At 54.0% G+C, this 42,342-nt stretch carries 36 protein-coding genes; 23 read left to right on the top strand and 13 right to left on the bottom strand.

The features are described 5' to 3' along the window. Window positions 1–164: 164 nt before the first annotated feature. A complete protein-coding gene (locus tag V8352_RS22010; RefSeq protein ID WP_442971059.1) occupies window positions 165–392 on the bottom strand; it encodes a type II toxin-antitoxin system RelE/ParE family toxin in 228 nt (75 codons plus the stop codon). Window positions 393–583: 191 nt separating this feature from the next. On the opposite strand from V8352_RS22010, the gene V8352_RS16930 reads away from it, so the two are divergent. Further along, on the top strand, window positions 584–1,591 hold the full coding sequence (locus V8352_RS16930) for a Hint domain-containing protein (protein ID WP_336425484.1): 1,008 nt from the start codon (window positions 584–586) through the stop codon (window positions 1,589–1,591). Between the two features lie 13 nt (window positions 1,592–1,604). On the opposite strand, the gene V8352_RS16935 is transcribed toward V8352_RS16930, so the two are convergent. Beyond that, the gene (locus V8352_RS16935) at window positions 1,605–3,011 is read right to left on the bottom strand and encodes a DUF4214 domain-containing protein (protein ID WP_336425485.1); all 1,407 of its coding nucleotides are present in this window, start codon (window positions 3,009–3,011) and stop codon (window positions 1,605–1,607) included. A gap of 238 nt (window positions 3,012–3,249) precedes the next feature. On the opposite strand from V8352_RS16935, the gene glmM reads away from it, so the two are divergent. Beyond that, window positions 3,250–4,593, top strand: a complete 1,344-nt coding sequence (glmM, locus tag V8352_RS16940; RefSeq protein WP_336425486.1) for a phosphoglucosamine mutase — start codon at window positions 3,250–3,252, stop codon at window positions 4,591–4,593. Window positions 4,594–4,811: 218 nt separating this feature from the next. Then, complete coding sequence (locus tag V8352_RS16945) at window positions 4,812–5,681, top strand: class I SAM-dependent methyltransferase (RefSeq protein ID WP_336425487.1); 870 nt, start codon at window positions 4,812–4,814, stop codon at window positions 5,679–5,681. Window positions 5,682–5,780: 99 nt separating this feature from the next. Here V8352_RS16945 and V8352_RS16950 read toward each other — a convergent pair whose 3' ends face one another. Both V8352_RS16950 and V8352_RS16955 read right to left on the bottom strand, forming a co-directional pair. Next, the gene (locus V8352_RS16950) at window positions 5,781–7,934 is read right to left on the bottom strand and encodes a DUF4214 domain-containing protein (RefSeq protein WP_336425488.1); all 2,154 of its coding nucleotides are present in this window, start codon (window positions 7,932–7,934) and stop codon (window positions 5,781–5,783) included. A 228-nt stretch (window positions 7,935–8,162) separates the two neighbouring features. Beyond that, a complete protein-coding gene (locus tag V8352_RS16955) occupies window positions 8,163–9,950 on the bottom strand; it encodes a DUF4214 domain-containing protein (protein WP_336425489.1) in 1,788 nt (595 codons plus the stop codon). 755 nt (window positions 9,951–10,705) lie between these two features. Between V8352_RS16955 and V8352_RS16960 the strand changes: the two genes are divergently transcribed. Then, window positions 10,706–11,770 carry a replication initiator protein A gene (locus tag V8352_RS16960; protein WP_336425490.1) on the top strand — a complete coding sequence of 355 codons (1,065 nt, stop codon included), beginning with the start codon at window positions 10,706–10,708 and terminating at the stop codon, window positions 11,768–11,770. Window positions 11,771–11,797: 27 nt separating this feature from the next. On the opposite strand, the gene V8352_RS16965 is transcribed toward V8352_RS16960, so the two are convergent. Next, window positions 11,798–13,087: a glycosyltransferase family 4 protein gene (locus V8352_RS16965; RefSeq protein WP_336425491.1), complete on the bottom strand. Its 1,290-nt coding sequence runs from the start codon at window positions 13,085–13,087 to the stop codon at window positions 11,798–11,800. A 132-nt stretch (window positions 13,088–13,219) separates the two neighbouring features. Here V8352_RS16965 and V8352_RS16970 point away from each other — a divergent pair, with 132 nt between their 5' ends. The 3 genes from V8352_RS16970 (at window position 13,220) to V8352_RS16980 (ending at window position 17,078) form a co-directional block, all read left to right on the top strand. Beyond that, window positions 13,220–14,659, top strand: a complete 1,440-nt coding sequence (locus V8352_RS16970) for a glycosyltransferase family 4 protein (RefSeq protein ID WP_336425492.1) — start codon at window positions 13,220–13,222, stop codon at window positions 14,657–14,659. A gap of 52 nt (window positions 14,660–14,711) precedes the next feature. Then, window positions 14,712–15,665: a lysophospholipid acyltransferase family protein gene (locus tag V8352_RS16975; RefSeq protein WP_336425493.1), complete on the top strand. Its 954-nt coding sequence runs from the start codon at window positions 14,712–14,714 to the stop codon at window positions 15,663–15,665. 261 nt (window positions 15,666–15,926) lie between these two features. Further along, on the top strand, window positions 15,927–17,078 hold the full coding sequence (locus V8352_RS16980; protein WP_336425494.1) for a TadE/TadG family type IV pilus assembly protein: 1,152 nt from the start codon (window positions 15,927–15,929) through the stop codon (window positions 17,076–17,078). A 111-nt stretch (window positions 17,079–17,189) separates the two neighbouring features. Here V8352_RS16980 and V8352_RS16985 read toward each other — a convergent pair whose 3' ends face one another. Next, window positions 17,190–17,801, bottom strand: coding sequence for a recombinase family protein (locus V8352_RS16985; RefSeq protein WP_336425495.1), 612 nt, complete (start codon window positions 17,799–17,801; stop codon window positions 17,190–17,192). Window positions 17,802–18,210: 409 nt separating this feature from the next. On the opposite strand from V8352_RS16985, the gene V8352_RS16990 reads away from it, so the two are divergent. The 5 genes from V8352_RS16990 (at window position 18,211) to V8352_RS17010 (ending at window position 23,723) form a co-directional block, all read left to right on the top strand. Continuing rightward, window positions 18,211–18,462: a type II toxin-antitoxin system Phd/YefM family antitoxin gene (locus V8352_RS16990; protein ID WP_336425496.1), complete on the top strand. Its 252-nt coding sequence runs from the start codon at window positions 18,211–18,213 to the stop codon at window positions 18,460–18,462. After that, the gene (locus V8352_RS16995) at window positions 18,459–18,725 is read left to right on the top strand and encodes a Txe/YoeB family addiction module toxin (RefSeq protein ID WP_336425497.1); all 267 of its coding nucleotides are present in this window, start codon (window positions 18,459–18,461) and stop codon (window positions 18,723–18,725) included. Before V8352_RS16990 ends, V8352_RS16995 begins: the two co-directional genes overlap by 4 nt. A 268-nt stretch (window positions 18,726–18,993) precedes the next feature. Further along, window positions 18,994–20,013, top strand: coding sequence for a class I SAM-dependent methyltransferase (locus tag V8352_RS17000; protein WP_336425498.1), 1,020 nt, complete (start codon window positions 18,994–18,996; stop codon window positions 20,011–20,013). 177 nt (window positions 20,014–20,190) lie between these two features. Then, window positions 20,191–22,458, top strand: a complete 2,268-nt coding sequence (locus V8352_RS17005) for a glycosyltransferase (protein WP_336425499.1) — start codon at window positions 20,191–20,193, stop codon at window positions 22,456–22,458. After that, window positions 22,455–23,723: a glycosyltransferase family protein gene (locus V8352_RS17010; protein WP_336425500.1), complete on the top strand. Its 1,269-nt coding sequence runs from the start codon at window positions 22,455–22,457 to the stop codon at window positions 23,721–23,723. The genes V8352_RS17005 and V8352_RS17010 overlap by 4 nt, the downstream gene beginning before the upstream one ends. A 114-nt stretch (window positions 23,724–23,837) precedes the next feature. Here V8352_RS17010 and V8352_RS17015 read toward each other — a convergent pair whose 3' ends face one another. The 5 genes from V8352_RS17015 to V8352_RS17035 all read right to left on the bottom strand — a co-directional run bounded on the left by V8352_RS17015 (window position 23,838) and on the right by V8352_RS17035 (window position 28,364). Beyond that, window positions 23,838–24,119 carry a type II toxin-antitoxin system RelE/ParE family toxin gene (locus tag V8352_RS17015; RefSeq protein WP_336425501.1) on the bottom strand — a complete coding sequence of 94 codons (282 nt, stop codon included), beginning with the start codon at window positions 24,117–24,119 and terminating at the stop codon, window positions 23,838–23,840. Continuing rightward, window positions 24,119–24,364 carry a type II toxin-antitoxin system ParD family antitoxin gene (locus tag V8352_RS17020; protein WP_336425502.1) on the bottom strand — a complete coding sequence of 82 codons (246 nt, stop codon included), beginning with the start codon at window positions 24,362–24,364 and terminating at the stop codon, window positions 24,119–24,121. Before V8352_RS17020 ends, V8352_RS17015 begins: the two co-directional genes overlap by 1 nt. 233 nt (window positions 24,365–24,597) lie before the next feature. Beyond that, window positions 24,598–24,798 (bottom strand): hypothetical protein, encoded by a 201-nt coding sequence (locus V8352_RS17025; protein ID WP_336425503.1) that lies wholly within the window; start codon window positions 24,796–24,798, stop codon window positions 24,598–24,600. 38 nt (window positions 24,799–24,836) lie between these two features. Further along, window positions 24,837–25,622, bottom strand: a complete 786-nt coding sequence (locus V8352_RS17030; protein WP_336425504.1) for a SapC family protein — start codon at window positions 25,620–25,622, stop codon at window positions 24,837–24,839. A gap of 132 nt (window positions 25,623–25,754) precedes the next feature. Next, a complete protein-coding gene (locus tag V8352_RS17035) occupies window positions 25,755–28,364 on the bottom strand; it encodes a DUF4214 domain-containing protein (RefSeq protein ID WP_336425505.1) in 2,610 nt (869 codons plus the stop codon). Between the two features lie 543 nt (window positions 28,365–28,907). Between V8352_RS17035 and V8352_RS17040 the strand changes: the two genes are divergently transcribed. Beyond that, the gene (locus tag V8352_RS17040; protein WP_336425506.1) at window positions 28,908–29,222 is read left to right on the top strand and encodes a helix-turn-helix domain-containing protein; all 315 of its coding nucleotides are present in this window, start codon (window positions 28,908–28,910) and stop codon (window positions 29,220–29,222) included. Between the two features lie 19 nt (window positions 29,223–29,241). Further along, a complete protein-coding gene (locus tag V8352_RS17045) occupies window positions 29,242–31,002 on the top strand; it encodes a hypothetical protein (RefSeq protein WP_336425507.1) in 1,761 nt (586 codons plus the stop codon). A gap of 103 nt (window positions 31,003–31,105) precedes the next feature. Here V8352_RS17045 and V8352_RS17050 read toward each other — a convergent pair whose 3' ends face one another. Both V8352_RS17050 and V8352_RS17055 read right to left on the bottom strand, forming a co-directional pair. Further along, entirely contained in the window at window positions 31,106–31,357 is a 252-nt protein-coding gene (locus V8352_RS17050; protein WP_336425508.1) for a hypothetical protein, read from the bottom strand. Further along, window positions 31,357–32,010, bottom strand: a complete 654-nt coding sequence (locus V8352_RS17055) for a ParA family protein (protein ID WP_336425509.1) — start codon at window positions 32,008–32,010, stop codon at window positions 31,357–31,359. Before V8352_RS17055 ends, V8352_RS17050 begins: the two co-directional genes overlap by 1 nt. Before the next feature lie 445 nt (window positions 32,011–32,455). Here V8352_RS17055 and V8352_RS17060 point away from each other — a divergent pair, with 445 nt between their 5' ends. From V8352_RS17060 to V8352_RS17100, 9 genes are all read left to right on the top strand, one after another. Further along, on the top strand, window positions 32,456–34,228 hold the full coding sequence (locus V8352_RS17060; protein WP_336425510.1) for a type I secretion system permease/ATPase: 1,773 nt from the start codon (window positions 32,456–32,458) through the stop codon (window positions 34,226–34,228). A gap of 141 nt (window positions 34,229–34,369) precedes the next feature. Then, window positions 34,370–35,626 carry an HlyD family type I secretion periplasmic adaptor subunit gene (locus V8352_RS17065; protein ID WP_336425511.1) on the top strand — a complete coding sequence of 419 codons (1,257 nt, stop codon included), beginning with the start codon at window positions 34,370–34,372 and terminating at the stop codon, window positions 35,624–35,626. A 149-nt stretch (window positions 35,627–35,775) separates the two neighbouring features. After that, window positions 35,776–37,554: an ABC transporter ATP-binding protein gene (locus V8352_RS17070; protein WP_336425512.1), complete on the top strand. Its 1,779-nt coding sequence runs from the start codon at window positions 35,776–35,778 to the stop codon at window positions 37,552–37,554. 180 nt (window positions 37,555–37,734) lie between these two features. Further along, window positions 37,735–38,208 carry a hypothetical protein gene (locus V8352_RS17075; protein ID WP_336425513.1) on the top strand — a complete coding sequence of 158 codons (474 nt, stop codon included), beginning with the start codon at window positions 37,735–37,737 and terminating at the stop codon, window positions 38,206–38,208. Between the two features lie 626 nt (window positions 38,209–38,834). Next, window positions 38,835–39,035, top strand: coding sequence for a hypothetical protein (locus tag V8352_RS17080; protein ID WP_336425514.1), 201 nt, complete (start codon window positions 38,835–38,837; stop codon window positions 39,033–39,035). Window positions 39,036–39,765: 730 nt separating this feature from the next. Further along, window positions 39,766–39,993, top strand: coding sequence for a transcriptional regulator (locus V8352_RS17085; RefSeq protein WP_336425515.1), 228 nt, complete (start codon window positions 39,766–39,768; stop codon window positions 39,991–39,993). Then, on the top strand, window positions 39,990–40,397 hold the full coding sequence (locus V8352_RS17090) for a type II toxin-antitoxin system death-on-curing family toxin (RefSeq protein ID WP_336425516.1): 408 nt from the start codon (window positions 39,990–39,992) through the stop codon (window positions 40,395–40,397). The genes V8352_RS17085 and V8352_RS17090 overlap by 4 nt, the downstream gene beginning before the upstream one ends. Before the next feature lie 158 nt (window positions 40,398–40,555). Beyond that, window positions 40,556–40,813 carry a type II toxin-antitoxin system ParD family antitoxin gene (locus V8352_RS17095; RefSeq protein ID WP_336425517.1) on the top strand — a complete coding sequence of 86 codons (258 nt, stop codon included), beginning with the start codon at window positions 40,556–40,558 and terminating at the stop codon, window positions 40,811–40,813. Between the two features lie 552 nt (window positions 40,814–41,365). Further along, complete coding sequence (locus V8352_RS17100) at window positions 41,366–41,692, top strand: hypothetical protein (protein WP_336425518.1); 327 nt, start codon at window positions 41,366–41,368, stop codon at window positions 41,690–41,692. Window positions 41,693–42,342: the final 650 nt, after the last annotated feature.

A 42,342-nucleotide genomic window follows, 5' to 3' on the forward strand; every position in this document is an offset into this window, starting at 1 on the left:
TGTATTTTTGCACCATCTATAGCTGGCGTAAAGTTCGACTAAGTTGAATAGAGTGTGGTTAATCTCTCATAGAGCGGCGTAATAGTCTGTCTTAACTCCGATTAACCTGACTCTAGCTCATACTAACCATGTCTTAACCTGCAGAAGGTCACCTTTAACAATCTTTATATCGCAAGACGTGGCAAAGCGCTCACATTAGGTGCGTCTTCCCGGAACTGTTCGGGAAGATCGTCAACTATCCGTCCCGAGCGGGGATGCGCACCGAGTAACTTCACGCCCTGCCGGATCGCCTCACCAGCCCGACGTGCAGCATCGGCGCTCTTCGGGCGCAGGAAATCGCGCAGCCGTTGCAGGTCCCGGATTGCGGCCGGGGCGAATATTACTCGTGGCATTTAGGGGCTGGAAGTGAACAACAAGGCCGTGAAAGCGATCTGCTCAAGGTCAGGGTTAATCCAAGCCTAGCTTACAACTGAGGCTCCATGCTTCCATTGAGCTCCGTTTTCGGGCACAAAGGATAAGAGCACAGTGGAAAAGCCGTATTTGACAACAAATCCTGGGGGGATGGGTTGCAAGGGGCGGTAGCGTGGCCAACGTTGAAATATTTGTGACTGGGGATGAGGTAGGCACCTTTTCCAGCGTCTCAACATCAGGCAATTCAAACGGAACAAAGGTTATACTGGAGGGAGTGGAACCACTTGGCACCTCTTCGGATATCTTCCGTGTGGTGATCAGGCAGGTAAACGAAGGGGACAACCTGTTTTCAAACGGGCAGTTCGTAGATATCTATGCGCATCCAGACAGCGACCCACCTGCACCGCCGCTCTATTCCAACCTTAACCCACAGCATGACCAGTTTCAGGGCCGCGCATCCTCGGGTGATCATCAGATCATCACCGGGTCTGAGAATATCGTTTTTGACGTTAACGGGCTGACAGCAGGCACCATTCAATATGGACCAGGGAACGATCCTCCCCGGGAAGCCCAACTGTCTTTTGAGACCTTTTCTCCTGAACCGCCAGTCTTTCCGTGCTTTGCAGCGGGCACGTTGATCGAAACAGAGACCGGGCCGTTGCCTATCGAGGTGATCAGAGCGGGGGATCTGGTGCATACGCTTGATCATGGGCTGCAGCCGGTCCACTGGTCTGGTCAGCGCGAGGTAGTAGGGCGTGGGTCAATGGCGCCGATTGAGATCTCCGCAGGGGCTTTGGGTAACCCGCGCAGGCTTGTCGTGTCGCCACAGCACAGGATGTTGATCGAGGGTTGGCGCGCCGAGATGTATTTCGGTCAAGCGCAGGTCCTTTCAGCAGCCGTGCATCTAATAAACGGTGATACTATCCGGCAGGTACCACGGCGACGTGTATGCTATGGGCATCTGGCCTTCGAGCAGCATGAGGTGATCTTTGCAGAAGGCATTCCAAGCGAGAGCCTGTATCTGGGTGAAGTGGCATTGGACGCCTTGAGTGCAGATCAGCGCACTGAAATCGAGGCGATTTTTCCAGAGCTGACGGCATCACCTAATGTGATGTCTGGCGCTGCCCATTCCACGGCACGCCGATGTCTGCGACGTTGGGAAGCTAAACTGGTTGCCTGAAGTCGGAATGTCCTCATGCAGCAGCGAACGGATCGTCGATGACGCCGATGAGTCCAATCAGGAAGTCTCCACCCGTGGAACCACCCGCCTCTGCATAGATCTGATCGATCTCGGCTACCGCGCTGGTCACACTGGTTGGGCTGCCGTCATAAAGGTCCATTACAGAGACCGCATCAGCATGACCTGACAAACCTTTGATCGCTGCAAAGTACAAACCAATGTCTGTTTTTGTCTCAAGGTAAGCCGCGTCTGCGGCGCTTCCCGTTACGGCTTTTGCACCTTCCAGAACGGACAGAATGAACGTATCACGCCCCACTGCCCCCTGGTCCAGTTTGCTTACCCAGAAGTCAAAGCCCTTGGCATCAGGGATGCGCCCCAACACGTTGTTATAGACCGCCGTGGCCAGTGCTGTGTTGCTCATCGTATCGGGGTACATGCTACGGGTCTCGTCTTGATCAATGAAGAGCGCAGCCATGCCCTGCAAAGACAAGCCCTTAGAGTATTCATTGGCCCAGAAGGCGAGCCCTTCCGCATCAGGCGCGCGATCAAAATAGGCAATGTAGAGTTCAACGATCTGGGCAACCTCATCGTTGTCTAGAGCACCGCCATTGTTGCTATCAGTTCCGCTGCCCTCTCCCGTGCCACTCTCTCCTGCGACGGAAACCCCATCGCGGTCATAGCTGGACAGCGTTTCTCCAATGATACCTGTCAGGGCAGCGGTCATCGCCGCATCAGGCGCATCAAAAGGACTGCCGTAAGTATCAACTGTCTGTGCCGGAAGGCTGTTTGGCGACACCTGCGCCAGGGTTGCTGCCTGCAATCCAGCAATGAACCACTGCCCCAGATCGTTAAGGTGAATATCATCCTTGAACACGTCCCGAATTGAGCTCAGCCCTGGCACCTGCCCCGCTTGGATCGCATCGTATAGACGCGCCATGGCCTGACCCGCTGGTACGATCAGCGCCTCCGGCATCCCACCTGCACGCTGGGCATTGATGTAATCTGCAATGCCTTCCCACTTGCCCAGATCATCATCAAGCTGGGCGCGCCATGCCCCCAAGTTTGAGCCAAGGTTATGCCAGGTCTCATACACGTAGAACTGGGTGGCAGAATTGGCGTTGGTGGCCAGATTATAGTACCGCGTGGCATATCCGTGAGTGTCATTCCAAGTCAGATGAGTATCGAGGGGAATGGCTTCGGTCACCACAACGACATCATAGCTGCCATCTGCCAAGGCATTTCGGGCATTCACGCCTTCTGCCCGATCACCGTTGTCCCAGTTGTAGCGCAGTGGTGCGCCATTGATCACTTGGACGTCTGCCTGCACATCACGACCCAAGGTCGTCATGACCGAGTTCAGCATCTGCGGCATGATCTTGCCGACCAGGCTATGACCAATCAGAAGAATTTTTTCTGGCACCACACTCTCCGTCACTCTCCGTCAAACGCTACGCTCTACCCAAACCGGCAGAAATAAGCCAATTCCCATGGGTCCACATATCAGGCCCTATTCCTTGATACTTCATTTCTCATAGGTCTGTTACATGAGTCTGGAATTTTTCGACCTGGCCGTATTTGAGCGGCCAACCTCGCCAATCCCCCATGAGAGAGATATAGACGACTACAGTCCACGCCATCAGCGGTGAAAGGCACAAGCCATGACAGCCAAGATATTCGGCACCGACGGCATTCGCGGCACCGCCAACACCTACCCCATGACCGCAGACATGGCGCTGCGCATCGGGGCAGCTGCGGGTCGGCATTTTCGGCGCGACGGGCACAATGGCCACCGTGTCGTCATCGGCAAGGACACGCGGCGCTCGGGCTACATGTTGGAGAACGCGCTGACAGCGGGCCTGACATCAACTGGCATGAACGTGCTGCTGTTGGGTCCTGTTCCGACGCCCGCTGTCGCGTTCCTGACGCGATCGATGCGGGCTGATCTGGGTATCATGATCTCAGCCAGCCACAATCCGCACCACGACAACGGTATCAAGTTCTTTGGTCCCGACGGGTTCAAGCTGGACAATGCATCCGAGGCCGATATCGAGCGTATCCTGGCGGGTGAGATCCAGCCGGTGAAACCGTTGAACATTGGTCGCGCCAAGCGGATCGATGACGGTCCCGGCCGTTATGTTGAATATGCCAAGACCACAATCCCGCGCGCAACGCGCCTGACAGGCCTGAAAGTGGTTGTCGATTGTGCCAATGGTGCGGCCTACAAGGTGGCGCCTGAAGCTTTGTGGGAACTGGGTGCCGAAGTGATCCCCATCGGAAACACACCGGATGGCTACAACATCAACCTGGCTTGTGGATCAACCTCACCCCAGGCTGCAGTCGATGCCGTGCAACACCATGGTGCCGATCTGGGCATCTGCCTCGATGGAGATGCGGACCGTCTCGTGCTGATCGACGAAATGGGGCGCGTTGCCGATGGCGATCAGATCATGGCGCTCTTTGCACGGCTCTGGTCAGAGGCCGGCAGGCTGACCGGAGGCGCATTGATCGCCACCGTGATGTCTAACCTCGGGCTTGAGCGGTATCTTGAAGGGATCGGTCTGGCGCTGGAGCGAACCCAGGTGGGCGACCGCCACGTGGTTGAGCGGATGCGGGCGGGCGGCTTCAACCTCGGAGGTGAGCAATCGGGCCACATCGTAATGAGCGATTACGCCACGACAGGGGATGGCCTGGTCGCAAGCTTGCAGTTTCTGGCCACCATGGTGACCAGTGACAAACCCGCCAGCGCCCTCTTACGCAGTTTTGATCCAGTGCCTCAGCTCTTGGAGAACGTCAAGCTAAACGCCGGCGCTGTCCCCCTCGCCAATGCCGATGTCCAGACGGTCATCCGCACGCAGGAGCAGCGCATCAACGGGCAAGGCCGCCTGTTGATACGCGCCTCGGGAACCGAGCCGCTGATCCGTGTCATGGCCGAATGCGAGGATGAGGTAATGCTGCGGGATGTCGTCGCCACCATTGCTGAGGCTGTGCGTAAAGCAGGCTGAACCAGCCTGCTTCAACCCTTTGGTGCTCCGAGCTGTGACAGGATGATCAAGGCGAAAATTACTCACGGGATGCTTGGAACCTGTTCAAACAAACCGAACCACCTCTTTCCGACTGATGTCTTACCGCCGCTCCTCGGTTTTAATGATGGTGGATTGCCTGTCTCCGCTAAAGCACTTTAGGATTAAGAACTTTTCAGGCGAATTAGCGAGGTCACAGGATGACAATTTTCCACAAGCTGTTCAACAAGCCTGCCAACACTCGCAAAAACCTCGATGCCGACCACGAGGACACTGAGCGGGCGTATGCCATCATCATGCGTCACGCAAACGCAGCCCCCATGACCATTGATACACATGTCGATCCAGAAACCTTCAAGCGCTTGCAAAATCGAGTGGAAGACACTTGGTCACGATTAGGGCAGGAGGATGCCCACTGGTCAGTCATCACAGATGAAAAGTTCCGTAAGGAGAGCCTCAGCAGTCATATTGACCAGTTTTTCAGTATGGGTGACGGCGATATAGCGCGTTTGGATGCAGCGCTTAACCGGGTAGGCACATCACTCTCAAACATTGAGAGCGCCATGGATTTCGGGTGCGGGGTTGGCCGCCTGTCAGTACCAATGGCACGAAGCACCGGTCATGTTCTAGGAGTTGATATCTCTGCTGCACATTTGCGGGAAGCCAAGGCCAATGTCGCGCGGATGGGCTGTCAGAACATCGAGCTCGTCAGAGCCAGCTCCATTCAGGACATCAAAAACTTGCCTGAGTTTGAGCTGGTCTTAAGCCTCATCGTCCTGCAACATAACCCTCCCCCTGTTATGCTGGAAATACTGAATGCGTTGTGCTCGCGCGTGAAACCGGGTGGGTACCTTTATGTTCAAGCCCAAACATACCGACAAGGGTACCGTTACTGCGCTACGGATGATTTAGCAGACACACTTGATAAGATGGAGATGCATGTGCTTCCACAACACGTATTTCTAGAGACCATCCAAGGTGCGGGGCTGACCATTTTAGAGGTCACGGAAAATGGCGCGGCGTGGGATTTGAGTTACAAGTCACAGGTTGTTCTGGCTCGCAAGCGGTGACGCGTCAGGGATTTCCAGCGCCCCCCTTGCATTATCCAAGAAGGGCAGGGAAGCCCCGCCGCATACCTCAACGCCGGAGCTGAGCAGGTAGTTACTGCTTCAGGCAAAGGCAAACGGATCATCCAGCACGCCGACGACAGACATGAAAAACTCGCCATTGGCAGGGTCTTGAGCATCAGCATGATAGCCGTTGATGGCTGCAACAGCCGCATCAGTTCCAGCCTGAGTGCCATCAAAGAGAGCCAAGGCTGCAGCCGCATTGCCAGTGTCTGACATACCCTTGTGCACCGCAAAATAGGCCCCGAGGTCCACCTTGGTATCCAGGTAGCTTCTGTCGGAAGAGCCTGTCTTGACGCCCTTCAAAACCTCAAGAATGAACTGGTCACGGCTGACAGTGCCGGAGTCGAGCTGACTTGCCCAGAAGTCAAACCCAGCCTTGTCTGGCGTGCGGCCAAGGACGTTGTTGTAAACTGTTTCAGCAAAGGCATTGTTGGAGGTGCCCGTTGGGTACGCAGCTAACGTCTCGTCTTGATCGATGAACAGCGTCGCCATCTCTTCCAGTGTTGTGTCATTGGCGAAAGCTGTGCCCCAGAAGTTCAGACCGACAGCATCGGGTGCCCGGTTGAAGTAGGCGATGTAGAGCTCAACAAAGCTCTCAAACGCTTCAGCGGATAGCCCCGTGGTGCCGCCGAACTTGGTCAGGTCAAAGCTCTTGTCATTGAATTTCAGAGTTTCAATGTCGATGAGCGTATCTGTTCCGTTACCATCTGAGCGCCGATCGGTGACGATGATTGAGGTTGGGCTAAGGCTAAGCGAGTAGCTGCTCTGGTTCCCCGAGTATGCAACCATGTCCCACCCGGCCCCACCATCGAGCTCATCATTGCCTTGGCTGCCCAATATGGTGTCGTCACCTGATTGAGCCTGAATCAAGTCTGAGCCGGTAGAGCCGCGGAGAACATCACCTGCAGATGCTCCAGTGACAGCGTTCTTGAAAGTCGGAAAAATGCTTGCTGCCGCCTCCGGCGCGACACCAAGAAGTGTGATGCTTCCTGAGGCTCCTTCATAGCGGGCATTGGCAACTATTCTGGCGTCACCCTTAGCGGTCGTCCCTATGTCTATGAAGGTTCCAGCGCCTTTCAGGGCAAGCCCGTCGGATCCCAAGAACTCTAAGAAATCCTCTTCCACATTAAAGTCTGTGATGGTGTTGTGCCCAAAATGGCTCTGGAATTTGAATGTATCGGCTCCACTCCCTCCCGTTAGCATGTCATTGCCTGCGCCCCCAGTAAGGCTGTTGTTCAGGGAGTTGCCAATCAGATGGTCATTACCAGCCCCCCCAATGACGTTCTCGATGAGCGCTTCAAACGCGATACCAATGTTCTGCGAAGCGTCCCATCCTGGTATCGGAGCGTCCGAATAGGAGCCTGGTGTTAGATCAATTGAGAGATCGAGCGTGAAGCTACTGAAGTCGAATGTGTCCTGACCGCCCCCATCCCAGATGGTCTTACGCACTGCTTCAGTTGGATCAAACGTATAAACGGTGTCGCTGGAGTTGTAGTCCCAGTTGGGGCCATACAGGTGCTGTGCCGCCAGAATATCGTAAACCATCGGAGTTTGGATGGTCCAAAGGCTTTGCTTTGTTGCGCTGTCCCAAGCAAATACCTTGTCAGGACTTGTATATGACATGACCGTATGGGTGCGCGTGTCATAAGCCTGAGAATAGACGTCTCCATCTCTATCATCAAAGGGATGCTCCAAGCCCAAAGCATGACCAATCTCGTGCAACAGAGCGAAAAAGTTGTAAGTCGAATTACTCCAATTGGGATCATTGGCGTAGTTCGAGCTTATCCATATATCACCGCCACTTGGCCAGTAGTTGCTCGGAAAATAGGCCCAGCCCCACGCATTTTCCTGAGATGACGAGAATGCAAAACGCATGTCCCCAACGAATGTATCGGTTTCATATATTTTGACGAAATCCACATCGATCACCTTTGCCCATTCAGACAGGGCAGTGTCGACGGCAGCCATTTCAACAGCGTTAAGACCAAAGCGAAATTCTGCCTCAGGCTCGCCGTACCCGTAATTTGTACTCCACTGGGCTGTACTCGATGTGGTCCAGGGAAAGCTGTAGGTCACTGTTGTATCCGAACCAGTGCCCCAGCGTATGAAATCACCTTTCAGCAGCCCCGAAATAAAGGGGTTCGTTGAATATGGAGCGGTGCTTGTTTGGCCACCAGAAAACGGATCAGCCATTATAAGGATCTCCATCATCGCGCCTCGGAGCGCATATAGAAGCTTCTCTATGCCGCAAGCGGAGTCGCCGCAGGATAGGTGACTTCAGATCAATCACACCACCAGAGTATGAGGAAACCGCGATTCCAAGACCATTAGGCTTGATGGACTAGCCGGACGGTTAGCGGCCGCGGTAACACAGGTGGACGCGTGAGATCTAACTGTATTGCCGAGCCTGCTGAGACCTCTTTAGGCAAAGGCGAACACGTCATCCAGCACTCCGACGAGAGGCATGAGGAACTCGCCGCTGGCAGAGTCTATGGCATTTGCATGATAGCCTTGGATGGCGGAGACTGCCGCATCTGTCCCGGCCTGAGTGCCATCAAAGAGAGCCAAGGCTGCAGCGGCCTTACCGGTGTCTGACATGCCCTTGTGGACTGCGAAACACGCTCCGAGGTCCACCTTGGTATCCAGGTAACTTCTGTCGGGAGAGCCTGTCTTGACGCCCTTCAAAACCTCAAGAATGAACTGGTCACGGCTGACAGTGCCGGAGTCGAGTTGGCCTACCCAGAAATCCAATCCTACTTGATCCGGTGTGCGTCCCAGCACGTTGTTATAAACCGTTTCAGCGAAGGCATTATTGGAGGTGCCCGTTGGGTACGCTGCCAGCGTCTCCTGCTGATCGACAAATAGCGTTGCTATATCCTCCAACGACGTGCCGTTGGCAAAGGCGGTGCCCCAAAAGTTCAGGCCAACAGCATCAGGCGCTCGGTTGAAGTAGGCGATGTAGAGTTCGATGAAGCTTTCAAATTCCTGCTCAGACAACTTCACCATACCGCTAACCTTATCCAGATCGAGCGTGCCGCCATCGAACTCTAGAAACTCAATATTGGAGAGCGTATCGCTGCCATCGCCATCAGATCGACGATCAGTGATCGTGGTCGACGCGGCGCCGAATATCAGCGTGTAGTTTGATGCGTTGCCAGAGTAGACTGCCGTGTCAATGCCCCTGCCACCATCAAGCATATCGTTTCCGCTTCCGCCGTGGAGCCTATCATCTCCGTCTCCGCCCCAGAGCATGTCGTTTCCATCTTCGCCGTAGAGGACATCGTTATCGATTCCGCCAGCAATCAAATCATCGCCTTGGCCGCCGAAAACTGTGTCATTGCCGTTATTGGCATTGATCACATCATCGCCGCTGCTCCCCGTCATCACCTGCTCTCCATCTGAGCTGGGGGCGTTAGGGTTATTTTTGCTGCCGTACATGTGAGATGCTGCCTTGTCGCCGATTTCGGCAAAGACGCTTTCTCCACGCTGGTTCCAATTCAGGTTCAGCTCACCTTCCCGGTGCTCGTAAAGGTTAAACGGAACAAAATTATTAGGGTTCTCGTACTGGACTGTCTCAGCCGCTCTCAGCACCTCAAGGGCGTCTGGCTTCAGAAAGTGACGCTCTTCACCGATCATGCCGGAGGTCCCGTTCTGTAAGTCTCGGGCCCCCTCGAGCGCGTAGAAGATGTTGTCACCAATGGCCAGGAAGTGCTGGACGCCCAAGTCTTCCACGATAAATTCCGGGTGTTCGATAGCGATCACTCGAACATGCACGTCCTTCCCGCTAGGCAGCTTGATGGTCGCGGGTAGATCCTCCAGGTTGATTTCTGTGCCCTCGATAAGAATGTGGTCCGAGGTCGGGCTGAAGTCATCGATACGCCCAATGATCGGGGCGGAATTCTTCTCAATGTTTTTGAACTGAAACGTGTTCTGGCCAGGTCCGCCATAGGCATGATGCCCTTGCATCCCGACCGCATCGGAGATCTTGGTGACATCGAGGATAAACCAGTCGTTCCCGTCTGCGCCAAACATGTGGATCTGGCCATTGCGCGCCACGGAGCCTTCGAGAATGTCGTCCCCACTGAATCCAGTCAATCCAACGCTGGAATGTGCTCCCACGCTGAGATCCCGATGGTGGATGAGGTGATCGTTTCCAGAACCACCTCGGATCTTGTCTGTAGTGAAATCATCCCGGAGGATATTATCCACGATCGGTAGAGTGTGTTCCATAAGCTTGATCCACCGCATCCAATGCCATTCGTATGATGGCGCAGCAGTGTCATCCAAACTTACGAAGTGCGGATTCTGTCCTCTTGCTGCAGCCCATGAGCCGTTGCACCGGCTATGTCGGCAGAATATGAGTTGTGATGCCTGATACTATTTGGACTCGTGGACTGGCTGTTTGGACTGGCGGGCTGGCTGTTTGGCTAGCAGACCCTCTGCATTGTGCTCAGGGTCATGAAAATATGCCCGTGCGTTGTCTGTCAGACCGTATTTTTCAATATACTCGGTCAAGAGCTCGTTGAGCTGTGAGGCTTTGCTTGTCTTGAGTCCCATCGGGAATGACCTTCAATGTGTCGTCGACCGATTGTTACGGGCCAAGTCTTACGGTTTGATTAACGAGTAATCTGGTCACTCCACATCGCCGCTCTTCGCTTTCTAAGCCTCTTCAAGGGGTGGCATTGGTAAGGCAGATGATCATCCCAAATGTCCGGCTTGAAAGTTATCCACAGGCCTTCGCCTTCTGTGTGTGTGTTATATATGTGTTAAATAGTGTGTTACGCCAAAAAAACGCGCTCTAACTACCTGTAATGCATCAGTAATTTAAGACCCCCCGTGTGTAGAGTCACGAAAGAGCGTGTGTAAAGTCACGAAAGAACGTGTGTAGAGTCACGAAAGAATGCAGGTGTGGGTGATATCACGAAAAGCTTGACGAGCGTGGGTGATATCACGATTGTGGCTCCATGGTGGGTGATATCACGAAAGATAACCGGTCTCCTCTTCTTCCTGATCGTCAGGATCAGAAGGATTTTTTCGTGTGCGACATCTTCGATGCTGCTCCAAAGGGCGATATGGCCTCGATGGCGCATCCGATCTTCTCGCTATCGACCAAACCAGACCATCATCTGCGCCGCTACGAGGATGAGAGTGGCAAGAATTACGTGGAGATTCGTCCCTCTTCGGATGGACTGGCGACGATCCATGATCGTGATATCCTGATCTACTGCATCAGCCAGGTTATCGCGGCATTGAATGAAGGGCGGGAAGTGCAGCGGGTCGTACGGTTGAAAGCCTATGATCTGCTCAAGGCCACGAACCGGGTGACGGATGGACGGGGGTACAAAGCACTACGTGCATCCCTCATCCGTCTTCAGGGCACTCAAATTGAAACCAACATCAGCACTGGTGGGACCGAGCAACTCGACATCTTCAGCATCATTGACCGTGCTCGGATCATTCGAGAGACACGCGATGGCCGTATGCAGGAAATCGAGGTTGAGCTATCGGACTGGGTCTTCAATGCTATCCGTGCCCATGAAGTGCTGACGTTGCATCGCAATTATTTCCGTCTGAGAAAGCCCTTGGAGCGTCGTCTCTACGAACTGGCGCGCAAGCATTGTGGGCGCCAGAAGCAATGGAAGATCGGTCTCTCTGCGCTACAACGCAAATGCGGTTCCATCTCGACGATGCGTGAATTTCGCCGCTTAATCGGTGCGATCATTGAGCAGGACAAAGCTCATCATCACATGCCAGACTACGCGATCTGCATGGAAGGCGACATGGTTCTCTTTGAGAACCGTGGAACCATGGATTGCCTTGCGGGTGATGTCCTTGATGATCAGATCAAGCTTGGTAGCGAAGCGCATGAAAAAGCGCGTGCCGTGGCTCCAGGGTGGGATGTGCACTACTTGGAGCAGACTTGGCGGAGCTGGATGGCCGATGGTGGTCTGGATGCTCCACGTGATCCTGAAAAGGCTTTCATCGGGTTCTGCTCTAAGTGGTTCGAAAAGCGTGGGCGTCCCTCTTAAACGAAGATCCTGGCGCCCCAGCTTGGCTCAATGAACTTTGGCTCCAGCCTCGTTGGTGGTTTCGGTTGCAGCAAGAATGTCCTGCGCCACATCTTTCCAAGGACGCAATCTAGGCCGGGCTGCTGCGAGACGTGTCTTGAGCGCGCTGTATCCTTCGGGGTCAGACTGAAGTTTGTCGATCTTATCTGCCAAAGCTGTTGGATCATCTGGATCGAAATACTCAGCAAGATCGCCGCCTACCTCTTTCAATACAGGAGCGTTGGAAGCGAGAGCTGGCGTCCCCATCCAAAGCGCCTCACCCAGTGGCAGGCCCCAACCTTCCATGCGGCTGGGAATGACGAGGGCGAGTGCGTTTTCGTAGAGCTTACACAGCTCGGCCTGATTGGGGTTCAGCGCGAAATGAATGCGTGAGCGTATTGACGACAAGCCTGGGCCCTTGATGTAGGCTTCTGTTCGCTTGCGATGTGCTCCGGCCAGTACGAATACGGGGACTGGCCGCCCGGTCACGCGCAAATATACCATCGCATTCAATACGCATTCAAGGTTCTTACGTCCTGTCATGGTGCCAACGCCAAGCAGATAGGGCTCTGTTGGACCTGTCTGCACGATGGGTTCATCCGTTGGGCGCATTTCATGGCTCAATGGAATGGCAACTATTGGGGGTAGAGCGGGCAAGTGGCCTAAAGCCGAGAACCGCTCTATCTCCGCTTTGGTAAACTCGGAGTTTGACAGAAGACGCTCAGCATGGCGGATCACGATTTTGTTGTCGTGGAGGAAGTTTCTGGTGAACGTGCCTTGCCTTACATGGTCGGATCCATAGAGCGGAAACATGTCGTGCAAGAGCGGGTTCAACCGGATCTTGACGCCGGCCTTATCCATCACGGTCAGGTAATCAGCCATGATCTTGGGTCTTCCCAGAGACACCAATATCTGCCCATCCAGATCAACCTCTTTAACCATGCCTTCAGGAACGTTGCGCCACCGCTTCAGGTTCATTTTTCGCACGGTCCATTGCACTGCCGGATAGATTGCGTCACGCAGACGGCTCTGCGTGGGAAAGCTATAGCGCATCCGCTTTGGCGTGGCGGCACGGGGCAGCCCAGGATCGAGAATACCTGTGGGTGAAAGCGAACCGATGCGCGGGTTTACTTCGAAGAAGCGCTCATGAGCTGGAGAGAATATCACGAACCGCACGTCTGCGCCTGACACAGCAAGCTCATAGCCCACTTCCATGACAGTGCGGGCAATACCATAGTACTTGAACTTCACACCTGAAGCTAAGAACTGTTCTGAAAGGTCATAATACACTGCAGCCATGCGAGCCTCTTAGCACTACTGAGGGGTTGAGGAATATCATGTTTGCAGCCAAAGAGCCTAGATGGTTGGTTTTTGTTGCCTCGGCGTGGCATCTGCCAGACACGGTACAGGCTTACAAGCGGGTTGATGAGAATGCATTTCTTCGATGTCACCGACATTATGTTTTATGTTGAAAGGCATACGACGGTCACTGGTATCCAGAGGGTGTCCTTTGAGGTCATCAAACGGATGATCGAGCGGCATGGCCTGCAAGCGGTGCGCCTGTCTTATTGGGATCGCAGGCGGCGCGAATACCTGTCCATGGAAGCAGACTTCGTGGCTGACATGATCGAGTTCGACCCTGATGTCTGGAGTTCTGTGTTCTATGGTCGAGGGGCACGCCCGCGGGTGGGCACTGCTCCGACATTGGAGCGTTACCGCAACCATCCTCTCAAGTACCATTTCCATTATTTGCGCCGCAGCTATCATGCCTTGCGTGGTAACGAGGCGCATTTCACCAAACAGGGCTCCAGTATCGCTGAATGGAACAGCTTTCGTGCCGGTGCCCTGCCAGAGCCAAGCTCCAAATTCTCCGACCTCGAACGTAAACCTGTCTTGGACATCGCTGAGCACGGGGATCATCTCTTAGTTCTGGGCGCCACCTGGTCCATAAACGGACTAGGTGAATGCTTTCAGGGCCTCAAAGATCAGAGAGGCCTGGAGATATCACAGCTCATTCATGATCTGATCCCGATCATCACGCCGGAACATATCGCATCTGATTTCAGCGAAGACTTCTACGACTGGCTCAAGGCATCGAGCGGCTACTGTGCCAGGTATTTTGCCAATTCGAAGAATACGGCCCGTGACCTTTCTGCCTTCATGGACGAGATAGGTGTGGTTCGTCCCATTAAGACTGTTCCGCTTGCCCAAGATTTCCAAGTGGCGAATGGTGAGGCAATAGCGCGTAGTGCTGGTCTACAGGCTGGGTCCAGTACGTACAGAGCCCGCATAGATCGTAACCTTGGCTTGCGGCGTGATATCCTCAACCTGTCCAAGATGCCTTTCGTGCTGGTGGTCGGCACCATGGAGTCGCGCAAGAATATCTGGCGGCTGGCACAGGCTTGGCAGCGGCTCAGCCGTGAGGGCAACCTGGATCTTCCCAAGCTCGTGTTTGCTGGCAAGCCAGGCTGGTACAACGAGGATTTTAACCAGCTCATCAAAGCCACGGGTAATCTGGGGGGGTGGATCCAGCTCGCCAACCATCCGACGGATGCTGAGCTGGCGTATCTTTATGAAACTTGCTTGTTCACGGCGACGGTGAGCCTCTACGAAGGCTGGGGATTGCCCATAGGTGAGAGCTTGTCTTTCGGTAAGACCGCTGTTGTTGCGGACAACTCATCGATGCCTGAAGTAGGGGGCGACATGGTGGAGTATTGTGATGCTCGCTCCATTGACAGTATCTATGCCGCTTGTCGTAAGCTGATTGCCGAGCCTGATCATCGCACTGCCTTGGAGGCAAGGATTGCCAGCACCCGATTGCGCAGCTGGGATGATGTTACATCAGATTTTGTTGACCTTCTGGTCACCTGACATGCAGGTTTGCGCTTAGGCACCAAGATCGGTGACGGGCAAGAGGTGGTTCATGCGCGAGGATAAAGATGCGCTGAAGCGACGCGTGGGTGAATATCTGGTCAACCTATCTCTGCGCGCCATGATACTGTCTCTTGGTATCCTGCCGTACCGCTGGCGCATTCCCGCTCTTGGCTGGATCACGGCGCGAATTGTTGCGCCCCTTGCCGGCTATTCGGAACGTGTGCGCAAGAACCTCGCTCTGACAATGCCAGACATGCCTGAGCGTGACGTGCGCCGCCTCATGCGGGCAGTACCGGACAACGCTGGCCGCAACATGATGGAGATGTATTCGGCGGTTAAGTTTGCGGATCGTGCACGGCGCTCCCCGGTCACTGGTCCTGGCCTTCCCGACATTCAGCGTGCTCGCACCGAAGGCCGTCCGATAATATTGGTCACGGGGCATTTCGGCAGCTTCAATGCTGCACGCATGGCAATGATCGAACAAGGTTTTGAGATAGGAGCGCTCTATCGCCCACTGAGAAACCGGTACTTCAATGTGCATTACACCAAGGCAATGGAACACCTGAGCCGGCCTATGTTCAAACAGGGTAGGCGCGGCATGATGCAAGCAACCAAACATCTGCGCTCCGGTGGCACTCTTGCCATTCTCAACGATCTCAATACCCCTGGTGGTGTACCACTCGATTTCTTTGGCCAACCTGCTCTGACATCGCTGATAACGGCGGAGCTGGCTCTGAAGTTCGATGCGCTTTTGGTGCCCGTCTGGGGCATCCGCCGATCCAATGGTTTGGATTTCGACGTTCATGTCGAGGCGCCCATACCCCCCGGAGATCCGATCGAGATGACCCGTGAATTCAATGCTCGGCTTGAAGCACAGGTGCGCCAGAACATGGATCAGTGGTTCTGGATTCATCTGCGCTGGAAAGATGGAACTGGTGAGACGGCCGAAAAGGGCGCAGCACGCCTCGCAGCCCAAGTCTTTGATCCGGGAGACGATCCGTAGTGAAGGCCTTGGTGGCGATAAAGCGATCTTCACTAGCCGGAGGGCTGGAGAGCTAAATATAAACATTCATCGAGGTGCGCTATGCAGCCTGGCAGGGCTTTGGTGTGGGTGAGTTTGCCTTGCGTCCGGGAGGGCAGCGCGCATGAGGAAGTGGCCATAAGGTCAGGCCAAATGGTCAGGATGGTGCGTTTCGTGTTACTTGAGTAAACTAATGTGGGTGAGTCCAGCTGACATTACGCTCAAGCGATAGGAATGGTTTCCATGGTTGCAAAAGTCGCCAAATTTGCAAAAGATTTTTTTGACGATACGCAGGGTGGCGCTTTCATCATCGCAGGTGTGGCTATGCCGGTCCTTCTGGGTTTTGCGGGATTGGCACTTGAATATGGATCGAGCCTTATAACAAGAGCCGAGAATCAACGAACATCCGATGCCGCTGCCTATGGTGCTGCGGTCGAGTACAAGAAAAATAGTTCAGAGACATCGGATAACAAAGTCAAAGTGGCAACATCTGTCGCGAAATCTGTCGCGGCTCTCAACGGTGTTACATCTGGCGTAACTGTCAGTTTTGATAACCCTGGGAACGCTGAATATGTCGAGGTGTCCATTTCTGAAGACAAGACACTCATCTTGCCACGTTTAATAGATGCCAGAACCAGCGTGACAATAAATACAAATTCAAAAGTATTTCTTGGAACTAAGATCACACCATGCATCCTAGCTCTGGGAAGCGGCGAAAAAGATGGATTCACCGCAAACGGAGGAGGTACGTATAATCTGAAGGGATGTGGTGTAGGATCGAATGGGTCAATCGCTGCCAACGGGCAAACCCTCGGTACAAAATGTGCTGCAGTAAGTTTCAAAAATCAAGCAGCCTGCAAAGACGAGATTAAAGTTAACCCCAAGATCCCGCTCGAAGACCCTTTTAAAGATTATTTTAACAGTAATATGTGTGATTACACAGGATCACTCCCTGAGGATTTAGCAACAGAATTACCACCAGAGAAGGGCGAAAAGGGCGGTGAAAAGGGTGAGAAGGGCAGTGGTGTTTTCAAACTCTACCCAGGAGTCTTGTGTGTGGACGGGTTTTCAAGCAAGTTTGAATCGATTTCTTCTGACTGGACTGGAAATGGCAACACCCTGGTGTTTACGGAGGGTGTGGATTTAGACATGAGGGGTGGCGAAAAAGTTCTGTCTGTCATGCCTCAGGAGATGGGTGGCTTTGCGGGGGTTGGACTCTACGCTCCAAAGTCAGACATAACCGTCAACGGAAATGCAGTACTTACTATTGATGGATTAGGTTGCACTGGAATTATTGCGAACTCTATTACGTTCGGTGGAAATGTCACACTGAACGTTGAATGCGACAATGAAGAACATGCCGTTTCTGTAGGTCCACCATATCTTGTTGAATGATGCCATGGCCGCAAATTGTGTTGGCTGTAACCTGCCGCTGAATTGTCATGCACGGCGTCGTTGTTGACATGCCCGTGCCAGAGCTGATGCAGGAATCCACAAAATCCTACGCTAAGAGGCGAGCACCCGTTTGCCGGAGTCTCGTAAGTTTCCTTTGGGATCGACGTATCGATAAAGCGTGACGGGCGTCACGCCCAGCTCCTTGCAGAGCTCGGCAACGGATGTATCACGGTTGGCCATGGCAGCCTGAGCCAGGCGCACTTGAGACTTTGAAAGCGCAAATTTTCGCCCTCCGGTTCTGCCGCGCGCTCTGGCGGACTGAAGCCCTGCCAAGGTGCGTTCGCGGATCAACTCGGTTTCGAACTCGGCAAGAGCTGCGAAGATACCAAATGAGAGGCGTCCTGCTGCAGTTGTTGTATCAATCTGCGCTCCCTGGCCCGTGAGTACCTTCAGACCAATACCGCGCTCGGAGAGCATGCTGACGGTTCTGACAAGGTGGTGGAGGCTGCGGCCCATGCGATCGAGTTTCCAGACAACCAAGACATCGCCGTCGCGTAATGCCTTGAGGCAGGCGTCCAGACCGGAGCGGTCATCTTTCTTGCCTGACGCACGATCCGAGTAGATCTGGTTCTCTTCGACACCGACTGCGAGCAAGGCATCCCGTTGCAGGTCGAGCGATTGGCTCCCATCCGCTTTTGATACCCGAGCGTACCCGATCAGCATGTTTCACAAACGATCGTTTGTGAAACATGCAGAAGGTTGGGCCTTTGGATCATCATCTTTGTACCTTAACTCATATCATAAACAAATATACGCAAAGGGTACTCTTTAAGCAAAGGAAACATGCAACGCAGAGTCCGCCTAACAACCTTTTCTTGCTAGCAACCCAAAGGCGGCGTAGGAATCTGGCGCTTTCGACAAAGAGGGGCCAAGCTTGGTCATAGCCATCTGCCAGACCAGTCCGTCTGCGAAGCTCCTCACGAGAAGCGTCCTTTGCGAGGCGGATGGCGATAGCGTCCATGTGAGCCGGCTCGCTCTTGCAAATTCATTATGAAATTGACTGCCGTCTTCATACCACCCCTTTACTTGTACGTAATATTGTACATAAATTGGGGGATAAAGGAGACTGCAAATGGATGTAATGACCTACTCAGCCGCACGCGCTCAACTGAAGAGTGTCATGGATCGAGCGATTCACGACAAGCAAGAAGTTGTCGTGACGCGCAAAAAGGGTGAAGCCGTCGTGGTCATATCCTTGGACACTTGGAACGCTGTCAACGAGACGTTGCACCTCTTGTCCACACCGAAAAACGCATCCCGCTTGCATGCGGCGATCGCGCAACTCAATGCTGGAACTGGCGAAGAGCGTGGACTTACCGAGTGAAGCTGGTTTTTTCCGATCAGGCTTGTGAAGACTATCAGTACTGGGCCAACACCAATGACAAGGTGCGTGAGCGGATCAACGAACTGATCAAGCAGTGCAAGCGGACCCCCTTCAAAGGGACCGGCAAGCCGGAATCTTTGAAGGGCGATCTGACCGGCTGGTGGTCTCGGCGAATTTCTCAGGAAGATCGAATGGTCTACCGCGTTAGTGGGACTGGCGACGGCCAGAGCCTGGAGATTGCGCAACTGGGGTTTCATTACTGAACGCCTGGAACCGAGCGTAAGAGCAGACCTGACCGTACTCAGCATCCAGTTCGGTGCCTGAAGATCGCAACAGCCAACTCATGCTTGAATTGCTCTCTAAGATACGCGATTGAGAAAAGGCTTCGAGAAAGGATGCCGGTCGGGTTGTCTGGAAAGTTTCGAGGGAACCATTTGAACGACGGGCAACGCCTGAGGCTGTGACGGACTGCACGCCCCCCAGATGCAGTCCGTCCATAGCCTTTCCCCAGTCCCGAACAGGAGATGAGCTATGAAATTTCTCAAGCGGCTTGAGCTCTATGTCTCTGCCATCTTCACACTGGGCCGCATCAAGGGATTATCCAAGGAAACCCGTGCCAGGGTTGATCGCTTGGATCAGGACATGCGCAATCTTTCAGAGAGTCTCCGCCAACATGATACGTTGGCTGAAGACCTGGTCAAAGATTATGGGCGCGAAAAAGCCATTCTGGAGCGCATCACCCAATCCAATACGGCGTTGCTCGCCCGTATGTGTAGTGATCTGTCTCGCAGACTTGATGACGTCGCAAACAATAAAAGGGTTGTGCCGGATATCGCTCCTGCCGAGTTTGATCTCCCGACAACCGATGGCTTCGATCTATTCAAGGACACCTTTTATCATCGGTTTGAGAACCGCTACCGCGGCGCACCCGAAGAGATTACCAGACGTCTGAAGGTCTACCTGCCGGATGTTGAGGCTGCTTGGATCCAGACCGAGAAAAAACCTGTTCTGGATCTTGGCTGCGGGCGTGGCGAATGGTTGGGCCTCCTCGATGAAAACGGGATCAAGGGATTTGGGGTGGACCTCAGCCCTGTACAGATCGAAGAGGCTCTTGAGTATGGTCTTGATGTCATTCAGGGCAACGCTCTGCAAATGCTGGCCGATCAGGAAGATAACAGCCTCTCTGTCATCTCCGCACATCATCTCATCGAGCACTTGCCGTTTGATGCGGTCGCCTGGATCACGCGCGAGGCACTGCGTGTCTTGGCTCCGGGCGGTCTCTTGCTCTTCGAGACGCCAAATACCCGAAATGTGCTTGTAGGAGCCACGACCTTCCATACCGATCCAACACACCTCAAACCGATGCCTGAGCAAGTCATGGAGGTCCTCCTTGAGACCGCCGGCTTCAATCCGATAAACATACATGGCCTCAACCCCCATGAACGCTTCGGCGAATTCCTGTCCAAGTCTGACTTCAATGACGAGTTGGCCTTCTTGATGTTTGGCCCACAGGATCTGGCAATCCTTGGAACGAAACCGATCGGAGACTGACCAGTGCGTGTTGGCGTCCTCAGAACTCAAGTGCCCTTTGTATCAGGTGGAGCAGAGAGGCATGCAGCGAACCTTGTTGCAGCTCTGAATGCTCGTGGACATGAGGCCACTGAGATCACGCTCCCCTTCAAATGGTATCCAGGTGAAGTGCTCGCTGATCACATTCTGGCAGCGAAAATGATCGATGTCTCCGAGGTTGAAGGTGTACCCATTGATTTGGCGATCGGGTTGAAATTCCCGGCTTGGCTGGCACAGCACCCCAACAAGGTTTTCTGGGTGCTGCACCAGCACCGTCAAGCCTACGATCAATGGGAGCTGGGCACATCTGAGTTGCTGGACATCCCGCAAGGTGAGGCGCTCCGGTCACTCATTCGCGAAGAGGATCAATCCGCCTTCGCAGCCAGCCCTCATCCAATCTACGCCAATTCCGACAATGTGGCTGGCCGGATGAAGAGACACCTCGGAGTAAAGGCACAGCCTCTCTACCATCCGCCGCCCAATGCGGAGGCTTTGCGGCAAGGGGAATATGGCGACTACCTCTTTGTACCAGGCCGCATCAATCCATCTAAACGGCTGGAATTAAGCCTGCAGGCACTGGCTCACTCCAAGGCACGTCTGGTCATTGCAGGCGTGGCCGAGAACCCCGCCTATCAAAACCGCCTTATGAAAATGGCGACCAATTTGGGTGTTGAAGGCCGCATTACATGGCTCGGCGCCGTGGATGACGCAACATTGATCCGCCATTACGCAGAGGCCCGCGGCGTCGTCTTTGTCCCTCAAGATGAGGATTATGGCTACATCACTCTGGAAGCGATGCTATCGGCCAAGCCTGTCGTTACCGTGACCGACGCAGGTGGACCGCTGGAGTTCATCACAGACGGGACTGAGGGCTTTGTCACCGCTCCAGACCCAGTTGCGCTAGGAGCTGCGTTTGACCGTCTGATGGAGGATCCCGCAGAAACTGAGCGCATGGGGCTGGCTGGTCTTGCCCGGTACACTGATCTCAACATTTCCTGGGATCATGTGGTCGAGACACTGACCGGGAAAAAGTCTGGGCAGAAACTCGAACAGACACCTATACCGACACTGACGAAGATACTGACACAGACACAAAAACCAGAAGACCCAAAAGAGCCAGAAGAGACCGCTGCTCCTCTCTCCCAAGAGGAAGCAAAGCAGCAACTCTTCAATGCCGTAGCTCCGCCTCTACCGCCCAAGGGCATCCCGTTTGATAACATTGAGCAGGTGCTTCAAGCTTACGCTTTCGAAGAGCTTCCAGCAGCCTTGGGCCGCAAGGAGCCACCCATTGATACCGGTCTTGCAAGCTACCTCGATACGCACTGGACGCGGTTCATGACATCGCTGAACCAGCTGGAGGGCTTGGATGTATCCTGCGCTCTCGATGTGGGTGTTTTCCCTCCGCTGGTATTTCAAGCGCTGCTGGCCAATCGCTTCCCAGGCGTGGATATGCATGGTCTTTGGGAAGGCCCTGAGCCTTACCGCCAAACCGTTCGGGCACGTGACAAAAAGCTACCGAGCTTCGACATCACACTGAAAGCTGCCAATGGCGAGCGGGATCCCTGGCCATACGAGGACAACAGTTTTGATCTCGTAACCGGTATGGAAATTCTCGAGCACCTCGCTCTGGATCCTTATTTCTTTTACACAGAAGCGGCTCGTGTCCTCAAACCGGGCGGACACCTGTTGATAACCACTCCTAACGTCGTGAGCCATCGTGGTGTCTGGAAAGCGCTTAGCGGTATAGCGCCGTACTCCTTTGGCATCTTCGTGCCTTCGGGTGGGGTCTATGGCCGTCATAATCGCGAGTACGCCCCGCAGGAGCTTGCCTTGCTGGGAGAGGCCGCAGGGTTTGAAACCGTACGATTGCAAACAATCGATGTCTATGATCGCCACATAGAACAGGACGCGGCGCAAATACTGGTCGCTCGCCATGACGATCTGTCACTGCGCGGTGAGAACATTCAGTATCTGGCTCGCAAGGCTGGCGAACCAAAGGGTGTTCCCGAAATCCTTTACCATGGCGATCCCACGCGTATGCATGGAGTTCTCGCTGTTGCGTCTCGAGCGGATGCAACGGGGCTGACAAAAATCGACGTGCAGAACACTTCTTCTGGCTTCTGGCCCATCGCCGGTGAGCGAGCGACCTGTCTTCTGGCCGAATGGATTGATGGGACAGGGGTGCTGCGCCACCAGCACTTGATGCAGCCTTTGAACAGTCCCATTGGCCCCGGCGATACCGGGCAGATCACCCTGCGCCTTGATGAAAAAGAGGGGGGTGCAGGTAAGCTGCGCCTACACCTCTATCAGTCGGGAGTGGGAGTGTTCTCAGGACGGGGCCGAGCTGCTCCACTTGAACTCTCCTGTTCGGAGGAGGCCTTCCTGCGGATTGTCAGAAACACAGCGCTGCCGCGAGGTGCTCCTTGAAACCGCGCATTCACTGGGTCTCGCCACTACCGCCTGCAAAAACTGATATCGCTCACTACACCCGCCGCATCCTGCCAGAGCTGGCCGCTGCCTCTGATCTGGTTCTCTGGACAGATACTCCTGAATGGGACCGGGAGCTCTACAACTTCTGTCCTGTCCGCCGACTGGATCCCGACCGCATCATGCCACGTGACTTTGCAAAAGCAGGTCGCCGCGATGGGACTCTGGGCCAGAGTCCCGAGGCAGTATTTGTCAATATCGGCAATGCCTGGCCCTTCCACGCGGGCTTCCTGCGGATGATCCAGCGCATACCCTCTGTAGTGGTCCTGCATGATCTGGCTATCCAGGAATTATGCTTCGACGCCATAAAAAATGGGTTATTTCCCCGAGAGACTTATGAAGCGACTATGGCTCGCTGGCATGGCGAGACAGGCCTGCACCGAGTGCAAGAGGTGTTCGCGGATCACCATAAGGTGGGCGAGCTTGCCAAAGAGATACCGGGCTTTGAGATGACACTATCCTCTGCCGTCTCCGTTCTGACCCATACAGCTATCGCCCGAGATGCAATCGGCGCCACGCAGACTGTACCCACGTACCTGCTGGATCTACCGTTCCGGCCATCCACCAAAAAGCCGCAGGTCATCCGGTCAGGTATCGGGCCACTGCGCTTTGTGCAGTTTGGATACAGCGGACCAAATCGCAGGTTGGAGCAGGTCCTCGAAGCCCTTGCACCTTTGAAAGGTGAGATCGACTTCCGCCTGGATATAATGGGGAGCGTCTGGGATCCCTCTTATGTACAGCGCCGCATAGACGCATTGAACCTCAACCAAAACGTAAAGCTCCATGGCTTTGTTGAAGAGAGCGATCTTGATCAAAAGCTGCGGGAGGCTCATCTCGTCTTCAATCTGCGCTATCCGACCATGGGCGAAGCATCAGGCAGTCAGCTGCGCATCTGGAACGCTGCGGCACCCTCTGTCGTCACCAACCTGGGGTGGTATGCAACCCTGCCCTCGAACACCGTATTCAAAATTGAGCAGGACGAAGAGATTCCTGCACTGCAAGCGCTCGTGCGCAGGCTTCATGCGGACCCATCGATAGGACGCGAAATAGGAGCTGCAGGGCGGGCGCGTCTTGAGGAGAAGCATACGCCAAGTCACTACGTCAAAGCGGTGACAAATGTTGCTGCGCGCTTTTCCTCAGATGCTGCCTCTGCAATGCGTGCATGGCGTTTGAAGGATGCACCGCCCCTACCTGGCATCAGATAAAGCGAGATATCAAACCGGCCTAGTATCGAAAGCTTGATCATCATGCATGCAAGCATGATTACAGGCTTTCATTAAAGCATTATAATTAGATGGGACTAGGTCAACAACGTGGCCCTATGGAATATCCATGGCTTCATGCAAAATGCGAATGATGAGGATGTGATCGTCTGTCTGCTCAAAAATGATCGAGCGGCGATTTACTCGGGCTTTGAACATTCCAGCCCTACCAACGTCCATAGACTGAATACTCGCCTCACTCTTGACGATTTCTTGTATCTTTGCCCGAGTGTCTTTGGTGTATTTCTTCGCTTTTTCTGCACCCCAAGTCTGCGCGGTGTAGTCGGTTATGTCTTCCAAATCAGCACTGGCTCGGCGCGCGTATTTTACAGATTTCATCAACAGGTTGCTGCATCTTCTGCGCGCCGATCAAGGGCGTCCCAATCGATTTCATCGACGAAACCACTTGCACAACCTTCCTCAATCGCGTCGTTCAGGCGTTGAAGCGCGGTCTGCTGTTGTTCGAACAGACGCAGCGCATCGCGTACGACCTCACTGACTGTGCCGTAACGCCCCGTCTGTATCTGCTGCAAGATCAATCGATCGAAATGATCGCCCAATATGACTGTTGTCGCTTTCGCCATCACGTCCTCCAGATATGATATGATCGTATGTTGAAGGGCGCTGGGAGATCAAGCGCGCCTTGATTGCACATCGCCCTCCCCGTAAATCGCATAATCGGTACAAAACATATGTGCGAAGATGTCATTCATGTTCATGATTTGTTCTGAGCGCTGAGATGATCCTCCAAGGTTTCTTCCCGAACACGACACAGGGGGCCTTTTCGGCCCCCCTACCCTTTTGCGGCGCCCAAACCTCAAGCGTCTTTTGGCAGCTCAGCCTTCAGTGCATTCGCATAAGCATTGCGGGCTGTCTGCATGATAGCCTGTTGCTGCTGCAGCCGAGCAATCTCTTGGTCTACGACACGCAAGTTGGCCACATGGTCCTTAGCCGTGTCCGTGAGGTCTTCCACTGCATATTCTTTCTCGTCGATGGTGATGGTTTGTCCGTCGGCCATTGTCGATCTCCTTCTATTATAGGGTGGCGATAACTGGTTTATTTGTCGAAATCAAAGATGAGTTTTTCGTCATCCGAAAACATAGCGTCAAAGTTATTTGCTGGTTTCTCCACGGTTTGCTGAGCGTGGTAGGTTGCCAGAAATTCCGCGCGTTTGGTCAGTTCTCCCAACTGGTGGCTTGAGAACATCTGAGCGTAGGCCAGCGATAATGGGCCACCGCGCAGGGCATGCAGCGTTTCAGCATCCAGATCGTTCAGCGCTTGTTCACTGATGCGGTGCAGGCCATTTACCGTAAGTGGCTCCTGCCCTTCGCCACGCTCCAATATCAGAGGCCAGTCTTCAATGACCCCCGCGTCTGCAAGCTTCTGCGTTGAAGCGGTCGTGATCTGGCGGTTTTTCTCACATTCCTGCAAGAACCCCACTGTTTCAGCTACGGGCTTGGCGAGGCTGCCGTCAATCTCAAACAGCGGCTTGGCTTCAGGGTCTTCCGTGAGGTGACCATCGGCGATACACACCAATTGCTTACCTTCTTGGTTGTCCACCAGTTGAAACGGGTAGCTGCGCAGGGCTGCCGGTATGTAGCTGCCTAGCCAGCTACCTTCCGGGTGCAGATAGAGGTTGCCCTGTCCCAAGCCAGTAATCGCCACCGGCTGGTAGTGATCGTTGTCTTTGACGAACCCTAGCATGAAGTGCGGCAGGAACTTACCAATCTCTGCGAGGAACACCGGCACTGCCTGCTCATTCTTAGCAAATTGGTAGCCGTCACGTGGCCAGTAGAGTGACTGGGCGTGATCGGTTTTCGAGAGGGCTGTCCATTGGGTCATGATGCATCCAAATCGTCAGTGAGTTTGCTGCAATGATACCAGCAGAACATCGGCAGGCTGAGACGAAAAACCCCCGACCGAAGCCGGGGGTTTTGTTTGTTTTCAAATATCTGCAGTCAGTTTATCGCTGACTTAGACTGTTTGGTAAATGTCGCCAGCGTTCAAGACAGCGCCGTTGAACACGCCAACCAGGGAGACTTCGTCAGCCTGAATGCCAGCATCCAAAGCTGCATCAGCACCCTCGTTAACGTGGTACGCGTAGGTATTTGTACCATCATTGAGGAACACCAAAGCCTGGTCAGTGGTAGCGGCTGTTGTGAACTTTTCACTAAGGTAAGCGGCTACATTGGTGAGCGTTGCTGCAGTGAAGTCTGCGGAAACAAGCGCTTGAGTACCACCTGTAGTAAGCGAACCCGCCGCTCCGGCCGTTTGTGTCACAACGATGGTTGCATCATCTGTCAAAGCAACTTGTCCGCCTGCTCCAGTGATTGCGACTTCACTACCGTCAACTTCGTCGTTCGATACGTTGACGAGGTCTTCGGTTGTTGTCGCAGTTGCGGCATCGAAGTTTGTGATCGTGCTTTTACCGGTTAGATTGGCGATGTTGAACACGTCGTTTGCACTATCGGAACCAAAGTCGATTGTGTCGGTACCAGCAGAGTTGGTGATCGTGTCGATACCAGTACCACCAACGATCGCATCTGAGGCAGTAGAGCCAGTGATGGTGTTCGCCGCTGTTGCGGAGCCAGTAATGGCAAGACCATTAGTATTGGCAAGCCCTGCATCAATGGTAACTGCACCAGTAGCTGCCGAAGCATTGATCGTGCTGTTAGAAGCAAAAGCAACGTTGCCGGTTGTGATACTGATAGTACCTGCACCCGAAGCCGTAACGCCTGTGAGCGCGGTTGCACTGGTAAGAGCGCTTACAGTCAGGTTGTCAACCGCGACAAGCTCCAGTTTTTCAACATTGGCAAGAACCGGAGTAGTCAGAGCAATGGTGTTGGTAGCCGCAAGACCATCATCAGCCGTGATCTTCACAGTATCGATTTGGCCAACGGTAGCAGCGCCTTTGACGGCGATATCAAGCGTCGAATCCTGTTGAACAGTGATCGCACCGGCTTGTGTGGCCGAGACGTCGTTCAGATCAACAGCAGCGCTGTCAACAACGATGCTGGTGATGCCTGCGATGTTGTCGAGATCGATGGTGTCGTTAGTCTGCACCTCAAGTGTTTCGAAGCCCGTAAACTTCGCACCGGAAGCCGCTGTGCTAAGCGCATTACCATTGCCGACCACGAGAGTGTCCGTGCCTGCGCCTGCATCGATCGCAGCAGTGTTCGCCGCGACATAAGCAGTATTGCTTGCCGTGATCACGTCGTTGCCTGTACCACCAGTGAACTTCGTATCAACCTCTGTATCCAGTGTCAGCGTCACGCCGCCAGTGTTAGCCGAAGCATCTACGGTATCGAAACCTGCATCCAGTGTGCCGAGAGAGAACGCACCAGCGCCATTAATGGTCAAAGTGCCGTCGACTGCGGTTGTGTCAATAGATGTGGCAGTCAGGTTTGCGGAGCCACCGACAGTGACGGCCTTAGCAGCCGCAACATCAATGCTACCTGCAGTATTGGCGGTACCGGACGTAGCAATAGAAGCACTAGTCAAGCCTGCGCCTGTTACGTTCACGGCACCCGATGTCCCACCAGCGTAGGCAAGATTAGCGGTAGTTGCAGCAGCAGCATATCCGGCTGTGATTACGCCCGTAAGATTGGCACCGGAACCGACAGTCACGGTCGCATTGTTGGCAAGGTTTGAGAGACCAGTCGTGCCAGTATTAGTACCCGTAAGCCCAACGTTGGTCAGCCCAGTTGCATTAAGCGTCAAATTCTCGTTCGCTGTTGCCCGAACATTTACAACTTCAATGTTGGAAACCAATGCGCCGCTCAGTACATCGGCTGCACCAGCAACGGTTGTGACGTTGAGTGTGTCTACGCCTGCGCCACCATTGACGGCATCGCCGGCAGTCAGTGTCGCGCCATTCGTACCAACAACACCGTTAAACGTGTCGTTGTTTGTGGTCCCCGTTAAGTTTTCGACACTTGTAGTGAGCGTAAGGTTGCTGCCTGCGTTGGCATTGCCCGAGATAAACGTATCGGTCGTAGCTTTGGCAGTCGTCACCGAGGCTGCAGTGCCGTCAACGTTATCCAGGATGGAGGTTGCCGAGTCGAACGCAGCTTGGTTGTTGACTACAACCTTACCGTCAACTTCTGCAGCAATCGGATTGTTCGAAAGGCCGATGCCCGCTGCAACAGCGCTTTCAGCCCAGTCGAGACCGACGTCGATTTTGTTGGTCACAGTGGTCTTGTCATCATTGCCACCTGCGACATCCTGCGCGCCTTCGAGGATCGCGAGAATGATTTCACCGACGGGCGTGCTGCCCGACGAAAGTTGCGCGCTCCAGAAAGCCTGACCTTCGGCATCCGGCGTACGACCAAACAAGTTGGTGTAGATGCTCGTGATGAAAGTGTCTGCCGACGCAACGTCGGGAGCGTCAAAGAAGGGATACTTTGCTTTGGTTTCCGCTGCGGTCGAAAAGTCGCTCGCGACCTGAACCAGCGAACGGCCAGCCTGCACTTGGTCGACCCAGAACTGGAGACCTGCCGGATCCGGCGCGCGGTCGTAGTACGCGATATAGATGGCGGTGATTTGTTGCTGAACTGTAAGATCAGCGCTTGCATTAATGGGCATCTGTAGTTCCCTTTCGGATTAATTGACGCTCGTGGTCCTATTTCGCCCGCCACATCCCATGAGCACTGCTCAAAGCGACGCAACGAAGCTAAGACATCCATCGACCCTACATGGGGACTCCGGATCCTCTACAATGATCTACCGATTTGGAGGCGGTGGTGCAAGGAAAGATATACAGCAAATTACATACCACCGCTGAATGAGCATAAGCATATGATTTACCTTACCTTTATTTCGCCCCCTCTGAGATCTGGTCAGAGACAGAGCGCGTCTCTCGACCCGTTTCTGGCCGAAATGTTGCAATAATGACGCGATCGCCCTCAAGTGCTGTGGTGACAAATTTTCTCGCAGCATCAAAAAGCAGGGCTTAACCAAGAAAAATGGTACTACAGCAGACCATAGCTATGGGTCAGCCTTTAGAAACAAGGGTGAGGCGTTGCTTCATTTGCACTTGCCGTCAGCCCCCCACTAGACGAAGGGGTAATAAATCTACTATACACTTGGCTAGGCTTGCCGGAGCCAAGACAAACGTCAGGAAGCGTCATGATCTCATCACAGCGAAAACTAAGCTCAGAAGAGTCAAAGGAGCACCGACTCGCTCTTGGCTTTTGGCTGCGTGAGCTGCGTGAAGAGCGGGGCCTTTCCCAGCGTGACCTCTCCGAGATGCTTGGTTTGGATTACTACACATTCATCTCTCAGCTAGAGAACGGGCGTGGCAAGATTCCCTCCAGCCGGTACCGGGAGTGGGCTCAAGCGCTTGGTCAGGACTCCAAGACATTTGTACGCAAGCTCTTGATGCACTATGATCCTACATCATACGAAATCCTGTTCTCGGACGATATGGACGAGACGTATTGACGCTGGCTGATTGGGTCCAATGGCAAAAATTGTCTCTCTTAACAAGACCCTAAACCGGACGCGTGGACACGCTCTGGATAACTTGGTCGATGACGGAGACTTGTTAGAGTTTCCGGGCTCCAAAGCTGTTCAGCCTCAAGCACTACACCCGGAACTTCCCAAAGAACAAACTCAACCGGCGCAGCAAAAATCCATCTTTGCATCTGACTGGACCAACCAAGAACTTGCCGACCTTTACCGGGCTCACTCCCTGATTCAGTCAGCACAGCCGGGTTTGGAATGTGACCGAGGTGTCTCTGACGAAGGAGATCCGTGGTTCCTGATTGGCGATGATAAAGGCGATGTGCTGGTTCATATCTGCCGCATCAAGGGCGTCTATATCCTGGACAGCGTTGCGCTGTCGAAGCCTCTGAGAGGCGCAGATTTCAACGCTTTGATAGAGGACTTCCTGATCAGTGTGGTCGGGGAACATGCGCAGGATGACGAGGACTCTGAGCCTCTAGATGATCCCACAAATGTTATCCGGCTGGCCCGCGGTGGCAAGGTTTGCCTACATCCGTCGATGATGATTGCTGCGCTCGTCTGGACGCTCTTGATGAATGCCGATGAGCTGACGCTTCCAACCTCAAATGAGGCGAACCAAAAGGGTCTGGAACAAGGGCAGGACAGAGATCAGGATGTGGCTCTGTCAGACACACCTGCGCCCACGGACTTCCAGGCTGATCTGGTGACATCGGCGGAAGCTGACACAAGCATCGTTGATTTTTCCGATGACCTGAATATCCGAGAGATATCAGCGCAGAAAGACGACAAGAACCTATCCTTCTCCGCTTACTCACACGCTCTGACCACAATCGCCATCGCGGCTGGCTTTTACGCCAGCTCAGAAGCTGCGGATGTTTTCTGGAAATCCTTTACGGAATCGCCCACGGGCACCTCTGACCCATTGGGTGAGGCAAAGGAGAATGAACCGAGCGGCGAGCCAGTAACACTTGTCGACCACCTGTCAGACGCGCTGGCTCTATTGGGAAATGTGGTCGATCTCGTCATCTTGGAGAGCAATGACAACTATGCCGGGGAAAGCCACCTCGCGGGGGGTCAGGGCACCGATACCCTGAATCTGGTAGCCTTGAATATCGAAGAGATCATGGACGACAGAATGGGCCAACAGATGCTCATTGAAGCAAGTGATCTCTCCAATACTCTCGCAAAAGCCTCTCAGCCCCAAGAAGCCGATGTGCCAGTCGAGACGCCTCTCGAGCCAGAAAGTATCCTACAGGCTAACATAGCTCTGACCTTGTATGAGAACGTTTCTGAATTCCCGGGACAGGAGAAGACATCAAGTGCCTCGGTGAGTGCTTCCATTCAAGGCATCACTCAAGCCTATGCATCCCAAAAAACCGGTGTCAGCCACTATGACACGGTCTCTTTCCAGTCAGGCCTCGGTAAGTTCAATGGTGAACTTAAGAAATACTCCGCGATTTTCGAAAGCGTACCCCTTCCCGCAGAGGAAGAAGCCACAAGTGATACTGGGGATACTGGGGACAATGCCGCTAAGTCGTCTGACTTCAACATGTTCAACGATGCGGCTCGAAACTTCATCGACTCCAAGATTGCAAACTCCGAGTTGGAAATTCTTGTCTTTGAAAGAGAGATCATCTTTGTCGACAAGGCTGCCTTTGCCGGTAACAACACATCCGTTAGCTGGCAGCTAGAGGATGGCGGTGTTGTATCGATGATTGGCCTATCCAACGATATGGCTGAGTTCCTCGTCGCGTAACCACCCCCGCCCTCAGAAAGCCATCTCCCCGTTTTTTATTCAAAAGCAGTGGCTTACCATTTACAAAGAAATCGCATGAATGCATGCAACGAGGCATGCATCCTTACATGTTTTGCGCTTTGTATGCTTTCCACATCCTGAGAAAAAGCTGCTTCTTCGCGCCGTGAGTGAAGCCGAACTCGCGGCCTGCCTGCTCACTGAACTCAGCAAAAACCGTCTCCGGGATACGCACCTGAAGGGGGCGCAAAGGGGCCTTTTCATCTGGCCGAGGGTTGGTCTCGATCACATCCGGCACATCGTCTGCGGGGGGAGGTGTTCCCTTGCCGCTCTTCAGCTTCGAAAGATTGGTCGCCATCACACCACACTCCTGTCTTGTAGCTCTGCCATACGGTCAATCACACTCTGAGCAAGCTTTGACGCCCGTGCGTTGAGTGTGCTGAATGAGGTTTCGGTAATTGCCTTGCCCTGGTCAGAGGCCGAGCCATAGGCCGTGGAGACGCTGACTTCCCCCTCCAGCACCTTATACCCCGCCTCATCAATGTAATCCCGTGCCGCCATGCTCTCGCGCTCACTGCCAGTGGTTTGGAACAGCGCAAAGGCGATCTTCCCTGAGACGATCCCTTTCTTGCGAAGGCTGTGCGCCAGAAGAACCCCTGGATGAAGATCGTCGAGGGTCTGGCCGGTCGGTATGACTACGAGGTCAGACGCCTTGGCAATTTCGATCGTCTGGTCTGACGCATTCGGCTTGCCATCGAGAATGAGCGCATCAAACCGGTCTGCGTCTTCAATTGCACTCTTTACGCGCGCAAAGCTCTGAACCTGAACTTCTGGGGTGACTCCGTTCTCCGCCCGGCGTCCGGCCCAATTCGTGCAGGTCTGCTGCTGCGTATCCAGATCGGCGATCTTCGTTAAGAACCCGCCAGCAACGAGCTCTCTTGCCATCATCCGCGCCAAAGTGGATTTCCCGACCCCTCCCTTCTGAGAGACCATCCCCACGATATACGTCATACATACGCTCCAGTGCTGCCTGCCTGCTTTTTGATCATGCTAGCATCAAATCACTGATTGCGCCAAGGGTGCATTCACCAAAGCATGCAAGCATTGTTGGCGCCATAGGTGCAATAGTGCAATAATGCTTATGTGATTGCATGCTTTTAAGTCGACATGATTTGCTGAATGCATGCAAAGCGCATTAGCGCTTCTTGATATATCACATAAGATGGCCACCTTCAGAGGGTGAATACAGAGCCGATTGGCGTCACTTTCAGCGCCGCATTCAGCAGCCTTCTCCGGCCACAATCCGCCGCCAAAACCACACGAATAATCAATGAAAGAAGGGCTACTTCACAAGTGCGACATATCACTCTACAAGGCCCGAAGATGGTAAGCCGTGAACGGCTGTGATACGGTAGCGTGAAAGTCATACGTTTAGGCTCTGGAGGCCGGCAATATTATGCGCAAGAAAACTTCGCTCGACGCCGCATATGGTCGATTCCGGTCCACCTTCATTGCGACCATAGTCTTCAGTTTCTTCACCAACTTGCTGATGTTTGTTGGCCCTCTCTACATGCTGCAGATCTACGATCGGGTGCTGTCCAGCCGCAACGAAATGACCTTGGTGATGATCTCGGTGATCGCCATTGCTTTGCTCATAAGCTACGGCCTTCTGGAGTTCACACGTTCACGTCTGCTGGTTCGAGCCGGGATGCAGTTCGATGAGGTGCTCGCAAACCCCGTCTTCCACCGCGTCGTCAAACAGCAAACAGCCATGCCCGGCGGCAATGCTCAGATTGCTCTGAGTGACATTGATAAAGTCCGGGAGTTCATGACGGGGCAGGGGATCCTGGCGTTCTTCGATGCGCCTTGGGTTCCACTGTTCCTTGCCCTCTGCTTCGCATTCCATCCGTGGCTCGGAATCGTGGCAACCATTGGTGCAGCCATCATTTTCGCACTGGCGATCACCAATGAGTTCGCGACGCGGAATGTCTTGCAGGACGCCAGCAAAGCGGCTCAGGGTGCCAATCACTTTGTAAGCACGACCATGCAGAACGCCGAGGTCATTCGCGCCCTTGGTATGGAGAAGCAACTGACCCAGCGCTGGCTGAATCAGCATGACGACATGCTGGTACATCAAGCCAAGGCAAGCGATCGCGCTGGCTCAATCATGGCCACATCGAAGTTCATTCGAATGAGTCTGCAGGTCGCCATCCTGGGCACCGGTGCCTACCTTGCAATCCAGCAATTGATCTCACCGGGCATCATGATCGCTGCATCCATCGTGATGGGACGCGCCTTGGCTCCCGTTGAGCAGGCTGTGGGCCAATGGAAGCAGTTCGTGGGTGCACGCTCATCCCACAAGCGCCTGAAGCAGCTGTTTGACAACGTGGCAGATCAAGAAGAGCGCACCGAGCTTCCTGAGCCAAAAGGCAATCTGAAGGTTGAGCAGCTCTTCGCCACCGTTCCAGGAACACGTGACACGCTGCTCAGAGGCATCAACTTTTCGATCGAAGCCGGAGAAGTGCTCGCGATCATCGGGCCAAGCGGGTCCGGCAAGTCCTCTCTGGTCAGGCATCTCGTTGGCGCAATGTCGCCAGCCTCCGGTGCTGTGCGGTTGGACGGGACAGAAATGCATCACTGGGATCCCGACCAGCTTGGACGGTTCATTGGCTATCTGCCGCAGGACGTGAAGCTCTTCGGCGGCTCTGTTGCCGAAAACATTTCACGCTTCGAGGAAGAGCCAACGGATACCGACATCGTTGAGGCCTCAACGATGTCTGGAGCCCACGAAATGGTTCAAACGCTTGCCAACGGCTATGAGACCAATGTCGGGGACGGAGGCATGTTCCTCTCCGGAGGTCAGCGCCAGCGCGTCGGCCTTGCACGTGCGGTTTACCGCTCGCCCAGCCTGGTCATTCTGGATGAGCCAAACTCCAACCTGGATAGTGCTGGCGAGAAAGCCCTCATGTCTTGCATTCAGCACCTCAAAGCCATGGGCAAGACAGTGGTTCTCGTTACACACAAGACCAACTTGCTGGCTCTGACAGACAAGACACTGATGCTGATGAACGGAACCGTTGAAAAGTTTGGCCCAACCAAGGATTTCTTCCAGACCCCGCAGGCCGCAGACAAAGCGCAAGGTAGCGAGCAGGCCCCCAAGAAGGCCACCGGGGGCTCATCTGGAGTCGTGCAGCTGTCGCCCTCCGGGCAATCCGGGCAGCCCAAGTAAGACAAGATCGACAAAGAAAAGCAAACAAGCCAAGCCTGCCTGTTTGCAAACGCCCATGACACAGAACATGGGAGCCAACACAACTGATAGTAGGACGTGCCACTGATGGCCAAGAAACCAAGTCCAAGACCGATTGCGATCATGGGATATGCAATCGTGATCCTCACGTTTGGCGTCTTTGGAAGCTGGGCCTCTGTTGCCAAGCTTGACAGTGCTGTCTTTGCCCCAGGAACCATTGCCCTGGAAGGCAACCGCAAGGTCGTACAGCACTTTGAAGGCGGCATCGTTCAAGAGATCTTCGTGGATGAAGCTGACGTCGTTAAGGAAGGCGATGTCCTGCTGCGCTTGAGTGGTGTCGAGGCGCGCTCCAATCTGCATGTTGTCGATACGCGCTTGGATGTGGCCAAGATTGTCGAAGCCCGTCTTCTGGCAGAACGCCAACTGGCTGACACGCTTGAAATACCCGATCTGAACGTCGGAACATCTTCGACTATAGTGGAGTCGACGATCGCAGACCAAAGAGTCCTGTTTCAAGATCGCCGGGCCATTTTGAAATCAAGGACAGACATCCTTGAAAGCCGCATTGAACAGCTCGGGGAGCAAGTCCAGGGCCTTGAGATGCAAAAGTCAGCGCTAACGCGCCGTGTGGCCAATTTCACAACCATGATCGACCGGATGACCGGCGGTGTCGAAAAAGGCTTGATCCAGAAGAATGTCATGTCTCAGCAACAAGACGAAATGATCCAGATTGAGGCATCCCTCGGACAGATCATTTCCGAGATTGCTCAAGCGAAGAATGTGATCAACGAAACAGAGTTCGAAAAGCTGCAGGTTGGTCAAGAGTACAAACAGCGCGCGAATACAGAGCTGGAAGAAATCCGTGCTCAGATCTCAGAACTCGAACAGCGCAAGAAGGTCGCGATTGATGTCCTGAACCGAACCGAAATTCGGTCACCGGGCTCTGGCTCCATTCAGAACCTGAAGGTGCACACCATTGGCTCCGTGATCCGCCCAGGCGACATCCTCATGGAGCTGGTCCCCAAGAATGAAAACCTGATCATCAATGCACGCGTGTCACCACGCGACATCGACAGCATTTCACCGGGACTGGAAACAGAGGTTCGGTTTACCGCTTTCAAGACAAACCTGACCCCCATCATGCTGGGCCATGTCAGATCCGTCTCCAATGACATCATCACCCCTGAAAACCCGCAAGACCCACCCTATTACCTTGCCCGTATCGACGTGAACGACAAAGACATCCCTGAAAATATCCAGGGCCGCCTCTCAGCCGGCATGCCAGCTGATGTCATCATCACGACAGGGGAGCGGACAGTGGTGAATTACATGGCATCGCCGCTGATTGATGCCGTTCGTAAAAGCCTGATCGAAGAGTAAGGCAAGGGGTTCCAGCTCCTATCGGAGTTCATAGAAGCTGAAAAAGGGCACATGGCTCTCTTTTGTAAAACCGCTCGAGCTTGAACAGGATCTGGTGAGGCCTCGCCTCACACCCTGCCTTCCAAGCCTTGATACAGGAACAAGATGGCATGCTGTTCAGCAAGTTACGTCGAACCAAACCTCTGTTTTCCGCACAGGACCGCAGAAATCTTCGTTGGTTCTGGGACAACTATCTGAAGAGCAAGTCTCCTTGGCTTCTGGTTGTTCTGGGCACCGTGCTGATCCAAGGCTTTGTCTATCAGCAGTTCCTCGCTCTGACAGAGAGTGGTCTGCGGGTGATCTTTGAAAGCGGCAGCGCTTGGGAACTCGCCCGTGTTTGCGCTATCGTCTTCATGCTGTTCTCGGTACGCGGTGTGATGTCCTACCTCACCCCGCGATTGTCGGTCTGGCTCGCCAGCAACGCCGTTCTGCAGATGCGCGAGGACATGATCGATCACCTGTTGCGCTTGGACCTGTCCTACTTCGAGCGAACCAAGTCCGGCGAAATCATCTTGCGGATGGTCAACCAGGCACAGGATCTGAGCCTCTTCGTTGGTCAGGCCACGGTGAACGCTCTCAGAGACGCAGTGACCGTGATCATGGTTGCGGGCTACCTCATCTATCTCTCACCCCAGCTTTTCGTGGCGGCCGTGCTTGTCATTCCAGGCATCATCTTCCTGATGCTCATGGTTTCGGAACGCATCAAGATGATCCAGGCAAACGCCGAGAACGCCATGGGCAACTACATGACCGGGATCGAAGAGATGACGGGCGGGATGCGCACCGTGAAAATCTCCAGCCAGGAACCAAGCGAACGCTCACGCATGCGGAAGGCGACCCAGGAGATCCGGAACCTCTCAATCCGGTTGCAGGCCGCAGAGGCCATGGTTCTGCCTTCTATCGATCTATCCTCCGCAGTGGCTTATGTGCTCGTCATCGGGGGGGGTGGCTACATGGCGCTCAGCCCCGCCTATGATCTTGATGGCGCCGGGGTGATCACCTTCCTGCTCGGACTGGTCCTCCTGTTTGATCCAGCCCGGCTCGTGGCTCAGTTTTTCACGAAGCTGCAGGCGAACCTCATTCTACTTGAAGGTGTTCACTCTCTTTTCCGGGAGATCCCAAAAATTACCAATGCCCCTGATGCGGTAGAGGAGTTTGATACCAAGGGTGACATTGTTCTGAAGGATGTCGCATTCGGGTACTCAGAGGATGCACCGCTTTTTGACGGCATCAACATGACCTTCAAGGGTGGCAAGACCACAGCCATCGTTGGCTCTACAGGGTCAGGCAAAACCACCATTCTGAGCCTCGTGGCAAGGCTCTACAATGTCGATAGCGGGCAGATTACGATCAGCGATCAGCCCATTGAAAAGCTCAAGATCAGATCCCTGCGCCAGTCTTTTTCCATGGTCGCCCAAGACATCGTCATCTTCAACAATTCCATCTGGGAAAACATCCGGTATGTCCGCCCAGATGCCTCCGATGAAGCGATCTGGGACGCAGCAGAACAGGCCGCCATTGCAGATCTGATCCGGCAGCGCGGCGATGCGCCGGTCGGTCCGAAAGGCGCCCAGCTCTCTGGCGGTCAAAAGCAGAGAATAGCCATCGCACGGGCCTTTCTGAGATCCGCGCCGATCCTGATGCTGGATGAAGCAACCTCCGCGCTGGATCAGCGTACCGAACAGCGTATCCGGGATACCTTGGCAAAGCTCGGGGAAGACAAGACGACGATCGTTGTCACCCATCGCCTGAGCTCAGTATCCAATGCCGACTGGATCTATGTCATGGAAAGCGGCCAGGTCGTCGAAGAGGGCACACACGGGGATCTCATGAAAGCCGATGGTCTCTATGCCTCGATGTATGCAGCCCAAAAGCAAGGCTACGGCTGAGAGGCCTGCGAGGCTTTTCACACGCCCATTGTTCCAAATGTGCCAACTGTGCCAAGTCGCAACAGCTTTACTCTATGTCCTGCAGCACACGGCACAGGTTATTGACTGCGCTCTCTGGTTTTGCCTAAGTTTTGCCTAGATTTTCGAAGTTTTCAAAGCGAAGATCCAGGGGAGGGTGACATGGGAAATCTGAGGGCCGCGCCATTTTTCGCGGCGCTTGCCATGATTGCCAGTCTGACTGCCTGTGGCTTCACGCCCGTCTATGGTCCAGACATGCAGATGGATCAAAAGCTGTCCGACATCGAAATCGCACCTCCTGTGAACCGCGTAGGGTTTCTTTTCGTTCGCAATCTAGAGGAACGCATCGGATACAATCCAAACGCTGGAAAGCTCCTTGAGTACGACATCCTGGTCTTTGAGGATGGTCTGGAAGTGATTGGTGCGGCGCGTTCACAGGTGGTCGGAAAAGTAACCTATAAGGTAACCTCGCAGACTGATGGCGAGGTCATCACGACTGGGTTCGTGGAGAGCTTCACCGCATACACTCCCTCCGCTCAAGGATTTAAAGCCCATCAGCGCGACGCGAATGAACGTTTGATGCAGACCTTGGCTGACAGAACCATCACCGATCTCACACTCCGACTGTCCCGCTAGTGATCACTGGAGTGATTTAGGTGGTTCACTCGTGCTCACGAGTGGCCACGAGTGACAACGAGTAGTCCGACTAGTTGGCTACTCGTCAGAACTAGTCAGAACTCGTGAGCACTCTCTTTGAACTCCGGAATCCTTGTCAGCGGGCGCTTATGGTTGAGGGTCAGTCAGGCGCAAACGGCCCAAAATCAGCAATCAGGGAGTTCTGCAGGAGTCCCACTCTGATTTTCACTCCCTAGGGGCAAACATTGCCCGAAGCCTCGCATAATGACCTGACCCACCCTCAACCACAAAACGGCATGATGAAGCTGCTTATCACGGTTAGAGCAAATGTGATCGAGGGCAGACCGCATAATCAAGCCCAGCGTTTCTTCGACACCTGATGATCGCCAAGAGCCCAAGCCTGCGGGCGGACGGTATCCCAGAGAGCTATGCATCCTGACGGTATTGTAGTGGCGACATTGTAGTGGCGGCGCCGCTTTTCCAAGTGGCAAAGCAGTCACGCTGGACGTTTATAGTAGAGGCATGCGCTTGACCTAGTGGCATCACACTGCAAGCGTTTCAGCTTATTATTGCGCGGTGGCTCCGCCGGAGCGGCTCAGTAAGTTTAACAAACATGGAGAACCACAATGAAGAAGATCTATCTTGCAGCCATCGCCGCCGCGACCATCGCAGCCGCACCTGTCAGCGCCGGCAATACGACCGCACCTGTCATGGAGCCCGCGGTGATCGAAGCCGAGACCGCCAGCTCGTCAGCCAACCAGCCTGAGATAGTGGCGCTGTCACTGACCGCGCTGGTTTTCATCACAGCTTTGCTCAGCACCCACTGATCCAGTCAGCTCTGGTTAGCCAACTCTAGCCCGCAGCTTACGGAACACGGCAGAGTGGCTCAGGCGCGTTAGCGTCTGGGCGCTGATAATCCAAGCAGCACTTCTGGCTCTATGGATCTTCATTGCTTGGATCATCATGATGGACAGGCGAGATGACAAGTGGCCGCCATGAGCTAAACCACTGAGCTGAGAACCAATACCCTCTCCTGTCATAGCAGGGGAGGGGACTACACCGCTCTTTGGTGACATGACACACGCACTACAATGCGTCCGAGGTGAGCCAACCACCGACGTGTCATGTCTCTTGAGCGCGGGTGCTTCGTCAAGAACTAAACCGAGGGGGATAGCTGCTCCCGGCCCGCGCTCAACCTCACACTCCCATACACCAAACATAGAAAACCCCTCCCCAGGATGCATGCCAGGTAGGGGTTCTATGCACGACTGCAACGTGTGCTGGCCTCTGTCTTTTGGGAAAACCGGAGAACCTCAACCTTAACTTGGATCGATCGTTATCTGAGGCACCCTCAACCCTAACGCTGCCGTTGGGTGTCTCGGATGCAGTCCTCAGAGTCCGTCACTTGAGTTCACTCCGACATCAGGGAGTGAACTATGCGTCACTACCTTTTGCCTGGCTCACGCGCAGGAGCTTATGCGAAGAGTCTGAAGCGGCAGCGTTGCGGCATTCTGATCTGCGTGGTATATAATGTTTATTATATACTTGGAGGCCAACATGCAAACGCTCAAAGTCACCACCGTGGGTGCGTCGTCCGGAGTGATCCTGACCAAGGAGGTCATGGCTCATCTGAAGATCAAGAAGGGTGACATCCTCTATCTCACAGAAGCAGCTGACGGCGGGTATCGCTTGACCCCCTATAACCCAGAATTTGCGCGGCAAATGTCGCTCGCTGAGGATATAATGCACGATGACCGTGAAGTCCTGCGTGCCCTGGCAAAGTGAGTAATCCATCCGACCCACCGCCTGGGAAAGACTGGCGCTGGATCGACCCAATCGTCATCAACGCTGTTCATGATAGACAACTGGCGGAACATGGTGGCTCCGAAGGAGTTCGCGATGCTGGCGGTATCGACAGTGCTCTTGCTCGCCCCCTCAATCTCGTGAACTATGGCACACCCGATGCGGCTGATCTGGCCGCCGCCTATGCCTACAGCCTTGCGAAGAACCATGGCTTTGTGGACAGCAACAAGCGCACCGCCTGGGTCGCGGCACGCCTGTTCTTGGCGGACAACGGATACCGTCTCAGCTTCGATCCAGTCGACGCAGTCCGTATCATGGAAGATGTCTCTGGTGGGTTTGTGACAGAAACCGAACTTGCCGCTTGGTTTCGCGACCGAGTGTCATGACACCAATGCCTTGGCTCAGGCATTGAACTACCCGCTTGGTTCCTTTTGCTCCCATCTGTGCATCCGCTTGTGGGGATTGTTTGGTTTCAAGGTGTGTTTGCCTTGCAATACTTATTGGTACATAATGGCATTGCTGAGAATTGAAGGAGTGCCTGTTGATGCCCCGAAACACATCCGTGACCCTCGGAAACCATTTTGCGGACTTCATCAGTGAGCAAGTGCAGACTGGCCGTTATGGTTCGGCAAGCGATGTTGTGCGGGCAGGGCTCAGGTTGCTCGAAGAGCACGAGACCATGGTCAGGGCTTTGCAGGACGCATTGGTTGCTGGGGAACAGTCAGGGACACCGCGCCCTTTTGACAATGAAGCCTTCCTGAACCGTATGCACGCGAAGCACGCTGCCAAGCATGACGGGTAAATCCTACGGGCTTTCGCCACGGGCAGAGGCCGGCAGTATGGGCTGCCATGGATCATGTTGCGTGGACTTCATGCGGTGTGGATGTGGTGACCTGCTGAACTGCCCCCCGCATTCAAGCCCATAAAGGCCCCTCGCAAGAGGGCGCCGATGCTCAAGCCCCCACTGGCGCTCTTTGGTTCAACAAGGTGATCAGCTCGAGCCTTGATCCATTGAGAAAGTCTTGGGGTAGGGTGGTCCGAATCCGAAGGGGCGTGATTGGACGCGGCCGAGGGGTTCTTTTGCTTGGTTCCCTATCTCTGTCTCTGATGCTCTCTGACCCTGGTTCTGACGTTGATCATTCGATGCAGAGCTGTGCAAGGCTGTGAGGAGAGGCCGTGAGAGTCTCTGCAAGGGGCCTCTGGTTGCTGGAGCGGTGCTTTGCCCGAGAGGGGGTGCCAAAGCCCCAAGATGACACTCTACGGGCCGCATATGGCCTCTAAGTGACTGGTTGGCTTTGGAAGTTGACACAGTTTCGATCCATTTTAGCTTCGAAGAGCATTGTGCGAGATTGTTATGAAAATTTCCATCTATCACCGCGTTGGCAAGATCAGACGGCTCAGCGCCAAGCTCTATCCAAAAGTGATTGTCAGCATAGATTTCAATGCAGAAGAAATGAACGTGCTGGTGCGCGAAAATCTTGGGAGGTATACGCTCGTTAAGTGCGTGCCTTTCTATGCCAGGGCTGACCGCGATCCGAGCATTCATCACATGCGAATAAAGGATCTGATGAAGGGAAGATTTGAGTACCTGGCCGAGAACGAATTAGAAGCCCAGAGCTTTGAAGCCGAGCTGCGGGAAGAGCTCAAGTATCTGCAAAGTTTGCTTGAGCATGGCGGGTGATCTGCGACTCTGGCTCTTTGCGAGTCTCCGCCCTGTTCTCCTGTTCTTGGTTCTGTTCTTGGTTGGGTCGCCCCAGAGGGACAGTCGAGCGCTGGCTCCTACTGGCTCCATGCCCAGAGATTAGAGTCAGATGCCTGCTCTGATCCTGTCTCGGATGGGGGCATAGACTCTCGTTGGCTCTCGTCTTGTTGGTGTTCTATTCTGATTACTACATGACCCACCCCATTCCCTTTGGCTGCGGGCTGCGCTGCGCTGCGCCCGTCACCCCCTTGCCAGGGAATGGGGTGGGTCATGTAGGTAGGTATTAGATAGGTTTGTATTGGTGTATGAAGAGATAGATATCATCTTCTATGACTCTAATATGAATCTACTATCTAACACCAATATCTATGACAGCTAAGTAGATGTTATATATAGAGTATATATAGTATGTATTTCGGGTGTAAAATCCGGAACCAAAATAGTAAGGAACAAGGAACTTGTTGTTCCAATCCGAGCGACCTGTCAACCCATTATTTTGGATCATACCTCAAAAAATTCAATGAATTTGATCGAGCGCTGTATTTTTGCACCATCTATAGCTGGCGTAAAGTTCGACTAAGTTGAATAGAGTGTGGTTAATCTCTCATAGAGCGGCGTAATAGTCTGTC

This window comes from Roseovarius sp. D0-M9 (genome assembly GCF_037083805.1).
Classification (GTDB): domain Bacteria; phylum Pseudomonadota; class Alphaproteobacteria; order Rhodobacterales; family Rhodobacteraceae; genus Roseovarius.

Bases quoted from the DNA above. Each gene is read 5' to 3' on its own strand.
- V8352_RS17055 (WP_336425509.1), bottom strand. From the start codon at position 32,010: ATGACGTATATCGTGGGGATGGTCTCTCAGAAGGGAGGGGTCGGGAAA.
- V8352_RS17035 (WP_336425505.1), bottom strand. From the start codon at position 28,364: ATGCCCATTAATGCAAGCGCTGATCTTACAGTTCAGCAACAAATCACC.
- V8352_RS17040 (WP_336425506.1), top strand. From the start codon at position 28,908: ATGATCTCATCACAGCGAAAACTAAGCTCAGAAGAGTCAAAGGAGCAC.
- glmM (WP_336425486.1), top strand. From the start codon at position 3,250: ATGACAGCCAAGATATTCGGCACCGACGGCATTCGCGGCACCGCCAAC.
- V8352_RS17060 (WP_336425510.1), top strand. From the start codon at position 32,456: ATGCGCAAGAAAACTTCGCTCGACGCCGCATATGGTCGATTCCGGTCC.
- V8352_RS17030 (WP_336425504.1), bottom strand. From the start codon at position 25,622: ATGACCCAATGGACAGCCCTCTCGAAAACCGATCACGCCCAGTCACTC.
- V8352_RS16985 (WP_336425495.1), bottom strand. From the start codon at position 17,801: ATGCTGATCGGGTACGCTCGGGTATCAAAAGCGGATGGGAGCCAATCG.
- V8352_RS17015 (WP_336425501.1), bottom strand. From the start codon at position 24,119: ATGAAATCTGTAAAATACGCGCGCCGAGCCAGTGCTGATTTGGAAGAC.
- V8352_RS17075 (WP_336425513.1), top strand. From the start codon at position 37,735: ATGGGAAATCTGAGGGCCGCGCCATTTTTCGCGGCGCTTGCCATGATT.
- V8352_RS16950 (WP_336425488.1), bottom strand. From the start codon at position 7,934: ATGGCTGATCCGTTTTCTGGTGGCCAAACAAGCACCGCTCCATATTCA.
- V8352_RS17080 (WP_336425514.1), top strand. From the start codon at position 38,835: ATGAAGAAGATCTATCTTGCAGCCATCGCCGCCGCGACCATCGCAGCC.
- V8352_RS16965 (WP_336425491.1), bottom strand. From the start codon at position 13,087: ATGGCTGCAGTGTATTATGACCTTTCAGAACAGTTCTTAGCTTCAGGT.
- V8352_RS17020 (WP_336425502.1), bottom strand. From the start codon at position 24,364: ATGGCGAAAGCGACAACAGTCATATTGGGCGATCATTTCGATCGATTG.
- V8352_RS16980 (WP_336425494.1), top strand. From the start codon at position 15,927: ATGGTTGCAAAAGTCGCCAAATTTGCAAAAGATTTTTTTGACGATACG.
- V8352_RS17095 (WP_336425517.1), top strand. From the start codon at position 40,556: ATGCCCCGAAACACATCCGTGACCCTCGGAAACCATTTTGCGGACTTC.
- V8352_RS16975 (WP_336425493.1), top strand. From the start codon at position 14,712: ATGCGCGAGGATAAAGATGCGCTGAAGCGACGCGTGGGTGAATATCTG.
- V8352_RS17085 (WP_336425515.1), top strand. From the start codon at position 39,766: ATGCAAACGCTCAAAGTCACCACCGTGGGTGCGTCGTCCGGAGTGATC.
- V8352_RS16990 (WP_336425496.1), top strand. From the start codon at position 18,211: ATGGATGTAATGACCTACTCAGCCGCACGCGCTCAACTGAAGAGTGTC.
- V8352_RS16970 (WP_336425492.1), top strand. From the start codon at position 13,220: ATGCATTTCTTCGATGTCACCGACATTATGTTTTATGTTGAAAGGCAT.
- V8352_RS17045 (WP_336425507.1), top strand. From the start codon at position 29,242: ATGGCAAAAATTGTCTCTCTTAACAAGACCCTAAACCGGACGCGTGGA.
- V8352_RS16960 (WP_336425490.1), top strand. From the start codon at position 10,706: ATGGTGGGTGATATCACGAAAGATAACCGGTCTCCTCTTCTTCCTGAT.
- V8352_RS17005 (WP_336425499.1), top strand. From the start codon at position 20,191: ATGATCGATGTCTCCGAGGTTGAAGGTGTACCCATTGATTTGGCGATC.
- V8352_RS17050 (WP_336425508.1), bottom strand. From the start codon at position 31,357: ATGGCGACCAATCTTTCGAAGCTGAAGAGCGGCAAGGGAACACCTCCC.
- V8352_RS17065 (WP_336425511.1), top strand. From the start codon at position 34,370: ATGGGATATGCAATCGTGATCCTCACGTTTGGCGTCTTTGGAAGCTGG.
- V8352_RS17000 (WP_336425498.1), top strand. From the start codon at position 18,994: ATGAAATTTCTCAAGCGGCTTGAGCTCTATGTCTCTGCCATCTTCACA.
- V8352_RS17070 (WP_336425512.1), top strand. From the start codon at position 35,776: ATGCTGTTCAGCAAGTTACGTCGAACCAAACCTCTGTTTTCCGCACAG.
- V8352_RS22010 (WP_442971059.1), bottom strand. From the start codon at position 392: ATGCCACGAGTAATATTCGCCCCGGCCGCAATCCGGGACCTGCAACGG.
- V8352_RS16945 (WP_336425487.1), top strand. From the start codon at position 4,812: ATGACAATTTTCCACAAGCTGTTCAACAAGCCTGCCAACACTCGCAAA.
- V8352_RS17025 (WP_336425503.1), bottom strand. From the start codon at position 24,798: ATGGCCGACGGACAAACCATCACCATCGACGAGAAAGAATATGCAGTG.
- V8352_RS17100 (WP_336425518.1), top strand. From the start codon at position 41,366: ATGAAAATTTCCATCTATCACCGCGTTGGCAAGATCAGACGGCTCAGC.